This is a genomic window from Cupriavidus cauae (assembly GCF_008632125.1).
Taxonomy (GTDB): domain Bacteria; phylum Pseudomonadota; class Gammaproteobacteria; order Burkholderiales; family Burkholderiaceae; genus Cupriavidus; species Cupriavidus cauae.
The window spans coordinates 1-57671 of sequence record NZ_VWRN01000031.1; the positions used below are offsets into that span (position 1 = coordinate 1).

The window sequence follows — 57671 nt, forward strand, 5'->3', positions numbered from 1 at the left end:
GGCCAGCAGCGCCTCGGCGCAGCCCTCGCGCAGCCGGAACCGCTCGGTGCGCGCGCGCGCCGCCAGCCGGGGCCAGGCCTGCGCGTCGCGCAAACCGGGCGGCAAGGCGGGCAGGATCACCTCGCCCAGACGCCGGTGGTAATAGGCGGCCGCAAAAGAGGCCAGCGCCAGCCAGTGCGCATTGAGGGGCGGCAGCCAGCCCAGCCGCTGCGATACCGGACGCAGCCGGTCGGCGGGCACCTCGCTGCGATCGGTACCCGCAATCGCGACCCCCACCATCTCGCGCCGGCCGAACGGCACGGCAACGAGCTCGCCCGGACGGACGTGCCTGCCGTCGAGCTCGGCGTTCAGATAATCGAAGCGGTCGTCTGCGGGCGTGTCCAGCGCGATCTGCACCAGCGGCGACGCAGCGCCGCCGACTTCGTTCTGCGGCGGCGGGCTTGCCAGGGATGAGGACGGGGACGACACGATCAGCGGGGGCGGGGGCGAGGACGGCCGGCAAATTCCGCCGGCACCGAAGTGTGCACCATACACGACACTTCGTTGCCAAGACTCTGCATCGGCGGGGCGAGGCCGGGAGTACGAGGACGGCGTGCCGGTCGTTGGGTGCGGTGCAGCATCAACTTAAAGTAAAACTTCAAATGTGGGGCTAAGTCGATGATAGATGACCAGTTTTCCCCTCTCTCCACATCGCCTGTGGATAACTTTGTTGAAAACTCGGGCCAACTTGCCGTAAAGGCGCGCGAAACAAGGCTTTCGGGACCATGACCATGCTCCAGCGCCTGCTGTCAAGCCATTAAAAATCAATGACTTAGCAATATCCCCCGATTGTGTTAAGTGATAACCCCGTCGTGCACTGCGGAAAGCCCATTTGTGTGCATAAGTCAAGCCTTGACAGGCACCGATTCATCGCCGAAGCGCCACGATGGCGCCCCGCATGCACACGATTCGGCAGCGCAGACGCACCGGCACCGGCGTGCGCGGGCCTATGCCTGGGCGCCGTCGCGCTGCCGCAGCGCACGGCTGTGGCGGTGCACTTCGTCGACCAGCACCGTTACGCTCTCGGGCGGCGTGAATTGCGAGATTCCATGTCCGAGGTTGAAGACGTGGCCATCGCTGCCGCCGCCGGCCGCGTAATCGTCCAGCACCCTGCGGGCCTGTTCGCGGATGCCGGCCTCGTCGGCGAACAGCACGGTCGGGTCCAGATTGCCCTGCAGGGCCACGCGGCCTCCGGTACGCCGGCGCGCGGCGGCCAGATTGACCGTCCAGTCCAGGCCGATGGCATCGGCGCCGCTGTCGGCCAGCTGCTCCAGCCACAGGCCGCCGCCCTTGGTAAAGACGATCACCGGCACGTTCTCGCCCTGATGCTCGCGGCGCAGGCCCGCGATGACCTTGCGCATGTAGTCGAGCGAAAAGCGCTGGTACATGCCGTCGGCCAGCGTGCCGCCCCAGGTATCGAACAGCATCACGGCCTGGGCGCCCGCCTCGATCTGCGCGTTCAGATAGGCGGACACGGCCTGCGCATTGATCTCCAGGATCCGGTGCATCAGGTCCGGGCGGGCGTACATCATGCCCTTGACCAGCCGGAAGTCGTCCGAGCCGCCGCCTTCGACCATATAGCAGGCCAGCGTCCAGGGGCTGCCGGAGAAGCCGATCAGCGGCACGCGCTGGCGTCCGTCCTGTACCAGGGCACGCCGGATCGACGCGACCGCATCGAACACGTACTGCAGTTCGCCCATATCCGGCGCCGCCAGCCTGGCGACATCGGCCTCGGTGCGCAGCGGCCGCGCGAAGCGCGGGCCTTCGCCCTGGGCAAACGACAGGCCGAGGCCCATCGCGTCGGGTACGGTCAGGATGTCCGAGAACAGGATTGCGGCGTCGAGCGGAAAGCGGTCGAGCGGCTGCAGGGTGACTTCGGTGGCAAACGCCGGATTCTTGGCCAGCCCAAGGAAGCTGCCGGCCCGTGCGCGTGTGGCGTTGTATTCGGGCAGATAGCGCCCGGCCTGGCGCATCAGCCACAGCGGCGTGTATTCGGTCGGCTGGCGGCGCAGCGCGCGCAGGAAGATGTCGTTCTGCAGTGCGGTCATGGTGGTCCTCGTCAGCCCGCCATTCTACGGGATCGCCACACCGCCGCCGGCAGTATTACGGGCATGGCGCCCCGGTGATTCCGCGCGCCGGTGCGCCCGGCTTCATTGCTTGTTCTGCCTCATTCTTTTCAGACCGCCCTCCTCGTCCAGCCTCGATCCCGTCGAGCGTCATTCCTCGTCCAGCAACTGGGCGAAGGCCTGGGCGCCGCGCCGCATCCATTCCCGGGCCCGCGGCGATTCGCCCTGCAGGCGGGCGAAGCCATGGGTCATGCCGCTCGCCTCGATGGTGATCACGGCGGCGCCCTCGCGCACCAGATAATCGGCGTAGGCGAGGCCGTCGTCGCGCAGCACGTCATGCGCCGCCACCAGCACCACCGTCGCCGGCGGGACCGCGGTGGAGCGGCCGGGGAGCGCGGCCATCAGATGCAGGCGAGGATCGTCCATTGCCGTACCGTCGGCGAGCCGGGCTTCGCCGATGAACTGCGTCCAGTACCACGTCATTTCGTCGCGCGTCAGGCCAGGGCCGGCGGCAAAGGCGCGATAGCTCTCGCTGGCGAAGCGGGGTGCGGTGACGGGATAGATCAGGAACTGCGCGCGCACCAGGCCCGGCGTATCGGCATTGGCAAGCGCGGCGGCCTGCGCCGCCAGGTGGCCGCCGGCGCTGTCGCCAGCGACCGCCAGAAAGCGCGGATCGACTTCGAGGGCGTTGCGCCGCTGCGCCAGCCATCGCAAGGCGTCGAGCGCATCGTCGCAGGGCGCGGGATAGGGATGCTCGGGCGCGAGCCGGTAGTCGACGCTGACGACCGCACAGCCGGTATCGAGCGCCAGTGCCGCGGCGACGCCGTGGTGGGTCTCGTGCGAGCCGACGACCCAGCCGCCGCCGTGGAAATAGACCAGCAGACGCGGCCTCGCCACCGCGATGGGCCGGAACAGGCGTGCGTTCAGCGTCCTGCCCTCCAGTGCGATAGGCAGCTCGGACACGGCGAGCCCTTCCGGATCGGGACGATACGACAGCGCCGCAACCTCGCGGAAGCGGGCGCGCCGCTCGAGCGCATCGGCGGGCACCGGCGCGCCGGCATAGCGCTCGGCGAGTCCGCGATAGTAGGCAAGCAGGTCGGGGTCGATGGCCATGGCGTCCCTGGGCGAATTCGTGGGAGGTGAGGATGGAAGACGGAAAGCGAAGGGGGTCGAATGATACGCGGCGACGCCGCTCAACCGCGCGTCGTTTCTATCTTGCTGCAGCGGTCCTGTACCGCCATCAGCCCGGCGTCCTTCGCGCGGGCCAACGCCTCGTCGTTGACGATGCCCAGTTGCAGCCAGACGCCTCGCGCACCGATCGCGATCGCCTCCTCTACGACCGGCGGCACATCGGGCGAGCGCCGGAAGATATCGACCCACTCGATGCGCGCGCCCTCCGCCGCCAACACTTGCGCGGCGTCGTGCAGCGAGGCATGGCAGCGCTCGCCCAGGATCGATTCGCCGGCGTGGTTCGGGTTGATGGGGACGATGCGGTGACCGTGCCGCTGCAGGAAGGCGGCCACCTCGTGACTCGCGCGCTCGGGCTTGTCGGACAGCCCAACCACGGCGACCGTGCGCAGCTTCAGCATGCCCTCAATATCGGCCTGCATGGTATCCATTCAGTGCTCCTTGGCAGGCGGGCAAGACACCCGCAGCGATGGAACACTGCCGGTGCACGCACCGGGCGTCAACCCCGACGAGGTGATCCGGCGAGCAGTGCCGAAACGGAAATAGTCATGCACCAGAACGATGCCAGCGTGCGATAGCCAACAGAGTGTGCCTATTTTTGTGGCTATTGCGGCCAATTTGCCGTCTTTTCGCTTTCAACTACTTGCAAACCGATACACTTTGTTACTGCCATAGGGGGAAGTTTCCCCCACAATGCTTTGACACATTGTGAACTTTGTGACGGCGCCGCAAGCCAGAGAGCCGCAGGCGCCCTGAAGAAAGCCCAGCAGCAGAATGTATTGCCGGTGTCCCGATAAACGGCGCCAATAGTAGTCGAGTATGCGCCAGATCGGATGCCGGTGCTGTGGCGAACGGTAGCGAAGCCTGCGAGACAGGCTGTCCCTGCAACAGGACGCGCTACACGTCGCCCGACCGAACCCGTTCCTTCGAATTGACCCCTCGAAGGGATTTTCCCGTCCGCGCGGCGCCTCCCCGGCCCGCGCGCTTTTTTTTGTGTTTTTAGTTTTTTGTCAGTGTTTGTCTGACTTCAGCCAACAGCATAGCTCGCATCATGAAAAAAGGCAGCCTCGCGGCTGCCTTTTTCCTTCGCGCTGACGAAAAAGCAACGCCTGGACGGGGTCCTGCTTACTTCTTCCGGCGCAGGCGGGCGATGGCCGCCAGCTGGGCGGCCGCAACCGCCAGCTCGCTCTGCGCACGCGCCAGGTCGAACTCGCTGCTCTGGTTCTGCAGAAGTTCCTCGGCGGCACGCTTTGCTTCCTGCGCCTTGGCCTCGTCGAGGTCGGTGCCACGGATCGCGGTGTCGGCCAGCACGGTCACGTGCTTGGGCTGGACTTCCAGAATGCCGCCGGCGACGAACACGAACTCTTCGCTGCCGTCTTCCTTCTCGATCCGCACCGCACCCGGATGGATGCGCGTGATCAGCGGCGTGTGCCCGGGCAGGATGCCCAGCTCACCCGACTCGCCCGGCAGCGCCACGAACTTCGCCTGGCCGGAGAAGATCGAGGCTTCCGCGCTGACGACGTCTACAAGAATGGTTGCCATGTGAATTCCTTTGTCCAGTCGCTTCGCTTGGAACGGCGGCGCGCCTGCGCACGGAAACCGTGCCGGCGCGCCGTCGCCTGGCGAGGCTTACTGGAGCTTCTTGGCCTTCTCGAAGGCTTCGTCGATCGAGCCGACCATGTAGAACGCCTGCTCGGGCAGGTGATCGCACTCGCCGTCCACCAGCATCTTGAAGCCGCGGATGGTTTCCTTCAGCGGCACGTACTTGCCCGGCGAACCCGTGAACACTTCCGCGACGTGGAAGGGCTGCGACAGGAAACGCTGGATCTTCCGTGCACGCGCCACCGCCAGCTTGTCTTCCGGCGACAGTTCGTCCATGCCCAGAATCGCGATGATGTCGCGCAGTTCCTTGTAGCGCTGCAGCGTCTGCTGGACGCGGCGGGCCACTTCGTAGTGCTCGGTACCGACGATCTGCGGATCCAGCTGGCGCGAGGTCGAGTCGAGCGGATCGACGGCGGGGTAGATACCCAGCGCGGCGATGTCACGCGACAGCACGACGGTCGAGTCCAGGTGCAGGAAGGTGGTAGCGGGCGACGGGTCGGTCAGGTCATCCGCCGGCACGTACACGGCCTGGATCGAGGTGATCGAGCCGGTCTTGGTCGACGTGATGCGCTCCTGCAGCTTGCCCATTTCTTCAGCCAGCGTCGGCTGATAGCCCACGGCGGAAGGCATACGGCCCAGCAGTGCCGACACTTCGGTACCGGCCAGCGTGTAGCGGTAGATGTTGTCGACGAAGAACAGGATGTCGCGGCCTTCGTCGCGGAAACGCTCGGCCATCGTCAGGCCGGTCAGCGCCACGCGCAGACGGTTGCCCGGCGGCTCGTTCATCTGGCCGAACACCATGGCCACCTTGTCGAGCACGTTCGAGTCCTTCATTTCGTGGTAGAAGTCGTTCCCTTCACGGGTACGCTCGCCCACGCCGGCGAACACCGACAAGCCGCTGTGCTGCTTGGCGATGTTGTTGATCAGTTCCATCATGTTGACGGTCTTGCCGACGCCGGCGCCGCCGAACAGGCCAACCTTGCCGCCCTTGGCGAACGGGCAGACCAGGTCGATCACCTTGATGCCGGTTTCGAGCAGGTCCACCGAAGGCGACAGTTCGTCGAACTGCGGGGCCTTCTGGTGAATCGCGCGCACTTCGTCCGCGGCGATCGGGCCGGCTTCGTCGATGGGACGACCCAGCACGTCCATGATGCGGCCCAGCGTGCCGTGACCGACCGGCACCGAAATCGGCGCGCCGGTGTTCTTCACGGCCATGCCGCGGCGCAGGCCGTCGGACGAGCCCAGCGCGATGGTACGGACGACGCCGTCACCGAGCTGCTGCTGCACTTCGAAGGTCAGGCCCTTCTCGGCGAACGACGCTTCGTTGCTCTCTTCCAGCACCAGCGCGTCGTACACCTTCGGCAGCGCGTCGCGGGGGAACTCGATGTCCACCACGGCGCCAATACACTGCACAATATTTCCGATACTCATTTCGTATCTCCGATAGCTTGAATTCTTGACGCCCAGTCTCGTCAGTTACACGGCTGCCGCACCGCTGACGATTTCCGACAATTCCTTGGTGATCGCTGCCTGGCGGGTCTTGTTGTAGTCCAGCTGCAGTTCTGCAATCACGTTCTTGGCGTTGTCGGACGCCGCCTTCATGGCCACCATGCGCGCCGACTGCTCGGACGCCATGTTCTCGGCCACGGCTTGGTACACCAGCGCTTCGACGTAGCGGACCAGCAGGTCTTCCACCACCGTCTGGGCGTCGGGCTCGTAGATGTAATCCCACGAGTAAGCGCGCTTTTCCTCTTCGGTCTGCGCCATCCGCTCGGCGGACAGCGGCAGCAGCTGCTCGACCATCGGCTCCTGCTTCATGGTGTTGACGAACTTCGTGTACGCCAGGTACACGGCGTCCACCTCACCATTGGTGAAGGCGTCGAGCTGGACCTTGATCGCGCCGATCAGCTTTTCCAGATGCGGCGTATCGCCCAGATGCACCACGTGCGAGACCACCTTGGCACCAACGCGGCCCAGGAACTGCATCCCCTTGGTGCCGATCGCGGTGGTTTGCACCTGCACACCGCGGTTCTGCCAGTCGCGCAGCTCGTTGGTGACGGCGCGCAGCACGTTGGTGTTCAGGCCGCCGCACAGCCCCTTGTCGGTCGTCACCACGATCAAGCCGGCGCGCTTGACGTCGCGCGCCTGCAGGAACGGATGCTTGAACTCCGGGTTGGCCGTGGCCAGGTGCGCGGCAATGTTGCGCACCTTCTCGGCGTACGGGCGGGCAGCACGCATCCGCTCCTGCGCCTTGCGCATCTTGGATGCGGCGACCATTTCCATCGCCTTGGTGATCTTGCGCGTGTTCTGCACGCTCTTGATCTTGGTTCGAATCTCTTTCGTTCCGGCCATATCTTCCTCTCCAGTCGTGCCGCGCGCCCGGCCGTCGCCCTTTTTCAGGCCGACGCCGGTTGCGCGGTCCGTGGAATCACGCGGTTAGAACGCGGCGGACTTCTTGAAATCCTCGATCGCGGCACGCAGGGCAGCTTCGTCGTCCTTCGACAGATCCTTGGTGTCTTCGATACGGTTGACGAGATCGGCGTACTTGGTCTTCAGGTGGTCGTGCAGGCCCTTTTCGAACGGCAGGATGTCCTTCACTTCCACGTTGTCGAGGAAGCCATTGTTGGCGGCGTACAGCGACGCGGCCAGCTGCCACACCTGCAGCGGCTGGTACTGCGGCTGCTTGAGCAGTTCCATCACGCGGCGGCCGCGCTCGAGCTGCTTGCGGGTGGCATCGTCCAGGTCCGAGGCGAACTGCGCGAACGCAGCCAGTTCACGGTACTGGGCCAGGTCGGTACGGATACCGCCGGACAGCTTCTTGACGACCTTGGTCTGCGCAGCGCCACCGACGCGCGACACCGAGATACCGGCGTTGATCGCGGGACGGATACCGGCGTTGAACAGGTCGGTTTCCAGGAAGATCTGGCCGTCGGTAATCGAGATCACGTTGGTCGGCACGAACGCGGACACGTCGCCGGCCTGCGTTTCGATCACGGGCAGCGCGGTCAGCGAACCGGTCTTGCCCTTGACTTCGCCATTGGTGAACTTCTCGACGTAGTCGGCGTTGACGCGGGCGGCGCGCTCCAGCAGGCGCGAGTGCAGGTAGAACACGTCGCCCGGGTAGGCTTCGCGGCCCGGCGGGCGGCGCAGCAGCAGCGACACCTGGCGATAGGCCCAGGCCTGCTTGGTCAGGTCGTCATAGACGATCAGCGCGTCTTCGCCGCGGTCGCGGAAGTACTCGCCCATCGTGCAGCCGGCGTAGGCGGCCAGGTACTGCATGGCGGCCGAGTCCGAAGCGGCGGCGGCCACCACGACGGTGTATTCCATCGCGCCGGTCTCTTCCAGCTTGCGCACCACGTTGGCGATCGTCGAAGCCTTCTGGCCGATTGCCACGTAGACGCAATAGACGCCCTTGCCCTTCTGGTTGATGATCGCGTCGACGGCGACGGCGGTCTTGCCGGTCTGGCGGTCGCCGATGATCAGCTCGCGCTGGCCGCGGCCGATCGGCACCATCGCGTCGATCGACTTCAGGCCGGTCTGCACCGGCTGGCTCACCGACTGGCGCGCGATCACGCCCGGGGCGACCTTCTCGATCACGTCGGTCAGCTTGGCGTTGATCGGACCCTTGCCGTCGATCGGCTGGCCCAGCGTGTTGACCACGCGGCCCAGCAGTTCCTTGCCCACCGGCACTTCCAGAATGCGGCCGGTGCACTTGACCTGGTCGCCTTCCGAGATGTGTTCGTAGTCGCCCAGCACCACGGCGCCGACAGAGTCGCGCTCGAGGTTCAGCGCCAGGCCGAAGGTGTTGCCGGGGAATTCCAGCATCTCGCCCTGCATCACGCCGGACAGGCCGTGCACGCGGCAGATGCCATCGGTCACGGAAATCACCGTGCCGGTGTTGCGCACTTCAGCTTCGGCGCCAAGGCCCGAGATGCGGGACTTGATCAGCTCGCTGATTTCTGAGGGGTTCAGTTGCATCACAATGCTCCTAATTCTTCAATCCGTCGGCTGTCCGCACATCAGGCGGTCAGCGCGGCTTGCATGGCGGCCAGGCGCGCGCGCACCGAGGTATCCAGCACTTCGTCGCCCACCTTGACGCGAACGCCGCCGATCAGCGAGGGGTCGACCGTCACGGTCGGCACCAGCTTGCGCCCGAACTTGCGTTCGAGCGAGGCGACCAGATCGGTCAGCGGCGCGCCGTCGAGCGGGAACGCGCTGGTGATTTCGACGTCGGCCGAACCTTCTTGGGCGTTCTTCAGCGCATGGAACTGCTCGGCAATCTCCGGCAGCACGGTCAGGCGGTCGTTGTCCACCAGCAACTGCACGAAGCGGCGCGCCTCGTCGTTGACCGGAGACTTCAGCACCGACAGGAACAGTTCGGCCAGCTTGTCGCCGGGAACGTTCGGATCGTCGGCCAGCGCCTTGATCTCCGGGGTGGCCGCGACCTGCCCCATTTCCGAAACCAGCTCGGACCATGCACCCAGATTGCCGGCGTTGGCCTCGCTGGCGACGCGGAACAGCGCCTCGGCGTAGGGACGGGCAATGGTTGCGGTTTCTGCCATGATTAGAGCTCGGCCTTCAGTTGGTTGAGCAGGTCGGCGTGGACCTGCGCATTCACTTCACGCTTGAGGATCTGCTCTGCACCCTTGACGGCCAGCACGGCGACCTGGTCGCGCAGCTGCTCGCGTGCCTTGGTGACCTGCTGTTCGGCATCGGCCTTCGCTTGCGCGATGATGCGTGCGGCTTCGGCCTGGGCGTTGCGCTTGATCTCTTCGGCGACCATCTGGGCGCGCTTCTCCGCGTCGGCGACGCGTTGCGCACCTTCGGCGCGGGCTTCGGCCAGGGCCACGTCCACGCGCTTGTTGGCCAGCTCGAGTTCGGCCTTGCCCTTTTCGGCAGCCGCGAGACCGTCGGCGATTTTCTTTGCGCGTTCGTCGAGCGCCTTCACCAGCGGCGGCCAAATGAATTTGGCGACAACCCACCACAGGATGAAGAACACGACCATCTGCGCAAAAAACGTTGCGTTCAGATTCATGGTGTGTTCCTTTCGGTAAACAAACTACAGATAAATGCGCAAAGGCGGCCAGGCTAGTGGCCTGCGCCGCCCGTCAGCATCATGCAGACCGAAAAGATTTACTGAATGACGGCCAGCAGCGGGTTGGCGAACGCGAACAGCATGGCCACGCCCACACCGATCAGGAATGCCGCGTCGATCAGGCCGGCCAGCAGGAACATCTTGGTCTGCAGCGGGTTCATCAGTTCCGGCTGACGCGCGCAGGCTTCGATGTACTTGCCACCCATCAGAGCGATACCCAGGCAGGCACCGATCGCGCCCAGGCCGATGATGATGCCGATACCGATGGCGGTCAGACCCTGGATGTTGGCGAGAAATTCTTGCATGACGACTCCTTTAATTTGAGAAGAGACTTAGAACCAAAAAAACCAAAAACCAAAAAACCGGAAATCAGTGCTTGTCGTGTGCCTGGCCGAGATACACCAGCGTCAGCATCATGAAAATGAAGGCCTGCAGCAGCACGATCAGGATGTGGAAGATCGCCCAGACCGCGCCGGCAATCACGTGGCCGACGAAGCCCAGAGCCGACAGGTCGGCGCCGAAGGTCCACATCGAGCCCAGCAGCGCGATCAGCAGGAACACGAGTTCGCCGGCGTACATATTGCCGAACAGTCGCATGCCGAGCGAAACGGCCTTGGCCAGGAATTCGATGACGTTCAGCACCAGGTTGAACGGGGCCAGGTACCACTTGCCGCCGAACGGTGCCGACAGCAGCTCGTGCACGAAGCCGCCCGCGCCCTTGATCTTGAAGCTGTAGTAGATCATCAGGATCAGCACGGCGAACGACATGCCCAGCGTGCCGTTCAGGTCGGCGGTCGCCACGGCCTTGTGGTGCGGCAGGTGGACGCCGAACACGCCCAGCAGGTGGTTCAGGCCGTGGACCCAGTCAACCGGGATCAGGTCGATCGCGTTCATCATGGTGATCCAGCAGAACACCATCAGCGCCAGCGGCGCGATCCACGAACGGTCGCCGTGGATGATGCCCTTGGCCTGGTCGTCGACCATCTCGACGATCATTTCGACGAAGGCCTGGAAGCGGCCCGGCACGCCGGCGGTAACGCGACGCGCGGCCAGGTACAGGAATAGCACGGCGATCGCGCCGCACAGCACCGACCAGAAGACGGTGTCGTAATTGATCACGCCGAAGTCGACCACGGAGGCCTGCTTGCCGCCGATCGAATTCAGGTTCTGCAAATGTTCGGCGATATAGCCGGATGGGGTGAGCGCGTTTTCAGCGCCTTGAGCAGTTGCCATGTCGAATCGAACCGTATATTGCGAAACCTGTTTGACCTGCATTCGCCATCGCGAACGCTCGGTATGCTTCTTGCACCGCCTTCGGCTCGTCGGCCGGTCACCGCAATGCAAGTCGCTTCGTAACTTCCCGATGCCGCGCGCGATTCGAAATCGGCGTGGCATCCCAATCTTGTTTTCTCGAATCCGGCCCTCAATTGCCCTGAATCAGAACAACGCGGCACCGGTTCGGGGCATGGCGATCCGTAATTCGGCAATTCGAAAATCTATCGAATCGCCAGCGCCACCCAGTACGTCTTCAACGCAAGCAGGAACGTGACCAGCATCGGCACCCAACGCAGATCGCGGTACAGCACCACCACCAGCACGAACAGCGCGACGGTGGCCATCACCTTGATCGCCTCGCCGACCACCAGCCCGCCGATCGACGCGCGGTCCCGTGCGAGCCAAAGCCGGAAGGCGAAGAACGCGCTCGGCACGCAGCACACCGCGCCGCCGAACAGCGCCGACCAGCCGTACGGTCCGGCCTCGGGGCCGAACACCGCCCAGCCGATCGCCGACAGCAGCGTCACCGCGACTTGCGCCAGCACCACCTTGCCCGGCGTCATCCGCGAGGGCCGTAGCGCGCGTTCGCCGAACAGCGACACCGCGTCGTCGTGCGACAGCGGCTGGATCGGCGCGGCGGGGCCGTCGTCGGACGCGTCATCGCGCCAGTCGTCACGGTCCCAAGCGTCGCGATCCCACTCGTCGGCCTGACGCCCGGAAGTCCGCTCGGTGCGGTCGGTATTCGATCCCGCGCGAGGCGGCTTTGGGTCTGTCGCCACTACAACTTGTCGGTCTGCCTGCTTGCAGTTCTGGCCGGGAACTTTTCGTCCTCGGCCAGTATTCAAACCGCACGATTTTACGGGGAATGCGGATAACGAGTCAATCTGCTTACAGTTGCCTTGCAAGGCAAAACACCACAACTCTTGCTATCTCGCTTCGATCATGCTTGCGCGGATATTGCGCGGCAATGACCTGACACGTAATCGGATTGCGTAGCAAAAAAATGGCGCCGGGGGAAGAACCCGGCGCCATTCGCGCTGTTCCATTGGGCGATCATCGCCCAACCGCGCTCATGCGACCTGCCGTCCCGCGGCGGGGTCGCGCAAGCGGGCCAGCACCCCGTCGAGCGCATCGTTGCTGGAAAACTGAATCGTCAGCTGACCCTTGCCGCGCGCGCCGAGCTTGATCTGCACCGGCATGCCGAGCGCGTCGGACAGTTCCTCCTCCAGCCGCGCGACGTCGCGCGCGCCCTGCCCGGTCTTCTGCTTCAGCGACTTCAGATCGAAGGGCTTCAGCGTCGAGGTCACCAGCTTCTCGGTCTCACGCACCGACAGCCGCTTGTTGACGATCTGGTTGGCCAGCGTGATCTGGTGCGCGCCGTCCACCGCGAGCAGCGCGCGCGCATGGCCCATGTCGAGATCGCCGGCCATCAGCATGGTCTGCACCGGCTGCGCCAGGTTCAGCAGGCGCAGCAGATTCGACACCGCGCTGCGCGAGCGGCCGACCGACTCGGCGGCCTGCTCGTGGGTGAACTTGAATTCGCGGATCAGGCGCATGATGCCTTGCGCCTCTTCCAGCGGGTTCAGGTCCTCGCGCTGGATGTTCTCGATCAGCGCCATCGCCGCCGCGGCCTCGTCGGCCACGTCCTTGATCAGCACCGGCACCTTGTCCAGCCCCGCCAGCTTGGAGGCGCGGAAACGGCGCTCGCCGGCAATGATCTCGTAGCGATCGGGCTCGGCCACGCGCCGCACCAGGATTGGCTGCATCAGGCCCTGCGCGCGGATGCTCGCTGCGAGCTCCTGCAGCGCACCCTCGTCCATCCGCGTGCGCGGCTGGTACTTGCCGGGCTGCAGCTGATCCACGCGCAGCACGGTGGGCGAACCGTCCTGGCGCGCCGCCTCGACGATCTCCGCCGGGCCGCCCAGCAGGGCTTCCAGCCCACGGCCCAGGCCCTTCTTCTTCGCGGTACTCATGGTGGTGGCTCCTTGCTTGCTGCCGCTCGCCGGCTCAGGCGATCTGGCCGAGTTGCTTGACGCGCGCGATCATCTCGGCGCCGAAATCGAGATAGGCCTTGGCGCCCTTCGACGCCGGATCGAAGGCCACGCCCGGCATGCCGTACGACGGCGCCTCCGCCAGCCGCACATTGCGCGGGATCATCGTCTTGAAGACCTTGTCGCCGAAATGCGCTTCCAGCTGGGCGGAAACCTGCTGCTGCAGCGTCACGCGCGGATCGAACATCACACGCAGCAGGCCGATGACCTTCAGGTCCTTGTTCAGGTTGGCGTGCACCTGCTTGATCGTATTGACCAGGTCGGACAGCCCCTCCAGCGCGAAGTACTCGCACTGCATCGGCACGATGACGCCATGCGCCGCACACAGGCCGTTCAGCGTCAGCAGCGACAGCGACGGCGGGCAGTCGATCAGCACGAAATCGTACTCGCCCTCGACCTCGGCCAGCGCCTGGCGCAGCCGGCGCTCGCGATGCTCGAGCTCGACCAGTTCGACCTCGGCACCGGCCAGCTCGCGGTTGGCCGGCAGCACGTCGTACTTGCCCGACTCCGAGCGCTGGCGTGCCTGCGGGATCGTCGCGAAGCCGACCAGCACCTGATAGACGCTGTGCTCCAGCCCCTGCTTGTCGATGCCCGAACCCATCGATGCATTGCCTTGCGGATCGAGATCGACCAGCAGCACGCGCTGCCCTTGCGCGGCAAGGCCAGCGGCGAGGTTCACCGTGGTGGTGGTCTTGCCCACCCCGCCCTTCTGGTTTGCGATCACGAATACCTTTGCCATGGGTTCTGCAGCTCCTCGCTTGTATTCAGTCGGCGCGCGCATCGCTGCGCTCGCCACGGCGCGACAGCACCACCAGGTGGCGCTGCGCGTCCAGTTCGGGCACCGCGAGCTGCGGCACCGCTTCGACCTGCCAGGCCGACATCAGTCCGGCCTGCTCCATCCGCTCCAGTTCGGCGTGCGGATAGACCCCTTTCATTGCGATCATGCGTCCGCCCGGGGCCAGCAGGTGGCCGGCAAGCGTGACGAAATCGGTCAGCTCGGCGAAGGCCCGCGACGTGATCACGGCGAAACCGTCGGCGTCGGCCAGCTTCTCCACCGGTCCCCAATGCGCCGCCGCATTGCCGAGCCTCAGCTGGGCGCGGCACTGGGTCAGGAAGGCGGTCTTCTTCTGCACGATGTCCACCATCAGCACTGACACGTCGGGACAGGCGATGGCCAGCGGCAAGCCCGGCATGCCGCCACCCGAGCCGACGTCCAGCACCCTGCCCCGCGCGCCGGGCCCGACCTCGGGCCGACGCGCCGCCTCGGCCAGCGCCGGCACGGCGGCCAGCGAGTCCAGCAGATGATGCGTCAGCATCTCATCCGGATGGCGGATCGCGGTCAGGTTATAAGTGGCGTTCCATTTGCGCAGCAGGGCCAGATAGGCGAGCAGCGTCTCGATACGGGCGTCGTCGAGCGGCAGGCCGATGGCGGCCAGGCCAGCTTCGAGGCGGCGGCGCTGCGCGGCCTCGTCGACCGCGCCGTGGCGCCGCGCCTGGGATGCGTGCGAACCGCTCACTCAGGCCGCCTCACGGCCCGAGCCGGCCAACTTGCCGCGGCCCATGCCCTTCTTCTTCAGGTGTACCAGCAGCAGCGAGATCGCCGCCGGCGTGACGCCCGAGATGCGTGAAGCCTGGCCAAGCGTCTGCGGACGATGCTGGTTCAGCTTCTGGCTGACCTCGAAGCCGAGGCCGCGCACTTCGGTGTAGTCGAAGTCGTCCGGTAGCCGGGTCGACTCGTTGGCTTCCAGCTTGTCGACCTCGGCCGCCTGGCGGGCGATATAGCCGTGGTACTTGATGCCGATCTCGATCTGCTCGCGGATCTGTTCGGCCTGCAGCGGGTCCTCGGCCAGCGGCTCGGACGGCGCATGGCGGCCGGCCTGCAGCGCCATCAGCGCGTCGTAGCCGACGCCCGGGCGCCGCAGCAGGTCCGCCAGGCTGTATTCACGCTCGATCGGCTTGCCCAGCAGCGGCACGGCGTCCTCGGCGGGGAGACTTGCCGGGTTGACCCAGGTGCTCTTCAGACGCTCTGTTTCACGTGAAACAGCGTCGCGCTTGCGATTGAATGCGTCCCAGCGGACGTCGTCGACGACGCCAAGCTCGCGGCCGATCTCGGTCAGCCGCATGTCGGCGTTGTCCTCCCGCAGGCTCAGGCGGAATTCGGCGCGGCTGGTGAACATCCGGTACGGCTCGGTCACGCCGCGCGTGATCAGGTCGTCGACCAGCACGCCAAGGTAAGCCTGGTCGCGGCGCGGCGCCCAGGCCTCGCGCTCCTGCGCGTAGCGGCCGGCGTTGATGCCCGCCAGCAGCCCTTGGGCCGCGGCCTCTTCGTAACCCGTGGTGCCATTGATCTGGCCGGCGAAGAACAGCCCGCCGATTGCCTTGCTCTCCAGCGAGGCCTTCAGCGCACGCGGGTCGAAGTAGTCGTACTCGATCGCATAGCCGGGACGCAGGATATGGGCGTGCTCGAGGCCACGGATCGAATGCACCAGCTCCAGCTGCACGTCGAACGGCAGGCTGGTCGAGATGCCATTGGGATAGAACTCGTTCGTCGTCAGCCCTTCCGGTTCCAGGAAGATCTGGTGGCTTTCCTTGCTGGCAAAGCGATGGATCTTGTCCTCGATGCTCGGGCAGTAACGCGGGCCTACCCCTTCGATCACGCCGGTGTACATCGGCGAGCGGTCCAGCCCACCCCGGATGATCTCGTGGGTACGGGCGTTGGTGTGGGTGATCCAGCACGGCAGCTGCTGCGGATGCTGCTCCGGACTGCCCAGGAAGGAGAACACCGGGACCGGATCCAGGTCACCGGGCTGCTCTTCCATCACCGAGAAGTCGATGGTGCGGCCGTCGATACGCGGCGGCGTGCCCGTCTTCAGGCGCCCCTGCGGCAGCTTCAGCTCCTTGAGGCGGGCCGACAGCGTGACCGCGGCCGGATCGCCGGCACGGCCGCCGGTGTAGTTGTCCAGGCCGACGTGGATCTTGCCATCCAGAAAGGTGCCGGCGGTCAACACCACCGCGCGGGCGCGGAAGCGGACGCCGACCTGGGTCACGGCGCCAACCACGCGGTCGCCCTCGACCATCAGGTCGTCGACGGCCTGCTGGAACAGCATCAGATTGGGTTGATTCTCCAGCCGGGTGCGGATCGCCTTGCGATACAGCACGCGGTCGGCCTGGGCGCGGGTGGCGCGCACAGCCGGGCCCTTGCTGGAGTTCAGGATACGGAACTGGATGCCGGCCTCGTCGGTGGCGGCCGCCATGGCACCGCCAAGCGCGTCGACTTCCTTGACCAGATGCCCCTTGCCGATGCCGCCGATCGACGGATTGCAGCTCATCTGCCCCAGCGTCTCGATGCTATGGGTCAGCAGCAGCGTCTGGCAGCCCATGCGGGCCGCGGCCAAGGCCGCTTCGGTGCCGGCATGGCCACCGCCGACGACAATGACATCGAACTCTTTCGGGTAAAGCATGGGGGCACCTCCTCCGGGAGGCTGGAGAGGGAAAAACGGGATGCGGAATTATACCGGCATTCACTTGGGCATTCGGGACAGACTCCCGTTCCACGTGAAACATTGTGCTTCCGCCGCGACCGTGTTTCACGTGGAACAACGCAATCGCCACACGGCTTCGCCCTGTTTCACGTGAAACGTCGAGCCATCACCGCTGCCAGAGGCGGTGTTCCACGTGAAACAAAGAAGGCCGGGCCATCGGCCCGGCCTTCTCCACTGCCTCACTACGCTGCGGCGCCCCTACCCCGCCAGTTGGGGCGCCGAAGAATCACCGCTGCTGTCGCAAGTACTCCGCCACCCGCTCCAGCAGCCGTCCCATATCCCGCTGCACCGTACCGAAATTGGCATTGCGCTCCCGAGTCCGCTCGTCCATGTAGAGGGGACGGCGGATCTCGATCTGCAGGCTGTGGCGGCGCTCCGCCGGCCGGCCGATCTGGGCGATCAACTGCACCCCCTTGTACGGGTCGTTGCGCGCAACGGTATAGCCCATGTCGCGCAGTCCCAATTCGATCAGTCCGACGAACTCCGGATCGCAGGTCGTGCCGTCGCGGTCGCCCAGCACAAAGTCCGCCAGCGGGTGCGGGCTGACCTTCTTCAGCCGCTCGTAGGCATTGTTCGGCATCGAGTGCAGGTTCAGATGCCATACGGCGCCGAAGCGGCGATAGGTCGTGTCCACCGCTTCCGCCAGCGCCGCATGGTACGGGCGGTAGTAATGCTCGATGCGGTTGCGCACCTCGGCCACGCCGAGCTTGCGGGCGTAGATCGGCGTATTCGCGTCGATGTTGCGCCACACCAGGCCGAAGCCCAGCTGCGTCTTCTCGCCCGGGGCCAGCGGCTCGGGCCAAGGCCCGTCCAGCAGCGCCGGGTCGAGGTCGTCCGGCATCCGGTTCGGATCGATATAGACGCGCGGGAAGTTCGCCGCGATCAGCGTGCCGCCGACCGCAGGCACCGCCTCCCACAGCGCCTCGACGTGGGTGTCCTCGCCTTCGCGCAGCCTCGCCATCGGCACGGCCGCGCCGAAGTCGTCGGGATAGCGCGTGCCGCTGTGGGGCGAATCGCAGACCAGCGGCAGCGCTTCGCCCTCGGGCAGGCGGCGGACGATGGGTTCGAACGCCGCCGCCATCAGTTCAGCTCGATCTTGGCGGTCTTGGCCACGCGCGCGTAGCGGGCCATCGCCTGCTCGATCTGCGCCTTGAACTGCTCGGGCGTGGTCGGCACCAGCGTCCCGCCGGATTCCTCGACCTTGCGCTTGAAGTCCGGGTTCTGCATCGCCTTGTGGATCGCGGCGTTCAGCTTGGCGACCACCGGTGCGGGCGTGCCCGCCGGCGCCACGATGCCGAACCAGCCGCCCTCGCCCATGTCCTTGAAGCCGAGCTCGGCATAGGTCGGTACGTCCGGCAGTTGCGACGAGCGGCCGGCACCCAGCACGGCGAGTGCGCGCAGGCGGCCACCCTTGACGTGCGGCAGCGTCGACGACAGGTTGTCGGTGATCGCGTTGACCTGTCCGGCGACCGCATCGTTCAGCGCCAGGCCGGCGCCCTTGTACGGGACATGCAGCAGATCGATACCGGACAGCATCATGAAGTTCTCGATATTCACGTGCCCGAGCGAGCCGGCGCCCGGCGACGCGAAGCTGTACTTGCCGGGGTTGGCCTTGGCCAGCGCGATGAACTCCTTCATGGTCTTGGCCGGCACGCTCGGATGGACGGCAAACACGCTGGGGATCGCCACCACATTGGTGACCGGCACGAAGTCCTTGATCGGGTCATAGCTCAGCTTCGGATAGACCGCCGGGTTCGAGCCGTGCGTGCTGACCGTGGCCATGCCGATCGTGTAGCCGTCCGGCGCCGAGCGGGCGACTTCGCCCATGCCGAGCGAGCCGCCTGCCCCGCCCTTGTTCTCGACCACGATCGACTGGCCCAGCTCGCGGCCAGCGTACTCGGCGACCAGGCGCGCCGACAGATCGGTGGAGCCGCCGGCGGCGAAGGGCACGATCAGGCGGATCGGACGGCTGGGATAGTTGGCCGGCGCGGCGCTGGCCGCGGCGGGCAGCAGCACGGCGGCGGCGAGGGCGGAAGTGACGGCGGTAGTCACGGCGGACAGCACAAAGCGACGACGCGTGGTCACGGCTCGGTTCATGGCGATGTTCTCCTTGGAATTGCCTTGTCTTTTACGTGGCGGACGATGCCGATTCGGGGCCAAAGATGCCCACGACGCGTCAAGTGTCGGCCAGTTTACCGAGCGTGCACAAACGACTATATTGCACGCTTCCATTACCTCAGTTCATCCTCGCCGCGCCCATCCGCCGATGAGCGCAGAAGCCCCGCATGCGCCTGCGATCGCCGTCGATGTCCGAGCTGCACGCCTTCGCCACCGCGGCGCGGCTGGGCAGCTTCACGCGCGCTGCGCAGGAGCTATGTGTGACCCAAGGCGCGATCAGCCGGGCGATCGCCAGGCTGGAGGCGCACTTCGGCCAGCCACTGATCCAGCGCAACGCGCATCGGCTGGTGCTGACCGCCGCGGGCCGCGGCTTCCTCGAGGCGGTGGCCCAGCCGCTGGCCGCGATCGAATCGGCCAGCGCCGCGCTGCTCGCCGGCGACCGGCAACACCATCTGACGCTGTCCGCCCTGCCCACGCTGGCCAGCGTCTGGCTGGTGCCGCGCCTGCCGGACTTCCATCGGCGCCATCCCGATATCCGCCTCGACTTCGTGCCATACCGGCGCGACGAGGATTTCTCGGGGCCCGCACCCGATGCGGCGCTGCTGGCGGGCACCGCCAACAGCTGGCCCAATCTGCAGGTGGACTACGTAATCGGCAGCGAGATGGTGCCGGTCTGCCATCCGGAGCGTGCACGGCTGCGGCGGGAGGCTGGTCAATGGCGGACGCCGGCGGATCTGCTGCGGGAGTCCCTGCTCTTTCACACCGGCGCGCCCGCCAACTGGCAGCACTGGTTCGTTGCGGCGGGCGTACCCAACGCTGCGCCCACGCTGGCCACGGGGTTCGACCAGGTGTCGATTCTGGTGCAGGCGGTCAAGGCCGATATCGGCATCGCGGTGTTGCAGCGCTGCCTGGTACGCGACGAGATCGTGGCCGGCCGCGTGGTGGCGCCCTTCGATTTGCCGATCCGTCTGACGCGGGGCTACTTCCTGTGCGCGCCGCGGGAGCGGCGCGACCATCCGGCGCTGAACCGTTTCCGCCAGTGGCTGCTGGAAACGGCGGCGCAGGACCCGGATGTGGTCCGCGTCAGGGGTAACGATTCACCGGATAGATGACAAAGAGATATCCAACGCAAGAAACATTAATCATGCTAATTGAACGTTGCCGAACATAAGAGCGACAAATGATAACGGCGCACCGAAGCGCGCCGTTATTCTTTCGTAGCATGGAAGGGTCAGACAAGGCTGTCCGGCCACGCTTTCAAGCCAGCCTTCAAGCGGCCTTCTTCGCCAGCCCCAGATAGGTCTCGATGACGCGCGGATCGGCGGCCAGCTCGTCGGCCGGTCCGGCCATCGCGATCTCTCCGGTCTCGATCACATAGCCGTAGTCGGCCACCTGCAGCGCCGCGCGCGCGTTCTGCTCGATCAGCAGCGTCGCCACGCCGGTGCGGCGCAGGTCGTTGATGATGTGGAAGATCTCCTTGACGATCAGCGGCGCGAGACCAAGGCTGGGCTCGTCCAGCATCAGCAGCTCGGGCTTGGCCATCAGCGCGCGGCCGACGGCCAGCATCTGGCGCTCGCCGCCGGACAGCGTGCCGGCATCCTGGCGCGCGCGCTCGCGCAGCCGGGGGAACAGCTCGTAGACCACGTCCATCTGGTCGAGGAAGTTCTTCTCGCCCGCGCGCTTGCGGCGGAAGGCGCCGAGCCGCAGGTTGTCCTCGACGCTCATCGAGCCGAACAGCTCGCGCTTCTCCGGCACCAGGCACATGCCGCGCGCGACCCGGCCCTCGACCGGAATGCCCGCCATGTCGTGGCCAAGGTAGGACACCATGCCGCTGGCCGAGCCGGTCGGCGGCAGCGCCCCCATGATCGCGTTCAGCATGGTGGACTTGCCCGCGCCATTGGGGCCGATCACCGTGACGATCTTGCCGGCCTCGACCGACAGGCTGGCCCCGTGCACCGCCTCGACCTTGCCGTAGCGGACATGCAGGTCCTTCACTTCGAGAATCACGCTCACCGCTCGCTCCCTTATTCCACGCCGCCCAGATAGGCCTCGAGCACCGCGGGGTTCTTCTGCACTTCCTCGGGCACGCCCTCGGCGATGCGCGTGCCGAACTCCATCACCACCAGCCGGTCGGTCAGGTTCATCACGAAGTCCATGTCGTGCTCGACCAGCAGCACGCTCATGCCCTCGCCCTTGAGCTTGCGCAGCAGCTCGGCCAGCGCCTGCTTCTCCTTGTAGCGCAGGCCCGCGGCCGGCTCGTCGAGCAGCAGCAGCGCGGGATCGCAGCACAGCGCGCGGGCGATCTCGAGAATGCGCTGCTGGCCCAGCGCCAGGCTGCCGGCCTCCATGTACATGCAGTCGGCAAGGCCCACGCGCTCGAGCTGGCGCTTCGCCTCGAACAGCAGCTTGGCCTCCTCGCCGCGGTTCATGCGCAGGATCGCCGCCGACACGCCGCCCTGCGGCCGGTAGTCGCCGCGCAGATGCGCGCCGATCGCGACGTTCTCCAGCACCGTCATCGTCGGCAGCAGATGCACGTGCTGGAAGGTCCGGCCGATACCGCGCTTGACGATCTCGCGCGACGGCAGATTGGTGATGGCCTCGCCGCGATAGCGCACCTCGCCGCGCGTCAGCGGCAGCACGCCGGTGACCAGATTGAAGGTGGTCGACTTGCCGGCGCCATTGGGCCCGATCAGTCCGACGATCTCGCCGGCGCGGACCTGGAAGCTGACGTCGTTGACCGCCACCAGTCCGCCGAACTCCTTGCGCGCCGCGCGCACGTCGAGGATCAGTTCGCCGGCCTGCGGCTTTTGCCGTACGGGCAGCGCGGCGGCCTGTTCGGGCGCGCGCACCGGCGGCCCGCTCGGCCATGCCTTGCGCAGGAAGGGCCAGAGCCCGTCGCGCGCATACTGCAGCAGCAGCACCAGCAGCACGCCGAACACGATGATCTCGAAGTTGCCGTTGGCGCCCAGCAGCTTCGGCAGCACGCCCTGCAGCATGTCCTTCAGGATGGTCAGGATGCCCGCGCCCAGCACCGCGCCCCACACGTGGCCGACACCGCCGACCACCGCCATGAACAGGTACTCGATGCCATAGTTCAGGCCGAACGGCGTCGGGTTCACCGCGCGCTGCAGATGCGCGTACAGAAAGCCCGAGATACAGGCCAGCACCGCGGCGACGACGAACACCACCACCTTCATCCACGCGGTATTGACGCCCATCGCCTCGGCCATCACGCCGCCGCCCTTCAGCGCGCGGATCGCCCGGCCAGGACGCGAATCGAGCAGGTTCTGCATCGCCACCACCGCGAGCAGCACCACCACCCAGATCAGATAGAACATCGAGCGGCCCGACTGCAGCTCGAAGCCCAGCAGCGACAGCACCGGGATGCCGTTCAGGCCGTCGTACTTGCCGAGGAATTCGAGATTGCCGAACAGGAAGAACAGCGACAGCCCCCAGGCGATCGTCGCCAGCGGCAGGTAATGCCCCGACATCCGCATCGTGATCAGGCCGATCACATAGGCCGAGGCCATCGTGATCACCAGCCCGACCAGCAGGCCGAACCAGGGCGACAGCCCGTACTGCGTGGTCAGGTAGGCGGTGCTGTAGGCGCCCAGGCCCACGAAGGCCGCCTGCCCGAACGAGGTCATGCCGCCGACGCCGGTCAGCAGCACCAGGCCGATCGCGACGATGCTGTACAGGCCGATGTAGTTGCCCAGCGTGATCCAGAACTCAGGCGTCGGCAGCACCGGCAGCAGGGCCAGGATCGCCGCGAACGCGATCAGCAGAAGCCGGTTGCGCAGGTTGGCGCTGCCGGAGGCCGGGGCCGGGGTCGTCGCCGGCGCCGTCGCCGGGAGCGTCGGCGTTGCGGCCGCCGCCGTGTCGGACGCCTGCTGCGTCCCGGTTGTGCGTGTGGCTTGCCGTTGCATCATTCCTCGTCTTCCACATGTTTGCTGGTCAGCGAGCGCCACAGCAGCACCGGAATGATCAGCGTGAACACGATGACCTCCTTGAACGCACTGGCCCAGAAGGACGAATAGGATTCGAGCAGCCCCACCAGCAGCGCGCCGGCGGCCGCCACCGGATAGCTGACCAGCCCGCCGACGATGGCGCCGACGAAGCCCTTCAGGCCGATCAGGAAGCCCGACTCGTAGTAGACCGTGGTCAGCGGCGCGATCAGGATGCCGCACAGCGCGCCCATCGCGGCGGCCAGCGTGAACGACAGCCGGCCCGCCTGCGTGGTGCCGATGCCGACCAGGCGCGCGCCCAGCCGGTTGACCGCGGTGGCGCGCAGCGCCTTGCCGGTCAGCGTGCGGTCGAAATAGAAGTACAGGCCGGCGATCAAGAGCCCGGACACGCCGATCACCCACAGGCTCTGGCCCGACACCGACAGCGCACCAACATCGAAGCGCGCATCGGAGAAGGCGGTGGTGCGCGAGCCCTCGGCGCCGAACATCACCAGTCCCAGTCCGACCAGCGCGAAGTGCACGCCGACCGAGACGATCAGCAGCACCAGCGTGCTGGCCTCGGCCAGCGGCTGGTAGGCGATGCGATACAGCATCGGGCCCATCGGCACCACGATCAGCAGCGTCAGCGCGATCTGCGCCAGCATCGGCAGCGGCTGCGCGCCATAGGCCTGCGTCAGCCAGTGCACCGCGAACGGAAAGACCAGGTACTTGCCGGCCAGCACCGCCAGCCGGCGGCCGGCGCTGCGGCGCAGTTCGGCGCTGCGCAGCACGGTGGCGCCCTCGTAGACGAAGGTCAGCACCCCCATCGCCACCAGCAGCCACGAGGTCTGCGGCGCATGGCCCGCCTGCATCACCGCCAGCGTCAGCGCGCCGTAGGCGACGAACTCCCCTTGCGGGATGAAGATGACGCGGGTCACCGAAAACACCAGCACCAGGGCCAGCGCCAACAGCGCGTAGATCGCGCCGGAGGTGATGCCGTCCTGTGCCAGGATGGCCGCAATCGAGAGGTCCATGATCTCCTCGGGGGTTGCCGCGATGCAGCGAATTACGAAATAGTAAAGGTCTTACGCTTCGAGGAAATCCGCGCGAACCCTAGCGCCCGGTTCCGCTTGACCGGTTTTGCCTCACCGGTTTTGCCTCACCGGTTCTGCCTCACCGGTTCTGCCTCACCGGTTCCCCTTCCCCGGGGCCGCAAAACAAAAAAGGCGCATGGTGCGTCCATGCGCCCTGCCGCGCGGCGAAGCTGCCAGGCGTTCCTACTTCTGCAGCTTCCACTTGCCGTCGACGATCTGCACCATCACGCGCGAGCGCTGGTCCAGGCCCAGATGGTCGGTCGGGCTCATCGTCATGATGCCGTGCGAGACCGGCAGCTCCTTGGTCTGCTCCAGCGCATCGCGCAGCGCCTTGCGGAATTCCGGCGTGCCCGGCTGCGCCTTCTTCAGCGCGACCGGAATCGCGCGCTCGAGCAGCAGGCCGGCGTCCCAGGCATGGCCGCCGAAGGTCGACACCTGGCCGCCGAAGGCCTTCTCGTAGGCGGTCTTGTAGGTCATCGCCGGCTTCTTGACCGGATTGCTGTCGGGCAGCTGCTCGGCGACCAGCAGCGGACCGGCCGGCAGCAGCGCGCCTTCGCAGTCCTTGCCGCAGACGCGCAGGAAGTCGGGGTTGGCGACGCCGTGGGTCTGGTAGATCTTGCCCTTGTAGCCGCGCTCCTTCAGCGCCTTGGCGGGCAGCGCCGACGGCGTGCCGGAACCGGCGATCAGCACCGCGTCCGGATTGCTGGCCATGATCTTCAGCACCTGGCCGGTGACCGAGGTATCGGTGCGGGCGAAGCGCTCGTTGGCGACGACCTTGATCTTGCGGATGTCCGCCACCTTGGCGAACTCCTGCGACCAGCTCTCGCCGTAGGCATCCGCGAAGCCGATGAAGGCCACCGTCTTCACGTTGTTGTTGCTCATGTGCTCGGAGATCGCGGTCGCCATGTGCGAGTCGTTCTGCGGGGTCTTGAAGACCCAGGCGCGCTTGGCGTCCATCGGTTCGATGATGCGCGCCGACGCCGCCATCGTGATCATCGGCGTGCCGCTCTCGGCGACCACGTCGACCATCGCCAGCGAATTCGGCGTCACGGTCGAGCCGACCACGGCGTCGACCTTGTCCTCGCTGATCAGCTTGCGGGTGTTCTTGACGGCGGTGGTGCTGTCCGAGGCGTCGTCGAGCACGATGTATTCGACCTTCTTGCCGGCGATCTCCTTGGGCAGCAGCGTGAAGGTGTTCTTTTCCGGGATGCCCAGCGAAGCCGCCGGACCGGTCGCCGATACCGTGACCCCGATCTTGATCTGGGCCTGGGCAGCGCCGGCGCACAGACAGGCGGCGGCGAAGGCCAGCATGCTGGCGCGCTTGAAATTCATCGTGTCTCCTTCTTCTCTCAAACCGGTCGGCATCGAGCCGGCTTGGGGCCGGTCCGCGCCTGGCTTGTTGTTCCGACGGATCCGCGGTGCTGGTCGCCGCGCTTCGCCGTCGTGCCCGATCCCGTCCGCGCGTGCCCTCTTTTTTCGAAGGGTCGCGGCCGATCTTCCAGCGCAATCCGTACTGAAGACAGGCTTGCGAGGAGGCGGCCGGCGCCGGATTTGATTCGCCGACCGAGCGGTCGGGAATTCGCACCGAGTCTAACACAGCGCCCCTTGCCGCCAAGGCAGGATTAACCCGCATCGCCAGCATCGGCGCGCCTTTCGGCGGAGCGACCGGTGCGCGGGGACGTCAGCGAGGACCCGCGTGGGGACGTGCCCCAGGACCACGCGGCGACCTGCCTCGGGACGTCCGCGAGGAGCGCGCGGCGAGCTGCGCGAGACGTATCCGGCGGCTACGCGAGGGCCGTGCGTGCCCTCAGCCGACGAAGGCGTCCCAGGCGGTCTTCAGGATCAGCGCGCTGACCACCAGCAGGAAGACCTTGCGCACGAAACGGCTGCCGTGCTTCAGCGCAAGCCGGCTGCCGAGCTGGCTGCCGATGACGTTGCCCACCGCCATCACCAGGCCGAGCTCCCACCAGACGTGTCCCTTGAAGCCGAGCAGCATCAGCGCCGCGACATTGGTGGCGAGGTTGACCAGCTTGGTCGAGGCCGCGGCGTGCAGGAAGTCGTAGCCGAACAGCCGCACGAACATGATCATCAGGAAGCTGCCGGTGCCGGGTCCGAAGATGCCGTCGTAGAAGCCGATCGCCGCGCCGCCCATCAGCGCGACCCAACGCTCGCGCGCGCCCGACAGCGTCGGCGCATGCTCGGCACCGAGGTCCTTCCTGGCCAGCGTATAGATCAGCAGGATCGCCAGCACGAAGGGCAGCAGCTTGCGCAGCGGTTCGGCCGGCACCAGCGTCAGCGTGTAGGCGCCGGCCATCGAGCAGAGGAAGGCAGCCGCCACCGCCGGCCCGGTGGCACCCCAGTAGATCCGCACGCTGCGCGCGTAGCGCACCGCGGCGTTGAAGGTGCCGGCCATCGAGGCGACCTTGGTGGTGCCGATCAGCGTCGCCGGCGCGTGGCTCGGGTAGGCGCTGAAGATGGCGGGAATCTGCACCAGGCCGCCGCCGCCGGCGACCGCATCGATCAGGCCGGCCAGGAAGGCGGCGGCAAACAGGAAGGCGAACTCCATTGGAACATCCGGGAAAGCGGGTCAGCGGGTCAGGGGTAAAGAAACGAAAGCAGGAAGCGAAAGCGGGCGACGGCGTGGGGCGGACGCAGGCCGAGCAGGCGACGGCGTGGAACGGACTATCCGGGGCCGTCGCCAAACACAGGAACGGGCAAGGACTCCGCGGTCGGATCAGGACAGCTGCTTGACCGCCGGCGCCAGGTCGCGATGCCACAGGCCGCACGGCAGCCGGCTCAGGCCGTGATCCGACTTCCCGGGCTCGCCAGACTCCCCGGCAGCGGGCAGGCCCGGGGCCCACAGCAGATGGCGCACGCCATGCGCGCGGCACCAGTCGGCGAGCCAGTCGCGGCAAGAAGCGAGGATTGCACCACTTTCGTGCGTGCCGGGCAAGCACCAGGCTTCGGTGGCCATCGCCGCCAAACCGCCCAGATCGAGGCGCGGCACCAGCTGGACCGGCAGGCAGCCAACCAGCGCGGCGCCCTCCCACGCCAGCAGGCACAGGCCCAGCTCGGGCCGTTGCAGCAGCCGCTCGAGCATCGCGGCGCGGCCGCGCTGCAGCAGCACCGGCGCCGGCGCGCACGCCTGCAACCAGTCCGCCAGCATCGGCTGGTCGGCCGGAAAAGCCTGTCGAATCAGATAGTTGGGAGTTGGCGCGGAGGCGCCGGGGGCACCGGAGGAACCGGAAAGAATGGGATCGGACGGAGACGGCATGGCGGTCGCGGGCAAGGCGCGCATTGTCTCACGGAGGAACCGGACAAATAAGCCACAAATTAAAAAGGGCGTTGCCGAGGATCACCCGTCAACGCCCTTTCCTTATTTAACGCTGCTTCCTCACGGAATGCTCATCGTGGGTGCGCGCCTGTCGTCTCCTCGCTTCCGCCTCCATTTAACCTGCGAAAACCGTGGCTCCAATGTAACGAAGCGGTGCGTATCCAACAAGCTAGAAAAAACCCTAGCCCTAAAAACGGGCATGTACCGCGGCGGCCACTCCCCGCCGCGGCCTCCGGAGGTGCGCTAATGCCGGCTCCGGCTGAACAGCGCCTGCAGCTCGCCCATGATGCCACGGCGGAACAGCAGCACGCAGATCACGAAGATCACGCCGGTCACCATCGTCACCGACTCGCCCAGCGAGTTGAACCACTCGACGCCGGTGGCCGAGGCCAGGAAGCTGCCGATATCGCCCAGCTTGTTCTCCAGCGCGACGATCACGAAGGCGCCGACGATCGGACCGGACAACGTACCCAGGCCGCCGACCAGCGTCATCAGGATCACCGTGCCCGACATCGACCAGTGCACGTCGGTCAGCGTCTCGAAGCCCAGCACCAGCGCCTTGATCGCGCCGGCCAGCCCCGACAGCGCGGCCGACAGCACGAAGGCCATCAGCTTGAAGCGGTCGGTGTCGTAGCCCAGCGAGATCGCGCGCGGCTCGTTCTCCTTGATCGCCTTCAGGATCTGCCCGAACGGCGAATGCACCGTACGCACGATCAGCGCGAAGGCCAGCACGATGATCGCCAGCGCGACGTAGTACAGCGTCAGGTCGTCCGACAGCGACAGCACGCCGAACAGCTTGCCGCGCGGAATGCCCTGCAGCCCGTCCTCGCCGCCGGTGAACGGCGCCTGCAGGCAGAAGAAGAACAGCATCTGCGCCAGCGCCAGCGTGATCATCGAGAAGTAGATGCCTTGCCGCCGGATCGCCAGCGCGCCGACCACGTAGCCGATCGCCGCCCCTGCCAGCGTGCCGAGCACCAGCCCGACCTCCGGCGTCACGCCCCACACCTTCATCGCATGCCCGGCCACATAACCGGCGCCGCCGAAGAAGGCCGCGTGGCCGAACGACAGCAGGCCGGTGTAGCCGATCAGCAGGTTGAACGCGCAGGCAAATAGCGCGAAGCACAGCACCTTCAGCACGAACACCGGATAGGCGCCGGCCATCGGCGCGGCAATCAGCGCGAGCAGCAGCAGCCCATACAACAGCAGCGGCACGGTGCGCGGCACGTCGCGGCGCGCGGCGCCCCCCTCCACCGGCGCGGAAGCCTGCGTGCCCTGGGGCCCCTGTGTGCGCGATGCGCTTTGTCCGTCCATCACTTCTCCCTCCCGAACAGCCCGGCCGGCCGCAGCAGCAATACGATCACCATGATCAGGAACACCACGGTCGACGACGCTTCCGGATAGAACACCTTGGTCAGGCCCTCGATCACGCCGAGGCCAAGACCGGTGACGATCGAGCCCAGGATCGAACCCATGCCGCCGATCACCACCACCGCGAACACCACGATGATCAGGTTCTGCCCCATCAGCGGCGAGATCTGGATCACCGGCGCGGCCAGCACGCCGGCGAAGGCGGCCAGCGCGACGCCGAAGCCGTAGGTCAGCGTGACCATCAGCGGCACGTTGACGCCGAAGGCCTCGACCAGCTTCGGGTTCTCGGTGCCGGCGCGCAGATAGGCGCCGAGCTTGGTCTTCTCGATCATGTACCAGGTCGCCAGGCACACCGCCAGCGAGGCCACCACCACCCAGGCGCGGTAGTTCGGCAGGATCATGAAGCCCAGGTCGGTCGCGCCCGCCAGCAGTTCCGGCGTCGAATACGGCAGGCCCGACACGCCGTAGATCGAGCGGAACACGCCCTCGATCACCAGCGTGATGCCCAGCGTCAGCAGCAGGCCGTAGATATGGTCGAGCTTGTAGATCCAGCGCAGCATGGTCTTCTCGATGACCACGCCGATCACGCCGACCACCACCGGGGCGAGCAGCAGCATCACCCAGTAGTTGAGCCCGGCGTACTCCATGCCCATCCAGGCCAGCACCGCGCCGAGCATGAAGAGCGCGCCGTGCGCGAAATTGATGACGTTGAGCAGGCCGAAGATCACCGCCAGGCCAAGGCTCAACATCGCATAGAAAGCCCCGTTGACCAGCCCGAGCAACAGCTGGGACAACATGGCGGGCAAGGGAATACCGAAGATGTCCATCGCAGGCGTCAGCTATGCGGCGCCGCGGGCCCGTTCCGCGCCGGCCCGCCCTCCGTCGAGGAAGGCATGGGCCGGCGGCAGCGAACGCGCACGCGGCGCCGGTCGTTCATCGGGCCGCGGCGATGCGCGAGGCGCGCACCGCCGGGCCGGCGTCGTTTACTTCTTCAGCAGCGCGCACTTCGACTCGGCGGGCGTCGTGAAGGCCTGGTCGCCCGGGATCGTCGCCACGACCTTCAGGTAGTCCCAGGGCTTCTTCGACTCGGCCGGGCTCTTGACCTGCATCAGGTACATGTCATGAATGGCGCGGCCGTCGGCGCGGATATAGCCCTTGGTGTAGAAGTCGTCGATCTTCGCCTTCTTCAGCTCGGCCATCACCTTGTCCGGATCGTCGGTCTTGGCCGCCTCGACCGCCTTCAGGTAGGTACGCACCGCGGAGTAGTCGGCGGCCTGCAGGCTGCTCGGCATCTTCTTGTTCTTGGCGAAGAAGCGGTTGGCGAACTTGCGGGTCTCGTCGTTCATGTCCCAGTACCAGCTGTCGGTCATCAGCAGGCCTTCGGTGTTCTTCAGTCCGAGGCTGTGCACGTCGTTGATGAACATCAGCAGGCCGGCGATCTTCATGTTCTTGGTGATGCCGAATTCCTTGGCCGCCTTGATCGAATTGATCGTGTCGCCGCCGGCGTTGGCCAGGCCCAGGATCTGCGCCTTCGAGGCCTGCGCCTGCAGCAGGAACGACGAGAAGTCCGACGCCGACAGCGGATGGCGCACCGAGCCGACCACCGTGCCGCCATTGGCCTTGACCACCGCCGAGGTGTCGTTCTCCAGCGAATGGCCGAAGGCGTAGTCCGCGGTCAGGAAGAACCACGACTTGCCGCCCTGCTTGACCACCGCGCTGCCGGTGCCCTTGGCCAGCGCCACCGTGTCGTAGGCGTAGTGCACCGTGTACGGCGAGCACTCTTCGTTGGTCAGGCGGGCCGTGCCCGCGCCGATGTTGATGTAGACCTTCTTCTTTTCCTGCGCGACCTTGTTCATCGCCAGCGCGGTACCGGAGTTGGTGCCGCCCAGCAGCATGTCCAGGCCCTGCTGGTCCATCCATTCGCGCGCCTTCGAGGCGGCGATGTCGGCCTTGTTTTGGTGGTCGGCCGACAGCAGCTCGATCGGCTTGCCGAGCACCTTGCCGCCGGCGTCCTCGATCGCCATCTTGACCGCCTCGACGCCCGACTTGCCGTCGATGTCCGCGTACAAGCTGGACATGTCGGTGATGAAGCCGATCTTGACCGAGTCACCCGATACCTGCGCGGAGGCCGCTCCGGCCGCCATGCCCGTCACCAAGGCCGCCATCGCGGCTGCGAGCCGTTTGATCTTCATTGCTTGTCTCCTGTGTTTCGGCGGCCTCGCGCCGCCCGTTCCTGCCACCGTACGTTCGACCGTACCTTCGACCATGCCTGCGACCCCGAAGGATCAGACCCCAAGCAGTTCGTGCAACACCGGCATCTTCTGTTCCAGCTCGCCGGCGCCGAAGCGCTCGACGATGGTGCCGTGCTCCATCACATAGAAGCGGTCCGCCAGCGGCGCGGCGAAGCGGAAGTTCTGCTCCACCATCACCACCGTGTACCCCTTCTGCTTCAGCATCCGGATCATGCGGGCCAGCGCCTGCACGATCACCGGTGCCAATCCTTCCGAAATCTCGTCGAGCAGCAGCAGGTTCGCGCCGGTGCGCAGGATGCGCCCGACCGCCAGCATCTGCTGCTCGCCGCCCGACAGCCGCGTGCCCTGGCTTTGCCGGCGTTCGGCAAGGTTCGGGAACATCTCGTAGATGTCGGCCTCGCTCATGCCCTGCTGCGCGCCGGCGCCCTTGAGCTGCGGCGGCAGCAGCAGGTTCTCCTCGCAGGACAGGCTGGCGAAGATGCCGCGTTCCTCGGGGCAGTAGCCGATGCCGTAGTGCGCGATCTTGTGCGTCGGCAGATGGATCGTCTCGTGCCCGTTGATCCTGATCGAGCCCTTGCGCGTGCCGGTCAGGCCCATGATCGCGCGCAGCGTGGTGGTGCGGCCGGCGCCGTTGCGGCCCAGCAGCGTGACCACCTCGCCGCGGTTCACGGTCAGGTCGACCCCGTGCAGGATGTGCGATTCGCCGTACCAGGCCTGCAGGCCGCGGATCTCGAGGGCGGGCGTGTTGTCAGTCGTCATGTCGTCGCTCCGCATTGCTCTCAGTGCGCGCCCTGCAGCTCGGCGTCGGCCGTGCCCATATAGGCTTCCATCACGCGCGGGTCCTTCGACACCTGCTCGTACGGCCCTTCGGCGAGGATCGCGCCCCGCTGCAGCACGGTGATCGTGTCCGCGATCGACGACACCACGTTCATGTTGTGTTCGACCATCAGGATGGTGCGGCCGGCCGAGACCTTCTTGATCAGCTGCGTGACGCGGTCGACGTCCTCGTGACCCATGCCCTGGGTCGGCTCGTCGAGCAGCATCAGCTCGGGCTCCATCGCCAGCGTGGTGGCGATCTCCAGCGCGCGCTTGCGGCCGTACGGCAGGTTGACGGTCACGGTGTCTGCGAACTCGGTCAGCCCCACCTGCTCGAGCAGCGCCATCGCCTCGTCGTCGAGCACCGACAGCGTGCGTTCGCTGCGCCAGAAGTGGAAGGCGGTGCCGAGCTTGCGCTGCAGCCCGATGCGCACGTTCTCGCGCACGGTCAGGTGCGGAAACACCGCCGAGATCTGGAACGAGCGAATCACGCCGCGGCGCGCGATCTGCGCGGGCTTCTCGCCGGTGATGTCGATGCCGTTGAACAGAATGGTGCCGGTGGTCGGCACCAGGAACTTCGTCAGCAGATTGAAGCAGGTGGTCTTGCCCGCTCCGTTGGGGCCGATCAGCGCATGGATGGACCCGCGCCTGACCCGCAGATTGACGTCGCTGACCGCGGTAAACCCCTTGAACTCCTTGGTGAGGTTGCGCGTCTCCAGGATGGTTTCCTGCTGGTTCATGTCTCCTGCCCGTCCTCGTTCGGCGCGACGCCGGCTTCTGGCCCGTCGTGCCCGGATTCGACCCGCGACCCCGGCCGGCGCTGCGCGAATATCAGCGCGGGTGGGGGTCGCCTTGTCTGCAATGTCTTATTGGTGTGTGTGGCAGCGCGCTGGGTGGCAGCGGCGGCACGGTCGGATGCAAGCGCCGATGCATGCGCAGATGTGAGCGCGGCATCACGACTGTCCGGCGTCTATTGTGGGCACCTGTTGCGTCGCAAAACATCCGGGTTTGCACTGAGCCTGAAACATGAACCAGCTGTCATGTTTGTCAGGCAGCGCGGCCGCCGTGTGCGGGCTGGCTGCGGGAAAGCCGCAAGCAGGACATGGGCAAGCTTCGGAGAAGCTGCCACAACGCTGCGGGGGCTCAGGGAGCGGTGCGGCGCCCGCGCGCGGGCGGCGCCGACGGTGGCGCCGAGACCGTGGTGCAGCGTCTGCCGCCTCAGCCACGCGCCCCGCTGCGCCAGTCCTCGCGGATCATGTCGCTGGCGCGCTCGGCGATCATGATGGTCGGCGAGTTGGTATTGCCCGAGGTGATCAGCGGCATCACCGAGGCATCGACCACGCGCAGGCCCTGCACGCCGATCACGCGCAGCCGTTGGTCGACCACCGCCTGCGGATCGTCGGCCCGGCCCATGCGGCAGGTGCCGACCGGATGGAAGATCGTGGTGCCGATGTCGCCCGCCGCGCGCGCCAGCGATTCGTCGTCCTCGACATGCGGACCCGGCAGCCATTCCTGCGGCCGGTACGGCGCCAGTGCCGGCGCGGCGACGATGCGGCGGGTCAGCCGAAGCGAGTCGGCCGCGACCTTGCGGTCCTCGTCGGTCGACAGGTAGTTGGGCGCGATCACCGGCGCCTGGCGAAAGTCCGGGCTGTCGATGTGGACGCTGCCGCGCGAGGTCGGCCGCAGATTGCAGACGCTGGCGGTGAAGGCGTTGAAGGTGTGCAGCGGCTCGCCGAACTTGTCGAGCGACAGCGGTTGCACGTGGTACTCGACGTTGGGCCGCGCCTGCTCCGGATCCGAGCGCGCGAACGCGCCGAGCTGCGACGGCGCCATGCTCATCGGCCCGCTCTGGTTCCACGCATACTGCAGCCCGATGCCCAGCTTGCCCCACCAGTTGCCGACCCGCGTGTTCAGCGTGCGCACGCCCTCGACCTTGACGATCATGCGCAGCTGCAGATGGTCCTGCAGGTTCTCGCCGACGCCCGGCAGCGCCTGCCGCACCGGGATGCCGAGCGCCTGCAGCCGTTCGGGCTGGCCGATGCCGGACAGTTCCAGCAGCTGCGGCGTGTTGACCGCGCCCGCGGCGAGGATCACCTCGCGCCGCGCGGCCACCGTATGCGGCTGGCCGCCGCCGACGTAATGCAGGCCGCTGCAGCGGCGTCCGTCGAAGGTCAGCTCGCTGACCTGCGCGCCGGTGACGATGGTCAGGTTCGGCCGTTCGGAGGCGCGCCGCAGGAACGCCTTCGAGGTATTCCAGCGAATGCCGCGGCGCTGGTTGACCTCGAAGTAGCCGACGCCGAAGTTGTCGCCGCGGTTGAAGTCGTCGGTGCGCGGGATGCCGGTCTGCTCGGCCGCGTCGATGAAGCGCTCGAGGATGTCCCAGCGCAGGCGCTGCGGCTCGACGCGCCATTCGCCGCCGGCGCCGTGAAACTCGTTGGCGCCGCGGTGATGGTCCTCGCTGCGCTTGAACAGCGGCAGCACGTTGTCCCAGCGCCAGCCGTCATCGCCGGTGATGCGCGCCCACTCGTCGTAGTCCTCGCGCTGCCCGCGCATGTAGATCATGCCGTTGATCGACGAGCAGCCGCCCAGCACGCGGCCGCGCGGATAGATCAGCGAGCGGCCGTTCAGCCCGGGCTCGGCGACCGTGCGGTACATCCAGTCGGTGCGCGGATTGCCGATGCAGTACAGGTAGCCCACCGGAATATGGATCCAGTGGTAGTCGTCCTTGCCGCCCGCCTCGAGCAGCAGCACGCTGACGTCGGCGTCCTGCGTCAGCCGGTTGGCCAGCACGCAGCCCGCGGTGCCGCCGCCGACGATGATGTAGTCGTAGGTCTCCATGCTCTTCTTCTGGGTTGGGTAGTCGATCGGGGTACGGCCGTCCGCCGCGGGAGGACGGCCGGCAAGCGTGAGGCGTCAGGGATTATGCGTCGTGCGTCCTGCGTTGGTCTTCGTGCGCTGCGTCGATATCGGCCATCGCGTCGGCATAAACGTCGGCATACACGTCGGCCTACGCGTGGCGCGCGTCAGCGACCCGCATCCGTCACCGGCTGCAGATGACGGCGCAGCCAGTCGCTCAGCGCGTCCAGCACCTCCGCCCGCAACGCCGCCTGCTCGTTGAAGATCTCGTGGTAGGCGTGCTCGAACCAGATGCATTCGTGCAGGTCGGCCGGCGCATTGTCGCAGAAGCGCCGGCTGCCCGCCGGATCGACCACGCGATCGGCGCCCGCCACCAGCAGCAGCGTGGGTGCCTCGAGCAGCGGCGCGTCGGCCTGCGCGCGTTCGATGCCGAGCAGCATGCTCTGCAGGATGCCGGCCGTCAGCGTGCGCTGCACTAGCGGATCGCTGCGGTAGCTGGCGACTTCGGCGGGATCGTGGCTGAGGTCGGTCGGACGGATCGGGCTCGGTACGCGCAGGTTCGGCGCCAGCGTCAGCAGCATCCGCTGCAGCGTCAGCATCGCGCCGCTGATGCGCAGCGCCAGCGCGGGCGAGGACAGCACCAGCGCGCGCACCGGCCGCACGCGCGAGGTCGCCAGCCGCGCCGCAACCAGCCCGCCCATGCTGTGACCAAGCACGATCGGCAGTTCGGGCCAGCGCTGCACCACGCCGTCGTAGATCTCCACCAGGTCGTCGAGGAAGACATCGGGCCGCTCGGCCACCATGCGCGCGCCGCCGCTGGCGCCGTGGCCGCGCTGGTCGTAGGCCACCACGCGCAGGCCCAGCGCGCACAGGCGCGCCGCCACATGCGCATAGCGGCCGCAGTGCTCGGCCAGCCCGTGTACCAGCAGCAGCGTGCCCGACGGTTCGGGCCACAGTTGCGGGTCGGGCAGCCAGGTGCGCAGCAGCAGCTCGGTGCCGTCGCGCATGCGCTGGCGGCTGTCGGCCGGCGCGATGGCGGCGGGCCTGGATGCTTCCATGCGATCGCTCTCCTCGTCGGCGCGCGGCGCGGCCGCGCGCCGGTCAGCGTTCAAGAGTGGCAGGCGTGGCGCGCATTGCCGTCGGACGCATTGCCATCGTCCGCATTGCCGTCGCGCGAACTGCCGTGACGCCTATCCCCCGCTGACGGCGCGCTCCCGGGCTCGGCGAAGTCGGCGAGGATCGGGCAATCCGGCCGCTCGTCGCCGCTGCACGCCTCGGCCAGCGCGCGCAGCGTGTCGCGCATGGCCGCCAGTTCCGCGATGCGCGTTTCCAGCTCGGCGACATGGCGCAGCGTCAGTGCCTTGACGTCGGCGCTGGCGCGCCCGCGGTCCTGCCACAGCAGCAGCAGGTTGCGGATCTCGTCCAGCGAGAACCCGAGATTACGGGCGCGCCGTACGAAGCGCAAGGTATGCAGCGCGCGCTCGTCGTAGCGCCGATAGCCCCCTTCGCTGCGCGGCGGTTCGGGCAGCAGCCCGATCGATTCGTAGTGCCGGATCATCTTGGCGGACACGCCCGAGGCGGCCGCCGCTTCGCCGATATTCATCGCCTTGCTTCCTCCAGATTTCAGCGCGGCACGGCCCCGTCGCGCGGTGCCGGCCGCCAGCGCCGCAGCAGCAGCGCGTTGCCGACCACGCTGACGCTCGAGAAGGCCATCGCCGCGCCGGCCACCACCGGGCTGAGCAGACCGGCCGCCGCCAGCGGGATGCCGATCACGTTGTAGACGAAGGCCCAGAACAGGTTCTGCCGGATCTTGCGCACGGTCCGGTGCGACATCGCCAGCGCGTCGGCAACCAGGCCCGGGTCGCCGCGCATCAGCGTGATGCCGGCCGCGTGCATCGCCACGTCGGTGCCGGTGGACATCGCGATGCCGACGTCGGCCGCGGCCAGCGCCGGCGCATCGTTGACGCCGTCGCCGACCATCGCGACCACCGCACCGCCGCGCTTGAGCGAGGCCACGCGCGCCGCCTTGTCCTCGGGCAGCACCTCGGCCTGCACGTCGTCGATGCCGAGCGCGTCGGCGACCTGCGCCGCGGCGCCGTGACTGTCGCCGGACAGCATCACGGTGCGCACGCCGGCCGCATGCAGGCGCGCCACCGCTTCGCGCGCGCCCGGCTTGATCGCATCGCCGAACGCGACCAGTCCTTCGACGCGGCGCGTATCGACCGCGATCAGCCACGACACCGTGCGGCCGGCCCGGCGCAGCGCCTCGGCCTCGCGCTGCAGTGCGGAGCTCTCGTCCAGCGACGCGCCCAGCTCCTTGCGCAGGCGCTCGCTGCCGAGCGCCCAGGCGACGCCATCGATGCGCCCGCTGATGCCGCGGCCCGGCAGCGCGCGCAGTTCGCTCGCGACCGGCACCGCCAGCGCACGCTGCTCGGCGGCGTGCAGCACCGCCCGGGCCAGCGGATGTTCGCTGCCAGCCTGCAGCGCGGCCAGCCGCGCCAGCAGCAGCGACGAGGCGTCGTCACGCCGCTCGCCGCCGCCTGTCATTCCCTCCGCGGACAGCAGCGCCACCACCTCGGGCTGGCCGACCGTCAGCGTGCCGGTCTTGTCGAACGCGACCACGTTGACGCGATGCGCGGTCTCCAGCGCCTCGGCGTCCTTGACCAGGATGCCGGCCCGCGCGCCCGCGCCGGTGCCGGCGATGATCGCGGTCGGCGTGGCCAGCCCCAGCGCGCACGGGCACGCGATCACCAGCACCGCCACCGCGTTGAGCAGCGCCGACTGCCAGTCACCCAACGCCAGGCCCCAGCCCAGCAGCGTGACCAGCGCGATCGCCAGCACCACGGGCACGAACACCGCGCTGACGCGGTCGACCAGCCGCTGGATCGGCGCCTTGGCCGCCTGCGCGTGTTCGACCATGCGGATGATGCGTGCCAGCACCGTTTCCGCGCCGACCGCGGCGGTGCGCAGCACCAGCCGGCCCTCGCCGTTGATGGCGCCGCCCGTCACGCGGTCGTCGACATGCTTGGGCACCGGCAGGCTTTCGCCCGTCAGCATCGATTCGTCGGCATGGCTGTCGCCGTCGATCACCACGCCGTCGACCGGAATGCGCTCGCCCGGCAGCACCACCACCTCGTCGCCGACGCGTACCTGCGCCAGCGGCACCGTGGTGTCGACGCCGTCGCGGCGCACCCGCGCGGTATCGGGCCGCAGCGCGGCCAGCGCGCGGATCGCGTCGGCGGTCTGCCGCTTGGCCCGGACCTCGAGCCATTTGCCGAGCCGCACCAGCGTGATTACCACCGCCGCGCTCTCGAAATACAGGTGCGGATGGCTCTCGCCATGGGCGGCGGCGCCGCGCCAGATCAGCCACAGCGACAGGCCATAGGCGGCCGAGGTGCCGAGCGCCACCAGCAGATCCATATTGCCGGTGCCGGCGCGCAGCGCCTTCCAGCCGGCGCGATAGAAGCGCCAGCCGAACACGAACTGCACCGGCGTGGCCAGCAGCCATTGCCACAGCGCCGGCACGTTCCACGCGATGCCGAACCAGCCGAGCACCATCGGCGCGACCAGCGGCAGCGACAGCGCGGCCGGGATCGCCACCGACCAGGGTCCGGACCAGAAGTCGGCGGTGCGCGCGGGCGGCGCCCCTGCGGCCGCGGCGGCATCGGCTACCCCATCGCTCACCGGTTCGGCGGCATAGCCGGCACGCGACACGGCCTCGGTCAGCGCCGGCAGCATGTCGGCCGCGCTGCCGCCGACCAGCGTCACCAGGGCGCGCTCGGTGGCCAGGTTGACCTGGGCATCGACCACGCCCGGCACCGCGCGCAAGGCGCGCTCGACGCGGCCGACACAGGAGGCGCAGGTCATCTCGCGCACGGACAGCTCCAGCTCGGTGCGGGGCACCGCGTAGCCGGCGGCGGCGATGGCGTCGGCCGCGGCGGGCAGCACCGCGGCGCTGTCGGCCTGCACGGTCGCTTCCTCGGTGGCGAGGTTGACGGCGACCGAACGCACGCCTGGCACCTTGGCCAGCGCGTTCTCGACCCGGCGCACGCAGGAGGCGCAGGTCATCCCTTCGATCGGCAGGCGCCATTCGGGCGCGGCCGGGGTGGCATTCGTGCCGGCCGGGGCCGGAGACAGCGGTATGGAAGAAGTGGACATGGCGGTTGGCATCCTCGTTGACATAGCCTGTCACGGGATGCTGGACCTTACCATGCTAGGAAGGTCAAGGCCGAAGTGCCAGTTCTCCATGCGGCGCGTCGGGGCTTGCGCTTGACATGATGGGAAGGTTCACAATGGCGCCATTCACCGCATTCACCACCCATACCGAGGAGTTCGACGATGATGCAGTTTCAAGTGGAAGGCATGTCCTGCAATCACTGCGTGGGCGCGATCACGCGCGCGGTGAAGCAGGTCGATCCCGACGCCCGCGTGTCGGCCGATATCGCGGCGCAGGCGGTCAGCGTGGAATCGGACGCCGATGCGCGGGAAGTGCGCGAGGCCATCGAATCGGCGGGCTATCCGGTCAAGGGCTGATCGGAAGGAACCGCGTCCGCGCTCCAGGGAGACGCGGACGCGGCCGGTCGGCGACGCTCAGAAGCGGTAGCCGACGTTCAGGAAGGTCACGATCGGATCGATCTTGATCTTGGTGTGCGACACCACGGTGGCGCCGCCCAGCGCGGAGTTGCGCGTGACGAAGGTCGCGCGGGTATCCAGCGGCAGGTAGGACACCGACAGGCCGACGTGCCAGCGCTCGTTGATCTTGTAGTTCGCGCCGATGTTGAAGACCGGATTCCACGACGACTTGGCGCTGGCGGTCATGGTGGCGTTCGGGCCGAACTCCTGGCGAACGAACTGCTGGTTGGTAATCGTCTCGTCGCTGAACCAGGTGTAGTTCACGCCCAGGCCGACATAGGGACGCAGGCGCGCGGCGGGCTCCAGGAAGTGGTACTTGACCAGCACCGCCGGGCTCCACTGGCGCACCGTGCCCAGCTTGCCGTACTTGCCGTAGCCCTTGTCTCCCTCGACGTCGTGCTTGGGCGGCAGGCCCAGCACGAATTCGGCCGAGATGTTGTCCGTGATGAAGTGGTCGATCGACAGACCCAGCGTATTGGCGGCCTTGATATCGGCGCCGGTATTGGGGCGCTGGGTGCCGACCGGGCGGCCGCCGACGCTGTCGATGGTCAGCGGATCGGCCGAACTGTTCGGCATCACGCGGAACCAGCCCGTGCTGACGACGGTGCTGCCGGCCGACTGTGCCTGGGCAACCCCGCCCACTACCATGGCCGCGACAGCCACCAGGATTTTTTTCTTGTGCGACATCCTCTCTCCTTCGTGGTTTTCAACTGCAAGGGCAGCATTATACCGCTGCGGATGCCGCCATCGTTTCAATCTAGATACATTTTGTAGAGGGGCGCCACTAAATTGAGGGTTTACCGCAATCAGCGGTACCCGAAGGGCCACCGCGGCGGGGAGAGAGGCGGCAGAAGTGTCTCAGGAATGTGACACCGGGTCGTGCCCCGATGCCTTCCGCGGCGTCATGCGTTGATACCTCGCACCGCCAGGGCGCACGCTGCCAGATCCCACAGCGCATAGCCCACGCTCTTGAACACCAGCGGACTGCCGGTGCGCGCGCGGATCGCGTCCGCGGCCAGGATCGCCGTCTCGAACGGCTGCACCGCGGCCCAGTCGATGCCGGCCTGCAGCAGGTCGCCGGCCTCGTCCTCGATGCCGAACAGCGTATCGGCCAGCAGCCGCCCCGCCTGTGCGGCGCCGCGGCACAGCGCCGGCGGCAGCTCGCACATGTCCGGCCGGAACGCCCCGACCGCGGCGATGAAGTGGTCGTCGCGCCAGCAGCCGGCATCCAGATCCGGCAGCACCGGCGTGCGGCTCGACGTCACGGTGACCACCATCGACACGCGGTCCAACACCGCTTCGATCTCGCCCGCGGCGGATTCCAGCACCTCGGCTTCCAGCCCCAGGCCGCGCGCGTGGGCCGCCAGCGCATGGGCCTTGTCCGCCGTGCGCGAATGCAGCCAGACCCGCCGCAGCGGCAATCCCGCCGCGAAGGCCTCGAGGTGCGTGGTGGCCTGCACGCCGGCGCCGACGATCAGCAGCTCGCCGTCGGGCCGCGCGGCGAAGCGCTGCGCCGCCAGCAGCGACACCGCGGCGGTGCGGCGCCCGGTCACGGTCGGCCCGTCGAGCAGCGCCAGCCGCACGCCGGTATGCGCGTCGGCCACCACCACTTCGCCGAGGATATTGGCCAGCCCGCGCGCCGGGTTGCCGGGATGGACCGTGATGTTCTTGGTCATCACCAGGTCGGCATTGCGCGCCGGCATCACCAGCAGCGTTCCCTCGCCTTCCGGACTGGCGGCGGTCACGTCGCCGACCGGCAGCGCCAGCCGCGGCGGCGCCATCGCGGTGCCGGCGCGCAGTTCGCCCAGCATGTCGGCAATGGCGACAGCCAGTTCGGGATACGGCAGGCGCGCCGCGGTCTGGGCGGCATCGAGCAGCATCGGCGAGGCGATCTGTGATCCGGTCGGTGAGGCGGTCGGCGAGGCGGTCGGTTCGGTAGGCACGGATCGAGGCTCCTGAAGATATTGGGAATGCGGAGGATGGCGGCGGCGCGACGGGTTACGGGCGCGGACGAAGACCATGGGCGGCAGCGAGCAGCGAGCAGCGAGCAGCGAGCGGCGGCGGCGCAAGCGGCAACTAGCAACTAGCAACTAGCAACTAGCAACCAGCAACCAGCAACCAGCAACCAGCAACCAGCAACCAGCAACCAGCGATTATCCGCGCTCGGCCGCGGCGCCCTGCCTCACCGCCGCCCGGCCCGGCGCCGACGGCGGTCGCGCGCCCGCCTCCCGTACGGTCGCGCCGCGCACCTCGATGCGTACCGTATCGATCACCGTGCCACCGGAATCGACCAGCTCGAGCCGATGCCGTCCCGGCCACGGCAGCCAGGCCAGCTTGCCGCCGCGGCCGAGCCGCTTGCCGTCGAGCCGCCAGGCCACTCCCTGGGCGGTGCGGCCGGCGACATCTTCGGCATGCAGCCAGACGCGTTGCGCCTGCGGCGGAATATCGGGATCGAGCGCGAAGACGGTGCCATCGGCCGGGCTCGCGATCGCCGCGCCGCGGCCGGGGTCTGCCGCCGTCCGCGCGGCACTCGACGCTGCACCCGACGCTGTATTCGCCGCCGCATTCAGCGCAGCGCTCGGCGCCGCACTCGGCGCGGCCGTCCGCCCCGCCGGCGCGCCCTGGTGATGGCTGCCGACGGCAACCACCGGCACCGCGGTGCCGGCCAGGAACACCTCCTCGCGCGCAGGCTCGGGTACGCCCTCGAACCGCACCGGCACGCGTTCGACGCCTGTAGGCAGTGCGGGAGGCCGGCTGGCGCGATCGCGATGCAGGAAGGCCATCACGTCGTGCCAGACCGGCGCCGCGCCGGATACGCCGGACACATCGCGCATCGCCGCGCCGCTGGCGTTGCCGACCCAGACGCCGACCGTATAGTGCTGCGACCAGCCGATGCACCAGTTGTCGCGCATGTCCTTGCTGGTGCCGGTCTTGACCGCGGTCCAGAAGCGCGTGGTCAGCGGGCTGTCCAGGCCGAAGGTGCGCGCGCGTGCATGCCGGTCGGACAGCACGTCGCCGATCACATGGGCCGCGGCCGCGGACATCACTGCCACCGGCCGGGGCGCCGGCTCGGCCAGCCGCATCCGCACCGGCGCCTGCCGGCCCTGGTTGGCGAGCGTCCGGTAGGCATTGGTCAGCGTCAGCAGCGACACGTCGGCGCTGCCCAGCGCCAGGCTGTAGCCGTAGTAGTCGCCGGCCTCGGTCAGCGGCAGCCCGAGCGCGACCAGGCGCCGATGGAAGCGGTGCGGGGTCACCATCACCAGCGTGCGCACCGCCGGCACATTGAGCGAAGCGGCCAGCGCCGCGCGCATGCTGACCCAGCCGCCATAACGGCCGTCGTAGTTGCGGGGGATGTAGAGGCCGCCGCCGGTCGGCAGGTTGACCGGCCGGTCGTCCAGCAGCGAGGCGGCGGTCAGGCGCCGCTCCTCCAGCGCCTGCGCATACAGGAAGGGTTTGAGCGTCGAGCCGGCCTGGCGCAGCGCGGCCGCATGATCGACCTGCGCGGCCGCCGACAGCACGCCCGACGAGCCCACATAGGCGAGCACGTCGCCGCTGGCGTTGTCGAGCACCACCACCGCGCCGTCCTCGACATGCCGTCCGGCCAGTTCGCGCAGATGCCGCTGCAGGCTGGCCATCGCCAGCCGCTGCACGCCCGCGTCCAGCGTCGAATCGATCGCGACCGGCGGCGTCCGTGCCGCGCCTCGCACGCCCGGTGCTCCCGGTGCTCCCGGTGCTCCCGGTGCTCCCGGTGCTCCCGGTGCTCCCGGTGCTCCCGGTGCTCCCGGTACTGCCGGTGCGCCCAGTGCACCCGGTGCGCCCTGCACGACCCGATCGACCAGCAGCCGGCCCAGGTGCGGCGCCAGTTGCGCGCGGCCCGGACCGGACGGCGGCATCGCGGCGCGCGCCAGCGCCAGTTGCGTGAAGCCGTCCAGTCCGCTGCAGCCCGCGGGCTGCCCCATCTCCCGCAGGATCTGGCAGGCGCGCTGCGTGACCCGCGCCGGCGCGGCATTGGGCGCGCGCACCAGCGCCACCGCCAGCGCCGCCTCGCGCGCATCGAGTCCGCTCGGCAGCTTGCCGAACAGCGCGTGCGACAACGCCGACAGACCGACCAGTTCGCCGCGCAGCGGCACCAGGTTCAGATAGGCCTCGAGGATCTGGCTCTTGCTCCAGCCGTGTTCGAGCCGCGCCGCGCGCCAGGCCTGGCTCATCTTCTGCGCCGCGCTGCGTCCGCCCGCGCCGCGGCGCAGATCGTCGTCGAGCAGCGCCGCCAGCTGCATCGTCAGCGTCGAGGCGCCGCGCGTGCGCGTGTTCCACAGATTGGCCCAGGCCGCGCCGGCCACGCCCTGCCAGTCGACGCCGCTGTGCTGGTAGAAGCGCCGGTCCTCCGACAGCACGATGGCGGTGCGCACCGCCGGCGAGATCTCGTCGAGCGACACCCATTGCCCGCGCCGCGCGCTGAAATCGGTCCGCACGGTGGCGACCGGCTCGCCATGGCGGTCTCGCACGATGACGTCGGCGCTGCGGTAGCGCTCGCGCACCTGCTCGAAGCCGGGCAGCGCCTCGGCGGACGCCGGCGCGGACGGTATCGCGAACAAGAACGCGATCAAGACCGCGAACAGCAGCACGAACCGCATCCCAAACCACAGAGAACTTGGCAGCGCCCGCGGCAGTGCCGGGGCCCTGGCCACCCGCAACGAGCCCAGCGAACCCGTCCCCTGCCTCATGGCCGCCGCCCCGCGACGATGCCCGCGACCAGCAGCACCTGCGCCGCGGCATAGGTCCACCAGATGCCCAGTTCGAAACGATCGAACGGCGACAGGAAGCGCGCGATGCCGACCAGCGCGTCGGACACGACGAAGCACAGCGCGCCGAGCGCGGCCAGCGGCGTCGGCAGCCGCGCCAGCAGCGCCGCGCAGGCCATCGCGGTCAGCGCGACGACATAGGCGCAGACCTCGACCGTCAGCGTGCCAAGGTTGGGCCAGAAGCGTCCCAGCAGCGTGCCCACCGCACCGATCACCGCGCCGCAGGCGAGCAGCCGGTGCGGGCGGTCGTCGCCCAACAGCGGCAACAGCAGAGCAAGATAGGCCAGATGCGCCAGCAGGAAGAATCCCAGCCCGCCGACGAAGGAGAACGGCAGCCACGGTACCGCGAGCAACAGATCGCCGCTCGCGGAGAACAGCAGCGCGGCGATCAGCCAGCGGCGCTCGCGGCGTACCGGATGGAACCACGCCGCGCGCGCCAGCAGCAGCACCATCGCGGTCTTCCACGCCGGCTGCCAGGCGAAGCTGCCCGTCAGCGGCGTGCCGGGCGGCAGCTCCAGCGCGGCGCTGACCAGCAGCGTGCCGTAGATGGTGCCGGCGACCGCGCCGGCCATCCACCATTCGCGCACCCGCGGCGGCATCGTCCAGCCGCGCCGTTCCAGGACATCGCTCACGGACGCTGCCCCACGGTCAGGCGCGCATTGGGCGCGGCACCGAACACCTCGGGCGCGTACATCGCCTCCACGCGCGTCGGCGGCAGCGCGAACTCGCCGGCGTTGTTCAGCCGCACGGTGTACTCGATGTTCGCCGTGCCCTTCGGCAGATGGGCGTAGTACTCGCGGTAGGCTTGCGGCGTGCGCTCGCTGAAGGCCGGCCAGGCGCCGGTGCGGCGCTCGCCGCGCGTGGCGATCTGCGAATCGCGGCCCAGCCCGCTGCCGAGGATGGTGGCGCCCCCGGGCACCGGATCGCTGACCACGACCCAGGTCATGTCGGCCTGCGCGTCGATCTCCAGCTTGACGCGATAGATGTCGCCGCGCGACCAGCGGCCCGGCGTGGCCTGCTCGACCGCGCTGACGCTGCGGCGGATGCGGTAGCCGGCGGCGATCGGCTCGGCCAGCGGGACCGCCGCCAGCGCGCGTACCGTCGCCCACGGCCGGCCGGCGCCCTCGTGCTGCAGCTGCAGCGTGGCCCGGGCGGCGGACGGACCGGGCTGGGGCGGCTGCACGGGCCAGGGCAGCATCAGCGCGCCCGTCGCCACGCCGTCCTTGCCCGTCGCGGCCGAGCGCCAGTCGAAGCTGCGCGCGGCCTCGCCCAGCGTCACGCGCGTGGCACCGCCCACCGGTTCGCGCTCGAAGACCTGCGCGAACCGGCGCACCGCCAGTACGCCCCAGGCATTCGCATTGGTGGTGTTCCATGCGCCGGCGCTCTGGCGGCCCAGCAGGCCGCTGGCCAGCCGCGGCGCATCCTCGCGCCAGTCGGGCAGTTCCAGCGCCAGCGTCAGCAGCCGCGCGGCGTTGATGTCGCCGCCCGCCATCAGCCACCACCAATGGTCGTCGCGCTCGGTCGAGAACGCCAGCCGCGTGCCCTGCAGGTCCAGGCGCGCGCGCAGCAGGCGCTGCGCCTCGGCCAGCCGCGCCTCGCGCTGCGGCACATCGGGCAGGCGCTGCAGCAACGCGGTCCAATCGAGCAGCGCCGAGGTCGGCCACTGCTGCGGCGCGATCTGGATCGAGCCGAGCATGCGGGCCTGCGCCTTGCCGCCGCGCGACAGCGCCTCGAGCGCGGCCAGCTTGCGGATCTCCAGGTCGGCGGTCGGCGCCCACGGGCGGCGCTGCAGCCGGCCCTCGACGAAGGCGGCCAGCGCCTGTTCCATCCGCTCGCGCGCCTGCGCCGGCAGTTGCAGCGGCAGCCCGGCGCGATGCGCCTCGTCGGCCAGCGCCAGCAGATAGGCGGTCAGCACCTCGCTGCCGCCGTCGCGCACCGCGTCGCCCTGCATCGGGAAATAGGCGACCAGCCCGTCGTCGTCCTGATAGGCCGGCAGTTGCGCCATCAGCGCCTGCCAGCCGGCGGCGTCGCCCAGGCCCACGGCCTTCGACGCACGCTGCTCCAGGCAGGTATACGGATAGCGGGCGAACCAGTCGCGCACGCCGGGCAGGCCGCCGGCCAGCGACGATTGCAGGCCGATCTGCAGGCCGCCGCGCGGCGCCCCGGACGGATCGCGCAGCGCGGCCGCGGGGGCGCGGACCGGCACCGACAGGCCCGGCGCCAGCTGTGCCAGCGTGCCCTGCTGCACGGTCAGCGGCACCGCCGCGGCCAGCCGCTGGACGATGCGGATGCGGTCGGAGGCGGGACCGTCGCCGCCCGTGCCCCCTGTGCCGCCTGTGCCGCCTGTGGCCCCCGCGCCGCCGGCCTTGCCCGTCTCGGTTGCCGCGATCTCCCACTGCGTCTCGCTCTCGGTGGCGGTCGCCTGGCCGCTGCCCTGCGCGATCAGCGGCGCGACCACGTCCCAGCCGATCTCCCGCGCCTGGCCGGCCGGAATCGATACCGTCTGCGTGGGCAGCGCCGCTGCCGCCGGATCGGAAGCCGCGGCGCCGGAGGCAGCAGCAGAGGCAGCAGCGGAGGCGGCGCCGGCACCGGGGATAGCACCGGCAGCGGCGCCTGCCATGGCGCCACCATTGACGCCAACCCGGCCGCCCGCACCGGCCGCCACGCTGCGCGCGCTGACCTGCACCGTCATCGCCCGTGCCGTGGTATTGCGCAGCGTAAACATCGCGCGGTAGCGATCGCCCTCGCGCACCAGCGGCGGCAAACCCGAGATCAGCTGCAGATCCTGCGTCGCCGCCACGGTGGTGCTGCCGGTGCCGAAGCGCGAGACGCCAAGATCAGCGATCGCGACGATGCGAAAGCGCGTCAGCGAATCGTTCAGCGGCACGGTCAGCGTGGCCTTGCCGGCCGCGTCGAGCTGCACGCGCGGGTTCCACAGCAGCAGCGTGTCGAACAGTTCGCGGGTCGGATTCTTGCCGCCCCCACCGCCGGCCGGCACCGCCTTGCGGCCATAGTGGCGCCGCCCGACGATCTCCATCTGCGCGGTCGCCGTTTCCACCCCGTAGCTGCGCCGCTGCAGCATCGCCTCGAGCAGGTTCCAGCTGGTATTGGGCATCAGTTCGAGCAGCGCCTCGTCGACCGCGGCCAGCGCGACCTCGCCGTTGGCGGCCGGCTTGCCGTCCGGCAGCGTGACCTGCACCGTCACCTTGGCCTGGCCCCGCACCGGGTAGCTGGCGCGGTCGGTGGCGACCTTGACGTCGAGCCGGTGCGCCTCGTTGCCGACGCGGATCTCGGCCAGCCCGAGCCGGAACGCCGGCTTCGACAGGTCGACCAGCGGGGTCGGCGCGACGTACTCCCGCCCCTCGCTGCGGAAGGCGCGCCACCATTCGCGCGGCTCGCGCCAGCCCCAGGTGAAGAAGGAATACCAGGGCACCTCGTGCAGGCGTCCGCGCAGCGCCAGCACCGACACGTAGACGTTCGGCCCCCATTCGGGCTTGACCTTGACGCTGACGGTCGGGTCCTTGCCCGCCAGTGTCACCACGTGGGTCTCCAGGATGCCCTCGCGTTCGACGGCCACCAGCGCGGTGGCCTGGCGGAACGGCATCCGTACCTGGAAGCGCGCGGTATCGCCGGGCGCATAGGACGGCCGCTCGGGCAGCACGTCGATGCGGTCGTGGTTCTCGCCGCCGAACCACAGCTCGCCCTGGCCGGTGACCCACACGCTGGTGCCCGCTTCGGAGACGCGGCCCGCATCGTCGCGGGCACGGGCGATCAGTTCCACCTCGCCGGTCTGCTCCAGCGTCACCGCGCACTGCATGCGGCCGCGCGCATCGGTCTTCGCCTCGCAGACCTTGCCCAGGTCGCGCACCTCGGTGCGGTTGTCGTAGCGATAGAAGCCGCCGACCACGCGCTTGCGCGCCGAGGTCGTGATGCGCGCGCGCGCGTGCACCTCCATCGGCACGCCGGCGCGCGGCTTGCCGTCGATATCGAACGCGATGCCGTGCACCGTGGCCTGGCGCTTGACCGCAACCCAGTCGTCGGCGCGAATGCCGGCGACCACCGCGGCGGGCCACAGCGGCAACGTCTGCCGCAGCGTCTGGATCTCGCCGTTGGGATCGGCGAAGGCGGCCTCGACCAGCAGATCGCGCGGCGCGGTCACCGGCGGCAGCGTGTCGAGCGTCAGACGGCCGCCGCCGTTGGCGTCCAGCGTCAGCGCGCGCTTGTCGGCGATCAGCGTCTGGCCGTCCTGCGCCGACGCCCGGTCCTGGTCTTGATCTTCAATCTCGTCCGACTCCTCGCGCTGCTCGTCCGCCGCACGCGGCGCATCGAAGCTGTAGCCGGGGGCATCGGCAAAGCGCGGCATACGGTCGCGCAGCAGCGCGGACACCCGCACCGGCAAACCCGCCGCCGCGCCGCCGGACACGTAATGCACCTCGACATCGAGCGGCAGCGACTTTGGCGCGACCAGCGCCTGCGCACCGCCGGCGGCCGCGGCGCGCACCGTGCCGGTCAGCACCGGCAGCCGGAAGGCCTCGACGCGGAAGGCGCCGCTGTCGTAGCTGCGCTGGCGCGCGTCGGCCAGCTCCACCGTGTAGCGGCCCAGCTTGGCCGCAGGCGGCAGCGCGAAGCGGCTCTCCGCGCTGCGCCCGCCCGAGGCGGTGGTGCGCCATTGCAGCGGCTGCTCGTAGGTCTGGCCGCTGCCCTCGTGGCGGATCACCAGCTTGTCCGGCAGCTGTCCGGACTCGCCGGCGCCGCCCGGCGGCAACGCGAAGCCGCTCGAGGTCTCGACGCGCAGGTAGTGCTTCATCGAGACGGTCTCGCCCGAGGACAGCAGCGTGCGGTCGAACACCGTATGCGCGCGGACCGTGGGCGTGGCGCTGGTATCGGTCGGCACATGAAAGCGCCAGCTCTCGATGCCGCGGTTCCAGTCGGACATCACGAAGGCCATGTCGGCCTGGCCGCGCGCCTGCGGATGCGCGGCGACGATGCGCGCCGAGACGAAGTAGCCCGACAGCCCGGTATCCTCGCAATAGCGGCCGGTCCCGCTGCCGCCCTCGCCGTCGCCTCCATCGCCCAGCCGGCCGAAGCGCGCGACGCCGGCATCGTCGGTGCGCGCGGTGGCGATCAGCTTGCCGCTGCAGTCGCGCACCGCGACGCTGGCCTCGCGCACCGGCTTGCCGCCATCGAGCGTGGTAACCCACGCCATCGCGTTGTCGCGCCCGGCCTTGAAGTGCACGCCGAGGTTGGTGACCAGCGCCGCGGTGCGGACATACATCGGCGCCGGCTTGCCCAGCAGCGCCGCGCCAAGATTCGGCGAGGCGATCTCGACCACGTGAAAGCCCGGCTCCGGCAGCGGAATGCCGACCACCTCGAACGGCCGGCCGGCGCCCTCGCCCACCGAGGCCGGCACGGCCAGCTTGCGCACGCCGGGCACCCCGGCCAGCAGCGACACGGCACGCGTTTCCACCTGCGGCGCGTTGCGCGGAATGCGCGCCGCCGACGGCGGCTTGCCGGCCAGGATCGCGTCGAGTTCGGCGCGGGTCCAGCTGGTCTCGTGCATGCGCCGCACCAGCGCCAGCCAGCGCAGCACCGCGGCATCGTCGTCGACCCGGACCCGGCTGACCATGCCCGCCTCGGCGCGCACGCCGAGCACTTTCAGTTCACGCTCGACATGACGCAGCGTGACCGGCAGCAGCGGCGGATAGTCGGCCGGCTTGTCGGTCTTGCTCCTGGGCAACTCGCCGAAGCGCTCGATCACGCCGAACGGCGCCGCGGCGAACTTGGCCAGCGGCGGCATCGGCGCGGTGGCCACCCGCAGCGGAAACAGGTCGGCGTTGTTCAGCGGCCGGCCGCTTTCGTCCTTCAGGCCGGACGGCAACTCGAGTGTCAGATTGGCGTTCTCGGCGAACGGCGGCTCGAAGCGCAGCGAGGTGATCGTGGCATCGGCGGCCAGGTTCGCCTCCAGCTTCGGCGCCACCGGTCCCGACGGCGTGCGCAGCACCACCGATTCGGCCGCGCGGCGCGCGATCGGCGCCGAGAACTCGAGCGTGATCGGCCGCAGCGGCGTGCAGGGCGCCTGCGCGTTCTCGCGCTCGCAGCTGAAGCTGGCGGTAAACGGCTCGCGCACGCGGTATTCGAAACGGCGCCCTTCCTTGCTGGCCAGGCCCGACGGCGTCGCGATGCCCGGCGTCAGCAGCAGTTCCATCCTGGCGCCGGCGGGCAGCCGCTGCTGGCAGGCCAGCAGATGCACGCTGTCGGCACTGCGCGGCTTCCATCCCAGCGCCTTGAGCACCGCCTCGCGGTCCGCGCCGGTGACCAGCCGCACCGGAATCATCTCGCCGACGCCCTGCGCCTGGCACCACGCATGCTGGCGCACCGAGTCCGGCGTCGCCGGACCGTTGAAGCGCAGCGCGAAGACCTGGTCCTCCTCGATCTCGCCCCCGGAGGGGCGGCTGGACACCACGATCGGACCGCCGGTCTCGAAGCGGTATTCGGACTTGCCGCGATAGTCCTGGCCGGCCTGGCTCTTCAGGCCCGCGCGCAGCCGGACCGTGCACGACACCCCGGGCGGCAGGTCGCGGACGAAATCGAACACCCAGTTGCGGTCGTCGACCCAGCGGCCTTCGCCGGCCAGGTCGGCCGGCGCGGCGCCGGTACATTGCACGGCAGCCGGCGCGGTCGCGCGCAGGTCGCCCAGCGGCACCATCGACTGGTCGAAGCGCAGCGTGACCTGGCGGACCTTGGAAGCCTGGCCTTCCGGGGAAATACGCGTCAGTTGGGTGGCCAGCGCGGCGTGGGTGCCGAACCCCAGTACGCATGCCGCTAGGGCATGGGCGAACAGGCGCCGGCGGTCCGGCCTGCGAGCACTGCGCCTGGCAACATCGCCCGGGACGTCTGCCGCCATGTCTGCCGGGACGACCGACGCTGCTTCCGCCGCGACGTCCGCCACTTCCTTCATTTCGCCTTCCCCGCCAACGCCCGTGGCCCGGTCTCGCATCTGATCCCTCTCCGGATGGTCGCCCCGCTCTGGTGCATCAGCGGGCACCTGGCGAGAGTGACATGCGAGGCGCCGGCGCGCAAGCCAACCGACGGGTCAGCGCCGAAAGGTCAGCGCCGGAAGGGTCAGCCAGGCGTCAGCGCCGCAGTGTCACCGCAGATGCGACAGCGGCAACGCCCCTTCCCGCTTCAGCGCGGTCAGCACGATATTGGAACGCACGCTCTCGACGCCGGGCACGCGCATCAGCTTGCGCATGGTGAAATCGGACAGCGCCGGCAGGTCGGTGACGACGATGCGCAGCAGGTAGTCCGCCTCGCCGGCGACGGAGTAGCACTCCTGCACCTCCTCGAGCAGCAGGATCTCCTCGCGGAAGCGTTCGATCGCCGTGTCGCCATGGTGGGCCAGCTTGACGCTGGTAAAGACCAGTACGCCCAGGCCCAGCGCGGGCGGCGACAGCACGACCCGGTAGCCGGCGATCACGCCCTCGGCCTCCAGCCGGGCGATGCGCCGGCCCACCTGGCTAGGCGACAGATGGACCTGCTCGGCCAGCTGCTGGTGCGTGCTGCGGCCATCGGCCTGCAGCGCGGCCAGCAGGGCCAGATCGAAGTTGTCGAGGCTCAGCATACAAGGATCCTGCATCGGTTTTGCGTTTTATGCAGATTACCCGCATCGGAACGGCAATCCAAGCCGTTTTTGCGGGCTCTTTGCAGCGCCATCTCGGTAGACTTTGCAGAAATCCCGCATGCGCGAGGGACCGCGTGCGGCAAACCTGCAAATGCCAGCCCGGGCGCGCCCGTCCACGGTAGTGGACACGACAGCGGACACCACAGCGGCCGCCCCAGCCGCCACGGCCCAGGGCATGGCCCCACCGAATCGCCGGAGACAAGCCAGATGGAAGCGATCCTCGACCAGACCCAGGACCAGAAAGCCGCGTCGGCGCCCGCCTTTGCCGGCACGCTGACCGACAAGCTGAAGGAGCAGTTCGAAGCCGGCCTGCTGTCCGACCCGGACCTGAACCCGGACTTCACCATCGCGCAGCCGCTGCACCGCTACACCGACGCCGACCACGCCGTCTGGCGCCAGCTGTACGCGCGCCAGGCCTCGATGCTGCGCGGCCGGGTCTGCGACGAATTCCTGCGCGGCCTGGACACGCTGGGCATGGACGCCGACCGCGTGCCCGACTTCGCCCGCCTGAACGACAAGCTGATGGCCGCCACCGGCTGGCAGGTGGTCGCGGTGCCGGGCCTGGTGCCGGACGAGGTCTTCTTCGAGCATCTGGCCAACCGGCGCTTTCCGGCCAGCTGGTGGATGCGCAAGCCGGAGCAGCTGGACTACCTGCAGGAGCCGGACTGCTTCCACGACGTGTTCGGCCACGTGCCGCTGCTGATCAACCCGGTCTTCGCCGATTACATGCAGGCCTACGGCCAGGGCGGCCTGAAGGCGGCGGGCATGGGCGCGCTCGACATGCTGGCGCGGCTGTACTGGTACACCGTCGAATTCGGCCTGATCCGCACGCCCGAGGGCCTGCGCATCTACGGCGCCGGCATCGTGTCGAGCCAGGGCGAGTCGATCTACAGCCTGGACTCGGCCAGCCCGAACCGGATCGGCTTCGACGTCCGCCGCATCATGCGCACCCGCTACCGGATCGACACCTTCCAGAAGACCTATTTCGTCATCGACAGCTTCGAACAGCTGTTCGACGCGACCCGCCCGGACTTCACGCCGCTGTACGCCGAGCTGCGCCAGCAGCCGACGCTGGGCGCGGGCGACATCGCCGAGGGCGACCAGGTGCTGCAGGTCGGCAACCGCGAGGGTTGGAGCGACAGCGACGATATCTGAGGCCGCTGCGTTCGGCGGCCCTTTGCGGGACGCCGGTTGCGCGCTGGTTCGCGCCGATTGCACGTCCGTTGCGCGCCTGTTCCACGCCATTCCGCCCCATTGCCGGGCTTTATGAAAGAATGCCGGCATGCCCGACCGCAACGGCCGGGCGGGCCGGCTCTGCCATTTTCCGATTTCGACTTTCCGGGCCTTGCCATCATGACGTCTGCCACCCTTTCCCCCTTGTCCGAACAGGAACGCGCGCCGCTGCTGGCGTCGCTGCCCGGCTGGACCGCGGTCGCCGATCGCGACGCGATCCACAAGCGCTTCACCTTCGCCGACTTCAACGCCGCCTTCGCCTTCATGACGCGCGTGGCGATGCAGGCCGAGAAGGCCGACCACCATCCCGAATGGTTCAACGTCTACAACCGCGTCGACATCACGCTGTCGACCCATGACGCCAACGGCCTGACCCAGCGCGATATCGACCTGGCGCGCTTCATCGAGCAGGCCGCGGCGACGCTGGCCAAGCGCTGAGCGCTGAGCGGCGGGGCGCGCTGGTAAAGGCGTGTTGCCAGACATCGGGCGCCGACCGCGGGGAGCCGCCGCGTAGCCCGATCGCAGGCCCGACCCGGGGGGCGCACCGCCGGGCCCAGCGTGACCAACCGCGGTCCCCCGCCGCAAGCCAATCGAAAGGAAGGCCCACGCCTTGCGCGGTACAATCGGCGGCCAGGCGGGGCGCCCGGCACCCGAAGCGCGACGCCAGCCGCGCTACCTGCGGCGCTCCTCCAAGCACCCCTGCCGAACCCAGCCGAACCTTTCGCCCATGCGCATCCTGTTGATCGAAGACGACCGCCAGATCGCCAGCGGCGTCGAAGCCGGCCTGTTCCAGGCGGGGCACCAGGTGCGCGTCGTCCATGACGGGGTCTATGCCACCGAGCATCTGCTCAAGGAGCAGCACGACCTGGTGATCCTCGACCTGGGCCTGCCCGGCATCGACGGCATGACCCTGCTGTCGCGCTACCGCGCCCGCAACCGCACCACCCCGGTGCTGATCCTGACCGCGCGCGACGAACTCGAGGACAAGCTGTCCGGCCTGAACGCCGGCGCCGACGACTACCTGGTCAAGCCCTTCGCCTTTCCCGAACTGGAGGCGCGCGTGCGCGTGCTGCTGCGCCGCAGCCAGCATGGCGAGGCGGCGCCCGACCGCGACGTGCGGCTGGGCCGGCTGCGGCTGTCGGGCAGCGACCGGCGCATGTTCCTCGACGGCAAGCCGCTGGAACTGTCGCCGCGCGAGTTCGCGGTGCTCGAGCTGCTGCTGCAGCGGCAAGGGCGCGTGGTCAGCAAGGCCCAGCTGCAGGACCACCTGGCGACCTTCGCCCATCCGGCCGGCGATGGCGGCGACACCGTCGGCGATACCGCGATCGAGGTCTACGTCCATCGCGTGCGCAAGAAGCTCGAGGACAGCGACGTCGAGATCGTGACGGTGCGCGGCTTCGGCTACCTGCTGCAAAGCCGCGGCCAGGCCTAGCGCGAGGCGCGGCGTGCGGCGGCTCCAGGCGCCTCTGCGGAGCGCGCGCGGCGAAGGTCCATCCGGCGGCCAGGGCGGTACCGGGGGGACCAACGGCAACGGAGGGGCCGGCGGTTCTGGCGGGGCTGGCGGTTCCCGTTCAAACGGCGGCGCCCAGCAGGTACGCCTGGCCTCGACCCAGAGCCTGCGCGTCCATCTGCTGCGGGCGCTGGCCACGCCGCTGTTCGCGCTGGTGCTCGCCAGCGGCTCGCTGTCCTACTGGCTCGCGGCGCACTACACCACGCAGGTGTTCGACCGCGCGCTGTACGGCGTCGCCAACAATATCGCCCAGCAGATCCGCATCGCCGGTCCCCGGCTCGAACACGACATCCCCGCGATCGCGCAGACCTTGGTCGAGGCCGAGGGCAGCGACCGCATCTACTGGCGCATCCACGGGCCCGACGGGCTGATCGGCGGCATGGATACCTGGCTGGGCTACGGCACCGGCCAGACCACGCTGCACGACGCGCGGCTGTTCTACGCCTGGTTCAGCGGACGGCAGGTACGGGCGGTGCGGCTGCCGGTGCATCTGGATCCGGTGCAGACGACCCCCGCCGATGGCGACATCGATACCACCGCCGACATGGCGGGCGGCGTGGCGGACAACGTAACCGACAGCGTGCCGAACGACGCCGCGGGCTCGGCCAGCGCGCCGCAGGCCGCCGGTTCGCCGTCACGCGGCCCCATCGTCGTCGAGGTGGCCGAGCTGCTGGACCGGCGCGAGACGGCCGCCAACGAAATCCTGCTGTCGGTGTCGGTGCCGCTGATCCTGCTGCTGCTGGTCGGCAGCCTGATCCTGTCGCACGTGCTGAAGGAAGAGCTGGTGCCGCTGCAGATCCTGACCGACAAGCTGAACCGGCAGACCGCACGCTCGCTGGCCTCGCTCGACGAGACCCAGGTGCCGGCCGAGGTCGAGCCGCTGATCCGCGCGCTGAACGCGCTGCTGGCGCGGCTGCGCGACGCCCTCGACGCCCAGCGCAAGTTCATCGCCGATGCCGCCCACCAGTTGCGCACGCCGCTGACCGCGGTCAAGCTGCATGCCGACCGCGCGGTCGAGGCGGAGAACCCGGAGGTCACGCGCCACGCGCTGCGCGAGCTGCAATCGGCGGCGGACCGCGCGGTGCGGCTGTCGAACCAGCTGCTGTCGCTGGCGCGCGCCGAGCCCGGCCTGTCGCTGGAGCGCCTCGGTCCGATCGAGCATTTCGACCTGGCGACGCTGGCCTTCGAGACCGGCGCCGAATGGGTGCCGCAGGCGCTGGCGCGCCATATCGACCTGGGTTTCGAGACGCTGCCGGGGCCGACCTTCACCGGCGCCGCGCCCTCGATGGTGCGCGGCAACCGGCTGCTGCTGCGCGAGGCGCTGAACAATCTGATCGACAACGCGGTCAAGTATGTGCCCGCCGGCGGCCGCATCACCGTGCGCGCCGGCGGCGAGGCGATCGGCCATCGCGGCATGGCGGTGGTGATGATCGAGGACAACGGGCCCGGCATTGCGCCGGCGCGGCGCGAGGAGGTGTTCAAGCGCTTCTTCCGTGGCGACCATGTGCCCGGGCGCAGTCCCGAAGCCACCCCGGGCGGCGCCGGGCTGGGACTGGCGATCGTCCACGAGATCATCAGCCTGCATCACGGCAGCATCAGCATCGAGGACGTGCCCGAGGTGGAATCACGGCGCGAATCGCAGCGGGAATCGCAGCGAGAATCACAAGGCGAATCACAAGGCGAATCACAAGGCGACTCGCAGCGCGCCGATGGCCAGGCGCGCGCGACCATGCGCTTCGTGATCCGGATTCCGTGCGAGGCGCCGGGCGCGGGCTAGCCCTGGACCGCGCCCCGGCGGCAGGGCTTCAGCGCTTGCCCTTGGGCGCCAGCATGGTGCCGCGGCAGTTCGGGCTGCCGCAGCGGCACTCGAACTCCTTCTTCAGCTTCTTCGTATAGCGGGCGTCGATCACCAGCCCGTAGTCGTAGAACAGTTCCTCGCCGGCCTCGATATCGCGCAGCGCGTGGATGAACACCCGGCCCTTCTTCTCGCGCGCCTCGCAGTTCGGCTCGCAGGCATGGTTGATCCAGCGCGAGCGGTTGCCGCCGAACTTGGCGTCGAGCACGTCGCCGCCCTCGAGGCTGAAATAGAAGGTGTGGTTGGGGTCGGTCGGATCGTGCGGATGGCGATCCAGCGCGGTCTCCCACGAGATGCGCTCGCCCTTGTATTCGATGATCCGTTCGCCCGCGGCGATCGGCGCGATCGCATAGACGCCCTTGCCGTGCACGCCGGACTGGCGGACCTCGATGCGGTCCTTGGCGGTCCTGGGCTTCTTCTCTTTTGCCGCTTTTGCCGCTTTCCCCGCCTTTTCGACCTTTTCCAGCTCTTGCGCCTTCGCGGCCTTGCCCGCCTTGTCGCTCTTTTCTCCCTTGCTGTCCTGCTTGCGCTTCGACTGTTCGGCCATATCCGTCCTGTTTACCGTCTGTTTACCGTCGTCTGGTCTGTCTGCTGGTCGTGTGCCCGATGCCGGCGCCTGCCATCCGGGCGATGCGGGATGATACCCGCGCCGCGTGACGGTGCGTGGCTGGGCGTATACCTCGCTTTCCGCGTGACCACGTCTGACTTCCGCCTCACGCCGGCCTGACGCCTCGTTTCGCAAGGGCCGGCGATCGGTTAACGCAAGAACGTGCAAGAAGCGGTCCATCAGACACGCCGTCCGCCCGGCGTATACCGGTCGGCAGGGGTCGCGATGCGGGTCCGCTCTGTGGACAACCCGGCCTTCTTCTGTGGATAAGCACGCGGGTTTGATGTGGGCCGCCTGGGGCTGGCATGGGGATGCCTCGGGCATAAGTCCTAGCCTTGTCGGCGGGGTCCTCCACCGAACGGCTGAGTCATCCACCTGCCCCGGGATTTCGTCCCGATGGTTCTGCATTCGGTAAACCGTTGATTCGACTGACGTATACCGACTTGTCCACAGAAAGGGGGCGGGTTTACCTACTACTACTATCCGTATACATCAAAAGAACTATCTAAACCAAAGGGACTACGTCCCCCTGTCGGCTGCGAAGCGAAACGGGGAAAACGAGGTAAACCCCGCGGGCTGCGTTTACCTCCATCGACGGGTATACGTCGGACGCGGTTACCCGCTCGACGCGTATACCCTGGGCAAGCCCATCGTTCGGACAGCGGTATACGCCTGAACCTTGGCAGCCGAACGTCGACAAACCGGCGTATA

General features: G+C 68.4%; 47 protein-coding genes. 6 read left to right on the forward strand and 41 right to left on the reverse strand.

Going from position 1 to position 57671, the window contains the following annotated elements:
* The 19 genes from F1599_RS11000 to F1599_RS11090 form a co-directional block, all read right to left on the reverse strand.
* Positions 1 to 399: primosomal protein N' family DNA-binding protein (locus F1599_RS11000; protein WP_455423657.1), on the reverse strand; the 399-nt coding region annotated here is incomplete at its 3' end.
* Positions 400 to 986: 587 nt separating this feature from the next.
* Complete coding sequence (hemE, locus tag F1599_RS11005) at positions 987 to 2087, reverse strand: uroporphyrinogen decarboxylase (RefSeq protein ID WP_150083127.1); 1101 nt, start codon at positions 2085 to 2087, stop codon at positions 987 to 989.
* A 168-nt stretch (positions 2088 to 2255) separates the two neighbouring features.
* Complete coding sequence (locus F1599_RS11010; RefSeq protein ID WP_150083129.1) at positions 2256 to 3218, reverse strand: alpha/beta hydrolase; 963 nt, start codon at positions 3216 to 3218, stop codon at positions 2256 to 2258.
* Positions 3219 to 3298: 80 nt separating this feature from the next.
* A complete protein-coding gene (locus tag F1599_RS11015; RefSeq protein ID WP_150083130.1) occupies positions 3299 to 3724 on the reverse strand; it encodes a CoA-binding protein in 426 nt (141 codons plus the stop codon).
* Positions 3725 to 4418: 694 nt separating this feature from the next.
* A complete protein-coding gene (locus F1599_RS11020) occupies positions 4419 to 4835 on the reverse strand; it encodes a F0F1 ATP synthase subunit epsilon (RefSeq protein ID WP_149317482.1) in 417 nt (138 codons plus the stop codon).
* Positions 4836 to 4922: 87 nt separating this feature from the next.
* Positions 4923 to 6326: a F0F1 ATP synthase subunit beta gene (gene atpD, locus F1599_RS11025; protein ID WP_023264072.1), complete on the reverse strand. Its 1404-nt coding sequence runs from the start codon at positions 6324 to 6326 to the stop codon at positions 4923 to 4925.
* 45 nt (positions 6327 to 6371) lie between these two features.
* On the reverse strand, positions 6372 to 7247 hold the full coding sequence (gene atpG / locus F1599_RS11030) for a F0F1 ATP synthase subunit gamma (RefSeq protein WP_149317481.1): 876 nt from the start codon (positions 7245 to 7247) through the stop codon (positions 6372 to 6374).
* A gap of 84 nt (positions 7248 to 7331) precedes the next feature.
* The gene (gene atpA / locus F1599_RS11035) at positions 7332 to 8873 is read right to left on the reverse strand and encodes a F0F1 ATP synthase subunit alpha (protein ID WP_149317480.1); all 1542 of its coding nucleotides are present in this window, start codon (positions 8871 to 8873) and stop codon (positions 7332 to 7334) included.
* Between the two features lie 41 nt (positions 8874 to 8914).
* Positions 8915 to 9457 carry a F0F1 ATP synthase subunit delta gene (locus F1599_RS11040; RefSeq protein WP_053822841.1) on the reverse strand — a complete coding sequence of 181 codons (543 nt, stop codon included), beginning with the start codon at positions 9455 to 9457 and terminating at the stop codon, positions 8915 to 8917.
* 2 nt (positions 9458 to 9459) lie between these two features.
* The gene (locus tag F1599_RS11045; RefSeq protein WP_149317479.1) at positions 9460 to 9930 is read right to left on the reverse strand and encodes a F0F1 ATP synthase subunit B; all 471 of its coding nucleotides are present in this window, start codon (positions 9928 to 9930) and stop codon (positions 9460 to 9462) included.
* 98 nt (positions 9931 to 10028) lie between these two features.
* Positions 10029 to 10295, reverse strand: coding sequence for a F0F1 ATP synthase subunit C (gene atpE / locus F1599_RS11050; protein WP_006579745.1), 267 nt, complete (start codon positions 10293 to 10295; stop codon positions 10029 to 10031).
* A gap of 64 nt (positions 10296 to 10359) precedes the next feature.
* A complete protein-coding gene (atpB, locus tag F1599_RS11055) occupies positions 10360 to 11223 on the reverse strand; it encodes a F0F1 ATP synthase subunit A (protein WP_149317478.1) in 864 nt (287 codons plus the stop codon).
* A gap of 263 nt (positions 11224 to 11486) precedes the next feature.
* Positions 11487 to 12044 (reverse strand): ATP synthase subunit I, encoded by a 558-nt coding sequence (locus F1599_RS11060; protein ID WP_149317477.1) that lies wholly within the window; start codon positions 12042 to 12044, stop codon positions 11487 to 11489.
* A gap of 291 nt (positions 12045 to 12335) precedes the next feature.
* A complete protein-coding gene (locus F1599_RS11065) occupies positions 12336 to 13238 on the reverse strand; it encodes a ParB/RepB/Spo0J family partition protein (protein WP_149317476.1) in 903 nt (300 codons plus the stop codon).
* A gap of 34 nt (positions 13239 to 13272) precedes the next feature.
* Positions 13273 to 14055 carry a ParA family protein gene (locus F1599_RS11070; protein ID WP_149317475.1) on the reverse strand — a complete coding sequence of 261 codons (783 nt, stop codon included), beginning with the start codon at positions 14053 to 14055 and terminating at the stop codon, positions 13273 to 13275.
* 25 nt (positions 14056 to 14080) lie between these two features.
* Positions 14081 to 14833: a 16S rRNA (guanine(527)-N(7))-methyltransferase RsmG gene (gene rsmG, locus F1599_RS11075; protein ID WP_150083132.1), complete on the reverse strand. Its 753-nt coding sequence runs from the start codon at positions 14831 to 14833 to the stop codon at positions 14081 to 14083.
* Positions 14834 to 16777 (reverse strand): tRNA uridine-5-carboxymethylaminomethyl(34) synthesis enzyme MnmG, encoded by a 1944-nt coding sequence (gene mnmG, locus F1599_RS11080; RefSeq protein ID WP_150083133.1) that lies wholly within the window; start codon positions 16775 to 16777, stop codon positions 14834 to 14836.
* A 307-nt stretch (positions 16778 to 17084) separates the two neighbouring features.
* The gene (locus F1599_RS11085) at positions 17085 to 17939 is read right to left on the reverse strand and encodes an N-formylglutamate amidohydrolase (RefSeq protein WP_149317472.1); all 855 of its coding nucleotides are present in this window, start codon (positions 17937 to 17939) and stop codon (positions 17085 to 17087) included.
* Positions 17939 to 18955, reverse strand: a complete 1017-nt coding sequence (locus F1599_RS11090) for a tripartite tricarboxylate transporter substrate binding protein BugE (RefSeq protein WP_150083135.1) — start codon at positions 18953 to 18955, stop codon at positions 17939 to 17941. The genes F1599_RS11085 and F1599_RS11090 overlap by 1 nt, the downstream gene beginning before the upstream one ends.
* A 188-nt stretch (positions 18956 to 19143) precedes the next feature.
* On the opposite strand from F1599_RS11090, the gene F1599_RS11095 reads away from it, so the two are divergent.
* The gene (locus tag F1599_RS11095; RefSeq protein ID WP_149317470.1) at positions 19144 to 20088 is read left to right on the forward strand and encodes a LysR substrate-binding domain-containing protein; all 945 of its coding nucleotides are present in this window, start codon (positions 19144 to 19146) and stop codon (positions 20086 to 20088) included.
* A gap of 157 nt (positions 20089 to 20245) precedes the next feature.
* On the opposite strand, the gene F1599_RS11100 is transcribed toward F1599_RS11095, so the two are convergent.
* From F1599_RS11100 to F1599_RS11170, 15 genes are all read right to left on the reverse strand, one after another.
* Entirely contained in the window at positions 20246 to 20989 is a 744-nt protein-coding gene (locus tag F1599_RS11100; RefSeq protein ID WP_149317469.1) for an ABC transporter ATP-binding protein, read from the reverse strand.
* A gap of 11 nt (positions 20990 to 21000) precedes the next feature.
* Entirely contained in the window at positions 21001 to 22902 is a 1902-nt protein-coding gene (locus F1599_RS11105; protein ID WP_223819597.1) for a branched-chain amino acid ABC transporter ATP-binding protein/permease, read from the reverse strand.
* On the reverse strand, positions 22902 to 23954 hold the full coding sequence (locus tag F1599_RS11110; RefSeq protein ID WP_053822848.1) for a branched-chain amino acid ABC transporter permease: 1053 nt from the start codon (positions 23952 to 23954) through the stop codon (positions 22902 to 22904). Before F1599_RS11110 ends, F1599_RS11105 begins: the two co-directional genes overlap by 1 nt.
* 243 nt (positions 23955 to 24197) lie before the next feature.
* Positions 24198 to 25346, reverse strand: a complete 1149-nt coding sequence (locus tag F1599_RS11115) for an ABC transporter substrate-binding protein (protein ID WP_149317468.1) — start codon at positions 25344 to 25346, stop codon at positions 24198 to 24200.
* 475 nt (positions 25347 to 25821) lie between these two features.
* Positions 25822 to 26580, reverse strand: coding sequence for a TSUP family transporter (locus tag F1599_RS11120; RefSeq protein WP_149317467.1), 759 nt, complete (start codon positions 26578 to 26580; stop codon positions 25822 to 25824).
* A gap of 168 nt (positions 26581 to 26748) precedes the next feature.
* Positions 26749 to 27288 carry a hypothetical protein gene (locus F1599_RS11125; RefSeq protein ID WP_223819578.1) on the reverse strand — a complete coding sequence of 180 codons (540 nt, stop codon included), beginning with the start codon at positions 27286 to 27288 and terminating at the stop codon, positions 26749 to 26751.
* 303 nt (positions 27289 to 27591) lie between these two features.
* Positions 27592 to 28509, reverse strand: a complete 918-nt coding sequence (locus F1599_RS11130) for a branched-chain amino acid ABC transporter permease (protein WP_223819598.1) — start codon at positions 28507 to 28509, stop codon at positions 27592 to 27594.
* 149 nt (positions 28510 to 28658) lie between these two features.
* Complete coding sequence (locus F1599_RS11135) at positions 28659 to 29543, reverse strand: branched-chain amino acid ABC transporter permease (RefSeq protein ID WP_149317466.1); 885 nt, start codon at positions 29541 to 29543, stop codon at positions 28659 to 28661.
* 156 nt (positions 29544 to 29699) lie between these two features.
* The gene (locus F1599_RS11140) at positions 29700 to 30908 is read right to left on the reverse strand and encodes an ABC transporter substrate-binding protein (protein ID WP_149317465.1); all 1209 of its coding nucleotides are present in this window, start codon (positions 30906 to 30908) and stop codon (positions 29700 to 29702) included.
* 93 nt (positions 30909 to 31001) lie between these two features.
* Positions 31002 to 31727: an ABC transporter ATP-binding protein gene (locus F1599_RS11145; RefSeq protein ID WP_149317464.1), complete on the reverse strand. Its 726-nt coding sequence runs from the start codon at positions 31725 to 31727 to the stop codon at positions 31002 to 31004.
* Positions 31728 to 31747: 20 nt separating this feature from the next.
* A complete protein-coding gene (locus F1599_RS11150) occupies positions 31748 to 32524 on the reverse strand; it encodes an ABC transporter ATP-binding protein (protein ID WP_149317463.1) in 777 nt (258 codons plus the stop codon).
* Positions 32525 to 33002: 478 nt separating this feature from the next.
* Positions 33003 to 34622: a GMC family oxidoreductase gene (locus F1599_RS11155; protein ID WP_150083137.1), complete on the reverse strand. Its 1620-nt coding sequence runs from the start codon at positions 34620 to 34622 to the stop codon at positions 33003 to 33005.
* A 185-nt stretch (positions 34623 to 34807) separates the two neighbouring features.
* Complete coding sequence (locus F1599_RS11160) at positions 34808 to 35698, reverse strand: alpha/beta hydrolase (protein ID WP_149317461.1); 891 nt, start codon at positions 35696 to 35698, stop codon at positions 34808 to 34810.
* A 50-nt stretch (positions 35699 to 35748) separates the two neighbouring features.
* Positions 35749 to 36243, reverse strand: a complete 495-nt coding sequence (gene cueR / locus F1599_RS11165; protein ID WP_149317460.1) for a Cu(I)-responsive transcriptional regulator — start codon at positions 36241 to 36243, stop codon at positions 35749 to 35751.
* A gap of 20 nt (positions 36244 to 36263) precedes the next feature.
* Positions 36264 to 38798 (reverse strand): heavy metal translocating P-type ATPase, encoded by a 2535-nt coding sequence (locus tag F1599_RS11170; protein WP_150083139.1) that lies wholly within the window; start codon positions 38796 to 38798, stop codon positions 36264 to 36266.
* 180 nt (positions 38799 to 38978) lie between these two features.
* Here F1599_RS11170 and F1599_RS11175 point away from each other — a divergent pair, with 180 nt between their 5' ends.
* The gene (locus tag F1599_RS11175) at positions 38979 to 39173 is read left to right on the forward strand and encodes a heavy-metal-associated domain-containing protein (protein WP_150083141.1); all 195 of its coding nucleotides are present in this window, start codon (positions 38979 to 38981) and stop codon (positions 39171 to 39173) included.
* Between the two features lie 57 nt (positions 39174 to 39230).
* On the opposite strand, the gene F1599_RS11180 is transcribed toward F1599_RS11175, so the two are convergent.
* The 6 genes from F1599_RS11180 to F1599_RS11205 form a co-directional block, all read right to left on the reverse strand.
* Positions 39231 to 39959, reverse strand: coding sequence for an OmpW/AlkL family protein (locus F1599_RS11180; RefSeq protein ID WP_149317457.1), 729 nt, complete (start codon positions 39957 to 39959; stop codon positions 39231 to 39233).
* 215 nt (positions 39960 to 40174) lie between these two features.
* Positions 40175 to 41152 (reverse strand): delta(1)-pyrroline-2-carboxylate reductase family protein, encoded by a 978-nt coding sequence (locus F1599_RS11185; protein ID WP_149317624.1) that lies wholly within the window; start codon positions 41150 to 41152, stop codon positions 40175 to 40177.
* Positions 41153 to 41425: 273 nt separating this feature from the next.
* Positions 41426 to 43906, reverse strand: a complete 2481-nt coding sequence (locus F1599_RS11190; protein WP_150083143.1) for a transglycosylase domain-containing protein — start codon at positions 43904 to 43906, stop codon at positions 41426 to 41428.
* 86 nt (positions 43907 to 43992) lie between these two features.
* Complete coding sequence (locus F1599_RS11195) at positions 43993 to 44673, reverse strand: lysoplasmalogenase (protein ID WP_149317623.1); 681 nt, start codon at positions 44671 to 44673, stop codon at positions 43993 to 43995.
* A 29-nt stretch (positions 44674 to 44702) separates the two neighbouring features.
* Entirely contained in the window at positions 44703 to 50978 is a 6276-nt protein-coding gene (locus F1599_RS11200; protein WP_223819579.1) for an alpha-2-macroglobulin family protein, read from the reverse strand.
* A gap of 243 nt (positions 50979 to 51221) precedes the next feature.
* A complete protein-coding gene (locus tag F1599_RS11205; RefSeq protein WP_150083145.1) occupies positions 51222 to 51695 on the reverse strand; it encodes an Lrp/AsnC family transcriptional regulator in 474 nt (157 codons plus the stop codon).
* Positions 51696 to 51962: 267 nt separating this feature from the next.
* Here F1599_RS11205 and phhA point away from each other — a divergent pair, with 267 nt between their 5' ends.
* From phhA to F1599_RS11225, 4 genes are all read left to right on the forward strand, one after another.
* Entirely contained in the window at positions 51963 to 52910 is a 948-nt protein-coding gene (gene phhA / locus F1599_RS11210; RefSeq protein WP_150083147.1) for a phenylalanine 4-monooxygenase, read from the forward strand.
* A gap of 198 nt (positions 52911 to 53108) precedes the next feature.
* Positions 53109 to 53426 (forward strand): 4a-hydroxytetrahydrobiopterin dehydratase, encoded by a 318-nt coding sequence (locus F1599_RS11215; protein ID WP_149317453.1) that lies wholly within the window; start codon positions 53109 to 53111, stop codon positions 53424 to 53426.
* 289 nt (positions 53427 to 53715) lie between these two features.
* The gene (locus F1599_RS11220; protein WP_023263551.1) at positions 53716 to 54420 is read left to right on the forward strand and encodes a response regulator transcription factor; all 705 of its coding nucleotides are present in this window, start codon (positions 53716 to 53718) and stop codon (positions 54418 to 54420) included.
* A 166-nt stretch (positions 54421 to 54586) separates the two neighbouring features.
* The gene (locus F1599_RS11225; protein ID WP_223819600.1) at positions 54587 to 56275 is read left to right on the forward strand and encodes a sensor histidine kinase; all 1689 of its coding nucleotides are present in this window, start codon (positions 54587 to 54589) and stop codon (positions 56273 to 56275) included.
* A 28-nt stretch (positions 56276 to 56303) separates the two neighbouring features.
* Here F1599_RS11225 and F1599_RS11230 read toward each other — a convergent pair whose 3' ends face one another.
* Positions 56304 to 56900 (reverse strand): SET domain-containing protein, encoded by a 597-nt coding sequence (locus tag F1599_RS11230; RefSeq protein ID WP_149317452.1) that lies wholly within the window; start codon positions 56898 to 56900, stop codon positions 56304 to 56306.
* Positions 56901 to 57671: the final 771 nt, after the last annotated feature.

What these genes read in the sequence shown, in the direction of transcription:
- hemE (WP_150083127.1), bottom strand. Translation starts at nt 2,087, where the DNA reads ATGACCGCACTGCAGAACGACATCTTCCTGCGCGCGCTGCGCCGCCAG.
- F1599_RS11010 (WP_150083129.1), bottom strand. Translation starts at nt 3,218, where the DNA reads ATGGCCATCGACCCCGACCTGCTTGCCTACTATCGCGGACTCGCCGAG.
- F1599_RS11015 (WP_150083130.1), bottom strand. Translation starts at nt 3,724, where the DNA reads ATGGATACCATGCAGGCCGATATTGAGGGCATGCTGAAGCTGCGCACG.
- F1599_RS11020 (WP_149317482.1), bottom strand. Translation starts at nt 4,835, where the DNA reads ATGGCAACCATTCTTGTAGACGTCGTCAGCGCGGAAGCCTCGATCTTC.
- atpD (WP_023264072.1), bottom strand. Translation starts at nt 6,326, where the DNA reads ATGAGTATCGGAAATATTGTGCAGTGTATTGGCGCCGTGGTGGACATC.
- atpG (WP_149317481.1), bottom strand. Translation starts at nt 7,247, where the DNA reads ATGGCCGGAACGAAAGAGATTCGAACCAAGATCAAGAGCGTGCAGAAC.
- atpA (WP_149317480.1), bottom strand. Translation starts at nt 8,873, where the DNA reads ATGCAACTGAACCCCTCAGAAATCAGCGAGCTGATCAAGTCCCGCATC.
- F1599_RS11040 (WP_053822841.1), bottom strand. Translation starts at nt 9,457, where the DNA reads ATGGCAGAAACCGCAACCATTGCCCGTCCCTACGCCGAGGCGCTGTTC.
- F1599_RS11045 (WP_149317479.1), bottom strand. Translation starts at nt 9,930, where the DNA reads ATGAATCTGAACGCAACGTTTTTTGCGCAGATGGTCGTGTTCTTCATC.
- atpE (WP_006579745.1), bottom strand. Translation starts at nt 10,295, where the DNA reads ATGCAAGAATTTCTCGCCAACATCCAGGGTCTGACCGCCATCGGTATC.
- atpB (WP_149317478.1), bottom strand. Translation starts at nt 11,223, where the DNA reads ATGGCAACTGCTCAAGGCGCTGAAAACGCGCTCACCCCATCCGGCTAT.
- F1599_RS11065 (WP_149317476.1), bottom strand. Translation starts at nt 13,238, where the DNA reads ATGAGTACCGCGAAGAAGAAGGGCCTGGGCCGTGGGCTGGAAGCCCTG.
- F1599_RS11070 (WP_149317475.1), bottom strand. Translation starts at nt 14,055, where the DNA reads ATGGCAAAGGTATTCGTGATCGCAAACCAGAAGGGCGGGGTGGGCAAG.
- mnmG (WP_150083133.1), bottom strand. Translation starts at nt 16,777, where the DNA reads ATGCTTTACCCGAAAGAGTTCGATGTCATTGTCGTCGGCGGTGGCCAT.
- F1599_RS11085 (WP_149317472.1), bottom strand. Translation starts at nt 17,939, where the DNA reads ATGGCGGCGGCGTTCGAACCCATCGTCCGCCGCCTGCCCGAGGGCGAA.
- F1599_RS11090 (WP_150083135.1), bottom strand. Translation starts at nt 18,955, where the DNA reads ATGAACCGAGCCGTGACCACGCGTCGTCGCTTTGTGCTGTCCGCCGTG.
- F1599_RS11095 (WP_149317470.1), top strand. Translation starts at nt 19,144, where the DNA reads ATGCGCCTGCGATCGCCGTCGATGTCCGAGCTGCACGCCTTCGCCACC.
- F1599_RS11105 (WP_223819597.1), bottom strand. Translation starts at nt 22,902, where the DNA reads ATGCAACGGCAAGCCACACGCACAACCGGGACGCAGCAGGCGTCCGAC.
- F1599_RS11110 (WP_053822848.1), bottom strand. Translation starts at nt 23,954, where the DNA reads ATGGACCTCTCGATTGCGGCCATCCTGGCACAGGACGGCATCACCTCC.
- F1599_RS11115 (WP_149317468.1), bottom strand. Translation starts at nt 25,346, where the DNA reads ATGAATTTCAAGCGCGCCAGCATGCTGGCCTTCGCCGCCGCCTGTCTG.
- F1599_RS11120 (WP_149317467.1), bottom strand. Translation starts at nt 26,580, where the DNA reads ATGGAGTTCGCCTTCCTGTTTGCCGCCGCCTTCCTGGCCGGCCTGATC.
- F1599_RS11125 (WP_223819578.1), bottom strand. Translation starts at nt 27,288, where the DNA reads ATGCCGTCTCCGTCCGATCCCATTCTTTCCGGTTCCTCCGGTGCCCCC.
- F1599_RS11130 (WP_223819598.1), bottom strand. Translation starts at nt 28,509, where the DNA reads ATGGCCGGCGCCTATCCGGTGTTCGTGCTGAAGGTGCTGTGCTTCGCG.
- F1599_RS11135 (WP_149317466.1), bottom strand. Translation starts at nt 29,543, where the DNA reads ATGGACATCTTCGGTATTCCCTTGCCCGCCATGTTGTCCCAGCTGTTG.
- F1599_RS11140 (WP_149317465.1), bottom strand. Translation starts at nt 30,908, where the DNA reads ATGAAGATCAAACGGCTCGCAGCCGCGATGGCGGCCTTGGTGACGGGC.
- F1599_RS11145 (WP_149317464.1), bottom strand. Translation starts at nt 31,727, where the DNA reads ATGACGACTGACAACACGCCCGCCCTCGAGATCCGCGGCCTGCAGGCC.
- F1599_RS11150 (WP_149317463.1), bottom strand. Translation starts at nt 32,524, where the DNA reads ATGAACCAGCAGGAAACCATCCTGGAGACGCGCAACCTCACCAAGGAG.
- F1599_RS11155 (WP_150083137.1), bottom strand. Translation starts at nt 34,622, where the DNA reads ATGGAGACCTACGACTACATCATCGTCGGCGGCGGCACCGCGGGCTGC.
- F1599_RS11160 (WP_149317461.1), bottom strand. Translation starts at nt 35,698, where the DNA reads ATGGAAGCATCCAGGCCCGCCGCCATCGCGCCGGCCGACAGCCGCCAG.
- cueR (WP_149317460.1), bottom strand. Translation starts at nt 36,243, where the DNA reads ATGAATATCGGCGAAGCGGCGGCCGCCTCGGGCGTGTCCGCCAAGATG.
- F1599_RS11170 (WP_150083139.1), bottom strand. Translation starts at nt 38,798, where the DNA reads ATGTCCACTTCTTCCATACCGCTGTCTCCGGCCCCGGCCGGCACGAAT.
- F1599_RS11175 (WP_150083141.1), top strand. Translation starts at nt 38,979, where the DNA reads ATGATGCAGTTTCAAGTGGAAGGCATGTCCTGCAATCACTGCGTGGGC.
- F1599_RS11180 (WP_149317457.1), bottom strand. Translation starts at nt 39,959, where the DNA reads ATGTCGCACAAGAAAAAAATCCTGGTGGCTGTCGCGGCCATGGTAGTG.
- F1599_RS11185 (WP_149317624.1), bottom strand. Translation starts at nt 41,152, where the DNA reads ATGCTGCTCGATGCCGCCCAGACCGCGGCGCGCCTGCCGTATCCCGAA.
- F1599_RS11190 (WP_150083143.1), bottom strand. Translation starts at nt 43,906, where the DNA reads ATGCGGTTCGTGCTGCTGTTCGCGGTCTTGATCGCGTTCTTGTTCGCG.
- F1599_RS11195 (WP_149317623.1), bottom strand. Translation starts at nt 44,673, where the DNA reads ATGCCGCCGCGGGTGCGCGAATGGTGGATGGCCGGCGCGGTCGCCGGC.
- F1599_RS11200 (WP_223819579.1), bottom strand. Translation starts at nt 50,978, where the DNA reads ATGGCGGCAGACGTCCCGGGCGATGTTGCCAGGCGCAGTGCTCGCAGG.
- F1599_RS11205 (WP_150083145.1), bottom strand. Translation starts at nt 51,695, where the DNA reads ATGCTGAGCCTCGACAACTTCGATCTGGCCCTGCTGGCCGCGCTGCAG.
- phhA (WP_150083147.1), top strand. Translation starts at nt 51,963, where the DNA reads ATGGAAGCGATCCTCGACCAGACCCAGGACCAGAAAGCCGCGTCGGCG.
- F1599_RS11215 (WP_149317453.1), top strand. Translation starts at nt 53,109, where the DNA reads ATGACGTCTGCCACCCTTTCCCCCTTGTCCGAACAGGAACGCGCGCCG.
- F1599_RS11220 (WP_023263551.1), top strand. Translation starts at nt 53,716, where the DNA reads ATGCGCATCCTGTTGATCGAAGACGACCGCCAGATCGCCAGCGGCGTC.
- F1599_RS11230 (WP_149317452.1), bottom strand. Translation starts at nt 56,900, where the DNA reads ATGGCCGAACAGTCGAAGCGCAAGCAGGACAGCAAGGGAGAAAAGAGC.